This window comes from Algoriphagus persicinus (assembly GCF_035156415.1).
GTDB classification, from domain to species: domain Bacteria; phylum Bacteroidota; class Bacteroidia; order Cytophagales; family Cyclobacteriaceae; genus Algoriphagus; species Algoriphagus persicinus.
The window spans coordinates 1-57,671 of the sequence record NZ_JAYEEY010000001.1 but is presented as its reverse complement, the minus strand read 5'-3'; the positions used below and the strand labels follow the sequence as shown (position 1 = coordinate 57,671).

Here is a 57,671-nt window from a genome sequence, read left to right as displayed (position 1 = left end):
CAAATGTTTTTCCAATTGAATTCTTCCAGAAGCTTTCTTCAGAAACGACCCATCCTAGCATCAACCCAGGGAAGAAACCAAATCGGGTATCTTCAGGGAAGATATACGAACCATCGTATCGCCACAGGAATTCTGCCAAATACTTCTCTTTGTAGTTGTAGGCCACTCTACCAAAGTAGTTCAGACGAGCTCTGTTGAAAGCTCCGCCACTATTATCCTTTTGTATGTCACCACCTGCAAACATTTGGTCAATCGCTGTAGAAATAAAGAACCTTCTGTAAGCACTGAAGCCATTTCCCTCAATTGTTTCTCTGTTTACACCCGCTACCACATTTACAGTATGGACATCATTAAAGGTCTTGTCATAATTTAAAACCCCTCCTAATAAGATGTTCAATTGTTGACTAGTAGATTCATTTAGGTTTGGTTCCGCTGGACCTCTTTTACTTGGCACTAGTACTGGAGTGACTCCATCTGCTTCGAAGCCATTGCCTTTTTCATACAAGGTCCAAGGAATTTGCCATCTTTTAGTAGCGCGGATATATTTATCAATTGCTGCTGTACCGGTAAATTTCAAACCTTCCACTCCAGGGATTTTGATTTCCAAGTTACCTGTAGTCTGAATGTAGTCACGCTTATCATGATCATATCCAGTTTGGTTGGTAGTAATTACCACTGGGTTTTGTCCGTTTTCTATATCCGGTCCTGGCTTACCATTTGGCCAGTATGCCGGCTGGTTAGGCTTTCCTCTCATCTGCATACGGAAAATTGCCCCGGCACCTACGGTTGGGAAGAATCTAAATTCCTCTCTTGCTAAAATACCTAAGCCAACTTTCATATACTTATTGATATTAGCATCCAAGTTGATACGGAAGTCATACTGCTTATAGCCTGTTGCTGCATCCTTGTAGTAGGCATCCTGATTTTGGTAACCCAAAGAAGTCAAGTACTTCACATTCTCGCTACCACCTACTAGCTGTAGATTGTATCTGCTTTGGGGAGACCAAGTTTTAAGTGTTTCGCCATACCAATCGGTGTTTGGATAATTCCATTGATCAGAACCGTTTTTATACAATTCGATCTCCTCAGGTGTATAAGGAGCAGATCTTACCTGACCATTTGGTCTGGTGTATTCTCCATTCTGCTTGTATGCTTCATTGGCTGCAGCCCATTCGGATGTTGGCAGTTCATAGATATTTAAATCATTGAGCGCATTTGCATATTCAGCTGCATTTGCCAATTTAGGAAGTAATGCAGGCTGTGCAAATCCCTGATTTACTTGGAAAGTCAACTCAGGAGCACCGGTAGTACCTCTTTTAGTCGTAACTAGAATTACACCGTTTGCAGCTCTAGATCCGTAGATCGCAGCAGAAGCATCTTTCAATACCGAAATACTCTCGATATCATTTGGGTTAAGTCTTTCCAGACCACCTGCTCTAGCAGGAATACCATCGATTACAACCAATGCACTATTGTTACCTAGTGTATTGGAACCACGAATTCGAATCCCTGAACCATCATAACCAGGCTCTCCACTTCTGTTTACCGCTACCACACCCGCCATACGACCGGCAATGGAGTTTGAAAGGTTCATAGCAGGAGACTTGGCCAGTTCCTTACCTTTCACAGTGGCTACTGAACCAGTAATCGTCTCTTTCTTCTGCTCACCATAACCTACCACAATTACTTCTTGAAGTGATTTAGTATCAGGTAATAAGGTGAGATCAAATGTAGACTGAGAACCAATAGGCACTTCCATAGGTGTGAAACCTATAAAAGACAATACTAGTACATCTGATGGTCCGGAAACATTGAGGGCAAACTTACCGTCGATGTCAGTGACGGTACCATTTGTTGTGCCTTTCACTAAGATCGACACACCAGGCAGAGGCAAATTATCCTCTCCTGAAATTACCACACCAGACACCTCCCGGGTCTGTGCGAATGCAGTGCTAAACAGTCCTAGACAAATAATTATCGTCATGCTGAATAGCTTAAAATGAGTAAAGTTTCTCATTGGCATAGGGGTTTAGAATTAATTAATAAAGTTTAACAATTCAATTTCCGCCTATGTATTTGCAATACCAAACTGTTTTTTGCTAATAATTGACTGAATTTTGACAGATATGGGGTGTAACTACACTCTTAACCGTACAAAATAGTATTATTTCGAGAATAATTGAATAATTTTTATGAAAGCAGAAGTATTGGAATGGTCAGAAAACCGCAAAAAATGACCTCCATTTCCATTGCAATCGATAGCTATAATCGATTGACAACTGATTTTTTTGGAATTTTCAAAGACCACATTCCTCTCAAATTTCCCAACTCAAATTCTCTTGCCAAATCTTTCGGATAAAGAGAATCTATCTTACTTAAAACACCTGAGTTTATACCATTTTTTGTATCTCCATGACAAGCCAAACAAAATTCTGAGGAAATGACAATTGCCTTAGTATAGAGCAAAATTTCTCCACCTTCTATTTTCTGAATATTGGGTGTATTTTCAATTCCGTTTTCTGCATTATATTCATAAGCGTCTAGGATTGGAGCTTCATCCTCAGTAGGCAGATTATTTTGATTTCTAGCTCGGTAAGTAGTTCGTCTAATAGCAACCCCATATTTATCACTTAATACCTTAATAATAGGAGCAGCATTTACATTGCAAAAATCCAGAGCTCCTACAAATCCTTTTTCATCTACAGCCTGATGAAGACTTGCCATGAGTTGTTGCTGTGCTTCACTACTAATGGAGTCTCCCCAGAGCATAGCTTCTTGGGTGATTTGAGCTTCAGAAAGTTTCTTAGCCTCCATAGCGTTATTCACCTCGTCAAATACACTCTTGGAAATACGCTCTTGAGGGCCACATGCCACAAATAAAAAAGCAAAGATTAGAATATAAATGAAGTGCTTCATGAATTTAGGTGTTTTGGAATAGATAAAACTACTCATCATTACGCAGATTTACCGAAACTCTCCTAATCTTAACTAGGTAATGTCCCGAAATGGATCCTATCCTTTTGAGAAGACTTTAAATCGAGGATGACGCAGATCGTCACACAAATGGATGATTATCCTCAGAGCGATATTCCATGTGCCCTACGAAAAATAATTAATCACATGAAATCGAGCATGGCGCAAGCGACACACAGCCGGATGAATATAAACTGCGAGATTCCATTTGACCACTGAAAAACAATTATAAACAGATGAAATAACTTATTTTTGTTTACTTCAACTATTCACATGCAAAAATCTTTCTGTCTATTTTTAATCGGGTTGATGCTTAGCACTCAGCTTTTTTCCCAAACCTGGGCCAGAATGCAAAGCTGGGGCCTTGATCTTGAATCTATCACTTGGATAGATGATAAGTTGGGTTTCTGTGTAGGTGAAAATCTTATTATCCGAACATCTGATGGAGGGAGCACCTGGGAAGAGCTTAGGGTAAGTTTTGAAGGAAAATTATTGGATGTTGCCTTTTGGGATCAAAATACAGGAGTGGCTGTGGGTGAGAATGGGCTAATTCTTAAAACGCACGATTCAGGTACTACCTGGACTCAAAAGCCTGCAGGTACTACGCAATCTCTTAAAAGCGTAGAAATCTCCTCTGAAAACCGCATTTTAGCTACTTCAGCTGGAGGAGAAATACTGCTTTCTATCAATCAAGGTGATACCTGGTCAAAACTCTCTTCTGGGACAAACCAAAGTTTGAACGACATAAGCTTTATCAATTCCGATACAGCCTACATCGCAGGGCATCAAGGGGTGATTTTGAGAAGCTACGATGGAGGAAATCAATGGATCGCATTGAATTCAGGACAATCATTAAATCTATTTGGAATTGCTTTTTCTACCCCGCTTATAGGCTACACGGTAGGAGAAGGAGGAATCATCCTGAAAACCCTAGATGGTGGAGAGACTTGGCTACCTCAGACTTCTCCGGTGACTACTGACTTAATGAAAGTCTCCATCAGTCCACTGGACATTCGTATAGTCACGATAGTAGGTGAAATGGCGACCGCCCTTCGATCAACAAATTCTGGAGTAACTTTTGGCAAAGCCAATCTAGGTGCTATTAATACGAGAGATCTTAACGCATTGGCATTTCATCCGGCAAGTAACCTTGTGTTTGCAGTGGGACAGGATGGCTATGGTATTTCCTCCACCAATGCAGGAAGCAGCTACAGCCAGCAACTGGCAGGAATCCGCAATGATTTTACAGGGACTGATTTCAAATCGGATCGGGTTGGTCACATTATTGGTCAGCAGGGAGCTGTATATGTTACCTCCAATGGGGCTACATCCCTTGTCCCAAGGCCAGTTCCTGAAGGAGTTGATTTGATAGGGTTAGATTATTGGAATACCGCATTTGGCTACGTGGGATCTTATTCAGGGAAAATGTATAGAACATCAAACAGTGGCTCTACGTGGGTTCCAGTATCTGCCCCAACTCCTGAAACTATTACCGGATTCTACCTTTTTGCTCCCTCTGTTCTCTATGTCACTGGTACCAATGGCTACATTGCTAGGTCTTTCGACTCTGGAGGAACTTGGGATGCTGCCGGCATTCAAACAAACACAACGGAAGACCTCAGAGACATCACTTACTTTGACTATCAGGTGGGATTCGCCCTAGGGGGCAATGGTCAAATCAGCTGGACAAATGGCGGGAATGTTTGGGAAAATCTCCCAAAATTGACTTCAGAAGATTTGAATGGACTTGCGAAGCTGGACTCCAATACAGCAGTGATAGTCGGTGACGCGGGAGTCATTCTCAAATCAGTGGACATGGCAAAGACCTGGCGAAAGATTGAGGTCCCATTTACAGAAAACCTGACTTCGGTGGACTTTTGGGATGCAAAGCTGGGATTTATCTCGGGAGAAAAGGGCCTAGTGCTACAGACCAAAGATGGAGGAGAATCCTGGGTACAGATTCCAAGCGGCACTAGTCGAAATCTTACCGGCATAAGTGTAGGAACTCCCACTGTGGCTTTTGCCGTAGGGGAAGACGGTACAATTTTGAAGTATGAATGCATCCCGCCCACATCACTGAGCGAGATTACTGGAGAGAATCAACTTTGCCTGACCCTCGGCAACTATTCTATTGCAAGTTCGGAGGTTCCAGGTGCCCAATTAGTCTGGCGTGCAGATGGTGGGGAGATTATCTCAGGCCAAGGAACTGGTCAGGTGGAGGTATTGTGGAAAAGGCCAGGGAGAAACGGAGTGTATGTAAGCATGGAAAATTTCTGCGGGAACGGCAAAACCTCCTCCCTAGAAGTAATCGTATCAGCTATTCCGGCTGCTAATGTGCAAATTGAAGGAAATGGCTCAGTTTGTTTAGAAGAAACTGAAATTTATTCAGTGCCAAATCAAGAGGGAGTAACCTACACTTGGGAGGCAAGCGTGGGGGAAGTGCTGGAAGGTCAAGGCACTTCACAAATCCGGATAAAATGGAATGTCACAGGCGATCAAGAGCTCCGGGTGATTCAAGAAAATGCTTGTGGAAAAGCCGCTACTGTACTTAAGCCAATAGTAGTAAATATGCCTCCGGATCAACCTGGAGAAATAGTAGGCGAAAACCAAACAGGGCTCTGGGAAACAGAATATGAGATTCCCGCACAGGAAGACGTGAATTTCAAATGGAGTATCTCAAATGAAGGTGGTACCATACTGCAGGGACAGGGCTCTGAAAAGATAATAGTACTTTGGGAAAAAGAAGGTGATTTTCAACTTACCGTCACTCCTGAAAATGAATGTAATGAGGGTGAAGCTAGAATCCTGAATGTAAATGTCAATATAATCACCGGCCTACCGGAAAAAGAAGATTTAAGCGTGCGTGTATTTCCAAACCCATCCTCAGGAACTGTCAAGCTGCAATTAGGAGCCGGCAATTATACTAGGCTCCAAGTCATCAATGCTTTTGGGCAAGTCATTCAGTCAGTAGATCTGAGCAATGAAGCTAAGGAAGTCACCTTAGAGCACTTATCAAGAGGATTGAATTTAATCCAGCTTTTTACTGATTCAAGTGTGGTAGTAAGAAAAGTGGTTGTGAATTAATAGGTAAAATGCAGATAATTACTGCTCTCCGCGAATATTTACATATTGGAATAGGTCTCCTACCGTAGTGTTTTTCACAAAGGCTTTTTTCAAAATAGCTTCCGGAAAATAGCCTGCTTTCTCCAGGACATTCATGGATTGTCCGTTGAAATCATAGACTTGGGCAAAGATGCGCTCAATGTCAAATTTCTCAAAAATATACTTGGTATATAGTTTTACTGCTTCAGTGGCGATTCCCTTTCCCCAAAAAGGCTCCCCAATCCAGAAACCCAACTCCATATTAGTGCGGAGCTCATCCTTTCCTCTTTCTGAACCTACAGATCCAGCCAATCTTCCTTCAAACTCTACTGCAAAGTTTTGGGGTGGATTAAATTTCTGATTATGTTCAATCCAGTGGCGCGCATCATGAATTGTATAAGGTTGAGGATAACTATCCTTCAGGTTCATTGCAATCTTGGGATTATTGGCCAAAGGATAGAGTTGATGAAAATGAGCCTCATTCCAGGTCACTAGTCGTATTTCTCTTTCTCCGGTAATAATCATAAAAGTCTGAGGGTTATTTATTCAAGTTAATAGGCTAATCGCAGAATCAATAAAATTCTAAAGGATTTTATGCAATTGACCGGCCTATTCTTCTAATCCGCTGTTGTTCATACTATCAAGGTTTTCAGCAAATCTCAAGGCGGATATAAAATCCTCAATGTGTCCATCCATTACCTCGGGGAGATTATACACAGTTTTATTGATCCTATGATCTGTCACTCTTGATTGTGGGTAGTTGTAGGTACGTATCTTGTCTGATCTATCTCCAGAGCCTACCATGGACTTGCGTTGTGCGCCTACAGCGTCATTGTGTTTTGCCAGTTCGATTTCGTATAGTCGAGATCGCAATACTTTGAGTGCTTTCTCAAAGTTTTTGATCTGCGACTTCTCATCCTGACAGGTCACTATTAGTCCTGAGGGCTCATGCGTCAATCGTACTGCAGAGTAGGTGGTGTTCACCGATTGTCCACCAGGCCCAGAGGAGCAATAGGTGTCTTTTCGCACATCGTTCATGTCGATGTTTACCTCTACTTCATCCATCTCTGGCAATACCGCCACAGATGCTGCTGAGGTATGAACTCTTCCTTGGGATTCGGTAGCAGGTACACGCTGTACACGATGTACGCCAGACTCGTATTTCATCCTACCATACACATCATCTCCTCCCGAAATCGTGGCAATGATTTCCTTATATCCTCCTGCAGAACCGAAGGTCAAATCCAATACCGTAAGTTTTAAATTCTGCATTTCGCAGAAGCGCTCGTACATGCGAAATAGGTCTCCGGCAAAAATAGATGCTTCATCACCACCGGCTCCACCCCTGATTTCCAGAATACAATCTTTGGCATCATTGGGATCCTTGGGGATTAGCAATAGCTTTAATTCATTTTCAAGCTCCTCTTTCCTAGGTCTAAGCTCATCCAGTTCAGCTTTGGCCATTTCCCTGAAATCATGCTCTTTTTCCTTATCCAGAACCTCCTTGGAACTTACAATATTTTGCAATACTAGACTGTACTCGTCATAGACCTTTACAATTTTCTCTAAATCTTTATATTCTTTATTGAGCTTAGCATATTTGCTCATATCAGCCATGGATTCAGGCAGAACTATTAATTGACCTACTTCTTCGAAGCGCTCTTTTATTGAATGTAATTTGTCCAGCATAGTTTTTTAATCGCTGCGCAAAAGTAGGCAAATTAATCGGGAGGCTGAATAGCCAGTTTAACTATATAATAGAATAGCCAGTAGCACTTTTACTAGCAATTTCGTCCTGAGGATATGAAACAAGCTAAAATTATACTTTTTGGAATTGGTCTTGTCTGTATTCTTGGATGCGAAGAGGAAAAACCCATTACTACCTGCATCGACGAGAGTAAAATCATAGATATAGCATGTACCTATATATACTCTCCTGTTTGTGGCTGCAATGGTTTGACATATGGGAATTCCTGCGAAGCCGAGAGCGCAGGTGTCAAATCCTGGGTGGAAGGAAAATGCAATTAAAAAAAAGGCTGCCCTTTTTGGACAGCCTATATATGTTATTCTACGGTTACCGATTTCGCCAAATTCCTCGGCTGATCTACGTTACATCCTCGCATCACAGCTATATGGTAAGAGAGCAATTGCAGCGGAATAACTGCTACTAGTGGCGCAAATGCTTCATGAGTTTCAGGGATTTCGATCACATGATCTGCAATTGCCTTCACCTGAGTATCTCCTTCTGTGACTACTGCAATCACTTTCCCTTTTCTAGCTTTCACTTCCTGGATGTTACTGACCACTTTTTCGTAAGAACTGTCTTTGGTAGCAATAAAGAAAACTGGCATTTCCTCATCTATCAAAGCGATCGGGCCATGCTTCATCTCGGCTGCTGGATATCCCTCTGCATGAATGTAGGAGATTTCCTTCAGCTTCAAGGCTCCTTCCAGAGCGACTGGGAAATTGTACCCTCTGCCTAGGTAAAGGGCATTTCTTACATCTTTATACTCCTCAGCTATATACTTTATCGCCTCATTTGATTTCAATGCTTGCTCTACTTTTCCTGGAATTGCCTCTAATTCATGTAGAAGCTGTATGTACTTACTTTCTGGCAAAGTACCTCTTTGGTAGCCTAGCTTCAGTGCCATCATGGCCAGTACTGAAATCTGGGCAGTAAATGCCTTGGTAGAAGCAACTCCGATCTCTGGTCCAGCATGGGTATAGGAGCCTGCGTGTGTAGCTCTTGGAATGGATGATCCTACCACGTTACACACCCCAAAAATCGTGGCACCTTTGGATTTAGCAAGCTCGATAGCTGCTAAGGTATCTGCCGTCTCGCCAGATTGTGAGATGGCGATAATGAAGTCTTTTTCTCCCACGACAGGATTTCTATATCTGAATTCTGAAGCGTATTCTACTTCTACCGGTACGCGGGCAAATTCCTCAAATAAATATTCCGCTACTAACCCGGCATGCCAAGAAGTACCACAAGCTGTGATAATGATACGCTCTGCATTTTGGAATTTATTCATGTAATCTCGCAAACCACCTAGAACCAGACGGCCTGACTTTGCATCTAAGCGACCTCTTAAGCAATCCGCAATTGATTTTGGCTGCTCATAGATTTCTTTAAGCATGAAATGATCGTAACCACCTTTCTCGATGGCTTCCAGTTCCATTTCCAGTTGATTGATGTAGGGATTGGTTTCTACATTCTCAATGGTTTTTATTTGAAGGCGATTGTTTCGGATTACAGCTATTTCAAAGTCGTCTAAATAAATAACCTTGTTGGTGTATTCGATAATTGGAGTAGCGTCAGAAGCTAAGAAATATTCGTCTTCTCCTACTCCAATCACCAATGGAGAACCTTTTCTGGCGGCAATCAGTGTGTCGGGTTCTTCCTTATTGATTATTACAATGGCATATGCTCCTACGACTTTGTGTAGAGCAAGCCGAAGCGCTTCCTCCAGACTGCAATGATTATTCAGCTGAATGTCCTCTATGAATTTGATAAAAACTTCTGTGTCTGTATCCGACTGAAATGTGTAACCTTTCTTTTGAAGATCTTTCTTCAGTACCTCGTAGTTCTCAATGATTCCATTGTGGATCATTGCGATTTTTTCTGAGGAAGAGTAATGCGGATGTGCATTGGTATCATTTGGCTCACCATGTGTTGCCCAGCGTGTATGTCCAATACCGATTTTTGATCCCAAATCAGAGGAGTTCTCAAGATGCTTTTCTAATTCGGATACTTTTCCCTTCTTTTTGTAGATACTTAGGCCATTGGTATCCAACAAGGCAACACCTGCGCTATCGTAGCCTCGGTATTCTAATCTTCTAAGTCCTTTGATAATAATAGGCAAAGCTTCTTGCTGTCCCACATATGCTACAATTCCACACATAATTAAAAATTCTTACTGTTGATTTGAACTTCTGCAAAGAAACAGCTTTCATGCCAAAAAAAATAATCCACTTCCATTAATTCAGAAAGTGGATTATTAGAACTTTATCGAAATCGATTGTATTACCTAGAACGGGAGTAAATCACTTTTACTTTTACTTTATTTTTATCAACCACAAATTGGCTTAGCGACTTTTTTAAATCAGCTCCATAAAGTAACCAGTCTTTTCTAATAAGCTGACCTCTGAACAATGCATTGACATGTGAGGTAATAAGTTCGTTATAAACTTTGGATTCCGTATCGTAGAGCAAACTGGCTGGAGAATTTGTATTCGGGATCCTATCGCCATTCTCATCTGTATATACCTGTGGAGATCCATCAGCCTGTACGCTTAATGAGATACCAGTACTAGAAGTTAAGATTTGATTGTTTGAATCAGTGAAAAACATGGTCATAAAAGAAGGTACTTTTTCGGTTGCTGCATGCGCCTCTATTACTCCAATCTCAAGCTTAACTTGGTTAAATGTAACGCCGGAAAGTGTATCCAAAAATGCATCAAAAGGGCTAGTATCTAATTTGATTACCATTCCAAGACCTGACTTCATCCCTACAAAGGGGCCTACATCATAAGATTTTTTAACTTCTGTGACTACTTCAGTTGGTGTACCGCTTCTATCACTTTTGAGGCCATTGAAGCTTCTGGAGGATGCGGTAGTGATATTGTATAGCGTAGAACTAGTATCTCCCTCATAATGATAATATACCTTCATGCCAGTAGCGCTACCCACACTGATTCCAACAGAGGCATTATCTCCCTCTCTTGCTTTCACTGCAATACCGGGAAAATAATCCCGAAAGGTGAATAGATCCTTGAATTCAGTTCCAAATTGCATCTTGCTGAAAAGTTCTTCTGCAAATTCCTCTTCAACCTGGAAAGATGCTAGTGTGTCAGTCTCTTCTCCAAATACTATTTCTCCTGAGGAAATAGGACTCGAGTCATAAGAAAGCGCATCAAAATTGTAATACAAGGTGTCCAAAATTGGTTCTGCCAGCTTGTGAATTGAAAAATACTTTGGCTGATCCAAATTCGTCCCATCTATATTCACAATATTAAGATTGAAGAAAATAGAGTCAAATATGGCGTCTAAATCAGGTCTTTTTGCCCCTGAACTAATATACATTCTAGAATATCCTGTCGCAGATGTTTTCCCAAAGAAATCATCCTCTTCTTCTCCTACAAGAAGTACTGATTGATTCGTAGTGTTGAATGAATCCAGTAATACTACCTCAGCAGGGAGTACAAACTCCTCGAAAACTACACCGATTTGGTTGTTTCCGGGAGCAAGCTCTATGCCTACTGTGGCAGGATCACTGCAAGAACTGACAAGGAAAAGGGACATGATAGTCCCAAAGGCCAGATTAACCGGCGAGATTCGTGTAAATATCGAATAGCTCTTCGTGAGCTTGTGCTTCTGATTCTGCTTCAATGCTGATGTCAAACTTCTTGTCTTTTGAGAAATCCTCGATTAGTTGGTTTAATTCTGCGGAAACAACACCGCCTTTGACTACCAAGTCGGCATACTCCATGCCTATCTTGATAAATCCTGTAAAGTCTTTGCTTTTCAAAGGTGCTAAAATAGCGTCATCTATATCTACCATCTTAACCTTGTTTAACAAATCATCGCCAAAGGTATGAGAAAATCCGTTGTTGTAAATCGCAAATACAGATTTCGTGTCTTTAAATAAAGGCTCGCTTTTGTAAGTGGTCTTCAAATACATCGGGATTAAGCTGGTCATCCAGTCGTTGCAATGCACGATATCCGGAGCCCAACCAAGCTTTTTCACTGTTTCGATTACTCCCTTACAGAAGAAAATCGCACGCTCGTCATTGTCTTCGTAGAACTTCTGCTGCTTATCGTGGAAAACATGCTTACGCTGGAAGTAATCTTCATTATCGATGAAATATACCTGAAGTTTCGCATTGGGAATAGATGCTACTTTTATTACCAAAGGTTTCTCTTCTTCTCCTACCGCGATATTAATTCCTGACAATCTTACTACTTCGTGAAGTCTATTCTTTCGCTCGTTGATCAGGCCAAATCTAGGCACCAAAATTCTGATCTCCATGCCGCGCTCTTGCATAGCTTGAGGAAGGGATCTTAAGAAATTGGCTACTTCTGATGTTTGGAGAAAAGGGTTGATTTCACTGGCAACGTAGAGGATACGTAATTTAGACATGCTTATTGGATTTTATGTTGAAGGTGAAAAAACAACTCCGCAAAGATAATAAAAAAAGCCTTATCAGCCTTGTTTTGTTGAATAATAATATACATTTGCCCCTATTTACCCATTCTAAACCCTCTACCAGTGCACGTAGTATTTACTGGAGCCGATTGGCACAAATACTGGCTTATATCCATTAAAAGCGATAAATCCATAGGTTTAGTCCCCACGATGGGAGCACTGCATGAAGGTCATCTCGACCTGGTAAGAAAAGCCAAATCAGAATCTGATATTGTCGTCGTTTCTATCTTTGTAAACCCTACGCAATTCAATAACCAGGAAGATTTTGAAAACTATCCGAATACGTTAGAAAAGGATTTAGATAAACTTAAGAATGAAAAAGTTGACTTTGTTTTTATTCCTAAAATAGAATCCATCTACCCTGAAAAGCCAAAATTAAGTATAAATTTCGGGGGCCTTGAAACTGATTTGGAAGGTGCCTTTCGCCCAGGTCATTTCAATGGGGTAGGGCTTGTTGTTTCTAAATTATTCAATATCATCAAACCGAACAGAGCATATTTCGGCCAAAAAGATCTCCAACAAACGGGAATTATAAGACGACTTGTCGAAGACTTGTCTCTGGGCGTGGAACTGGTAGTCGTACCTACTCGAAGAGAAGAGGATGGGCTAGCAATGTCGTCAAGAAACTTACGCCTCACCCCCGAAGAAAGACATCAGGCTTTGATTTTAATTCACAGCTTGAGAAAGGCGAAACAGGAACTTTTGTCCAAGAGGTCTTGGTTTGAGGTGCAGAATCAAATCAAACGCGATTTTGAGGAAATACCATTGGCTAGTTTGGAATACTTCGAACTGATTCATCCTGAAAGCTTTACGAGTTATACCGATTTTGACCCAAATCAAAAATCGACAATTTGCGTAGCAGCTTACCTAGGAAAAATCAGATTAATCGACAACCTTCCAATTATTCCTTAATTTTGCCGCAAAATTAAACCGATGCAAATTCAGGTACTGAAATCCAAGATTCACCGGGTGAAGATTACCCAGGCAGAACTGCACTATGTAGGCTCTATCACTATTGATGAGGAGCTGATGGATGCTGCCAATCTTATCGAAAACGAAAAAGTCCAAATCGTCAACGTCAATAATGGAGAGCGGCTCGAAACTTACGTGATCAAAGGAGAAAGAGGAAGTGGTCAGGTTTGCTTGAACGGGCCTGCAGCCCGTAAAGCTCAGGTGGGAGATATTATCATTATCATTTCCTATGCAGGAATGGAATTAGACGAAGCGAAAAAATTCAAGCCTGTTTTGATCTTCCCGGACGAGCAAAATAAACTCATCTGATGGGGCAAAAAAACAAGAAGCAATTTGTCCAGATTGTAATTTCTCTAGGAATTGCAGTCTGGATTTTTTGGTTTTTGTACAAGGACATTGCCTTCGCTTCACTGATTGATCAAATCAAGTCAAGCAACTGGGCTTGGATTTTATTGTCACTGTCCATCTCTATGCTCGCTTATCTGACCAGAAGCTGGCGATGGACTTTGCTAATGAACACTGACAAAGGAAAATATGTAACGCTGACTCGTGCCTATCACGCAGTGATGATTGGTAATTTAGTCAACATGCTTATACCGCGGGCTGGAGAAGTCGCCCGATGTGGTGTACTCACCCGCAGCAATGGAATCTCCACAGGCTATCTCTTTGGGACGGTGATAGTAGAGCGGAGCATAGACCTGTTGTGCCTGGCTACTACAATTCTTCTGGCATTTTATGTAGAGCAAGAGCTATTCATGAAGCTAGCTAATCAGTTGGTCGATATGCAGTCTTTGGGTGAAAAAATAATTTCCAATCTTCCCATTGTAATCGGAGGAATGGCAATTCTAGTCCTCATGATATTATTTATTTTGAGGCGATTCCGTGACCATGGATTGATAAATAAAATCCAGCATTTTTATAGGGAAATTCTTTCTGGAATTAAGAAAATTGGAGAATTGTCCAACCCAGTTGGATTCTGGGTAAGCTCTATTTTTCTTTGGTTTTTGTATTTCCTGACCATGTACACCATTTCTTTCGGGATACCCAGCACTGCCAATTTGTCTTCTGGGGAAGTGCTTTTAGTCATGGTGATGGGCAGTATTGGCATGGTGGCACCCGTTCAGGGTGGCATTGGGACCTTTCATGCACTGGTGGCCTTCATTTTGATACAATTGGGTATCTCGGAAGTAGATGGGAAAATATTCGCAGCCATTATCCACGGGACTCAAGTAATCCTTGTTTTAGTAGCGGGTCTTGTAAGTTGGTTAATAATGATGAAATTACCCTCCTGGATCGAACCCGAGCAAACCTAACACGTATTCAACCCTGCAAACACCATAACATATGATACTCCTAATATTAATCGTAGTCGTATTCGCATTAGCCGGATTCTTAGTGAGCAGAAAGCTCAAGAGCAAATTCAAGCAATATTCTCAGGTGGCTCTAAAAGCCAACCTATCGGGAGCGGAAATAGCCAAGCTCATGCTTGCTGACAATAACATCTCAGACGTACAAGTTCATTCCGTGGAGGGACAACTGACAGATCACTATAATCCTCAAAACAAAACAGTCAATTTAAGCCCGGATGTGTATTACGGTAGAAACGCGGCCGCAGCTGCAGTAGCTTCTCACGAGTGTGGACATGCGGTGCAGCATGCTACCTCCTATGCCTGGCTTAACCTAAGGTCAGCCTTAGTTCCTATTCAGAATGCATCTGGAAAAATCCTGAATATAGTTTTAATTGCTTCTCTTTTTGGCGGGTTTGCCTTAGGGCTTCCCAATTTGTGGATAGGTTATGTTGTAGTAGGCGCGTATAGTATTATTACGCTGTTTACACTAGTGACCTTACCCGTGGAATTTGATGCGAGTAATAGAGCACTGGCATGGGTCAAAACCCGAAATATTGTAACACCCGACGAATATGCGATGTCCAAAGACGCGCTTAAATGGGCTGCGATGACTTATGTGGTAGCTGCACTAGCTGCACTCACCACCTTAGCTTACTACATTATGATATTCTTTGGCGGACGGGATTGATACAGATCAAATAAAATAGTGGAAGAGGGGCAAGCGTTGTCCCTCTTCTTTTTTTGCCATATATTCCTAGCAGATAGCTAAACCCAAAGAGGATACTATGCAATTTGAACTAACCGAAGAGCAAATCGCCGTACGAGAAGCAGCGAGAGATTTTGCAAAAAATGAGCTGCTTCAAGGAGTGATCCAACGAGATATTGAGTCAAGATTTCCTGCAGAGGAGGTCAAAAAAATGGGTGAACTAGGCTTCATGGGAATGATGGTTGATCCCAAATACAGTGGAGGCGGGATGGACACTGTTTCTTACGTCATAGCGATGGAAGAATTATCCAAGATAGATGCTTCCGCATCTGTAGTAATGTCTGTGAATAATTCATTGGTTTGCTGGGGATTGGAAAAATATGCCTCTGAAGCTCAAAAGGAGAAATACCTAAAGCCACTGGCATCTGGGCAAAAACTCGGTGCTTTTGCGCTATCAGAACCAGAAGCAGGCTCTGATGCCACCTCGCAGAAAACCGAAGCGCAACTCGACGGCGATCATTATGTATTGAATGGGACCAAAAACTGGATTACCAATGGATCTAAAGCGGATACCTACCTGGTTTTTGCCCAAACAGATCAAAGTAAAGGACATAAAGGCATCTCTGTTTTTATAGTAGAAAAAGGTTGGGAAGGCTTTACGCCAGGTCACAAAGAGGACAAACTGGGGATTAGAGCTTCGGATACCACCTCTCTCATGTTTACAGATGTGAAAGTGCCTGTCGAGAATAGAATTGGAGAGGAAGGCTTTGGGTTCAAATATGCCATGGAGACGTTGAATGGTGGAAGAATCGGCATCGCCGCACAAGCATTGGGGATAGCGGCAGGAGCCTATGAGTTTGCACTGGCCTATTCCAAAGATCGCAAGACTTTTGGCAAGCCAATTAGTCAACACCAAGCTATTCAGTTCAAACTAGCTGACATGGCCACCACTATAGAAGCCGCAAGACTTTTGGTGTACAAAGCAGCTTGGCTGAAAGATCAGGGAGAGGATTATTCTCAAGCCTCTGCCATGGCAAAATTGTATGCGTCTCAAGTTGCTATGGATGTAAGTATAGAAGCAGTTCAAATCCATGGTGGCTACGGATATGTGAGAGAATATCATGTAGAGCGTCTGATGCGAGATGCGAAGATCACACAGATTTATGAAGGGACTTCTGAGATTCAAAAAATAGTCATATCCCGAGGTGTCCTGAGAGCATAACTTTTTAGCTTTTAAAAGGGTAAAATTCAAAAAACTAAGCTCTTTTTTATTTTTTTATAACCATCTATAGAAAAACCATGTATTATCGTTAGAAAAATTATACTTTTACTCTTCTATTTTTATGCTACTTATTCATGGAATATTACAACAAGGTAATCGAATCAGTCAATGTTAGGTTTATTCGGGGAAATAATTTTCAAGTAGAAAAACCTGTTTCAGTGAATGATTATTCTGAATCGGATAATACACTGATATTACTACACCATGGCACGCTCAAGTTTGGTGAAGATCAGGAGCTCTTGAATGAGGGGGAGGTACTTTTCTTGCCTGCTGATCAAAAGACCAAGCTGACATTAGGCAGTGGAGCCAAAAAAGGAGAAATATCAAAAGAACAATTCCAGGAGAATAAGAAAAAATATCTGCTGAACATTAGCTTCAGAGAAATAAAGAATACAGAAGATGACTGTATTTCTATTCTCGGTTTTGAATCCAAAGTCTTTGATGTTGTAAACTTTTTTAATTCGCTTGACATTCCTCCATTTATTATTCGGTTTAATGATCGGTTGGCCACGATAGTTGAGGATCTGATGAAGGAAGTAGAAGTGAGCAATGTGGGAAAGGAAAGAGCATTAAAATCTCAAACAGAATTACTCGTTATTGAACTTCTTCGTCATATTCTAAAAAACAGATTGTTCCTGGAAGAGCTCTCCACGAATGCTACTTATTTCAAAGACCCCCGACTGATAGATTTGTTCAATTTCATCAAGACAAATTTGGGTGGCGATTTATCGAATAAGATTCTTGCAAAGGTGGCCCATGTATCTGAAGATTATGTGGGACAGTATTTCAAAATGCTGACGGGAATTAATCCCCAGGATTACATAGAATACCAACGAATGGAAGCAGCAGTAGAGCTCTTGCGAACGACCAAAAAGTCAATTCGAGATATTGGTAAAGAGGTAGGCTACAAGGACACCGCTTATTTCTGTCGTAGATTCAAGATGATGTACGGAGTTCCTGCCGGTAAAATGAGGAGAAGAGAGTCCTTAATTAACGTTTAAAGACAGATTCAATAGCACTTTATATTCCAAAACCTCGGCCATAAAGCTGGGATCCTTTTCTATGGCGTTGCCGATCACTAGTAGATCCGCACCATTTGCATAGGCTGCTTTTACTTTTTCCAATGAATCTAATCCTCCTCCGACTATGATTGGGTTATTAGTAACAGACTTTACAGATTTTATCACCGCTCCTGAAACAGGGGATTTTGCTCCGCTTCCTGCATCCATATAAAAATATTTCATCCCCAGATAGCGCCCTGCGAGTGCTGTAGCTTTAGCTAAGTTGGGTTTGGAATTGGGTAATGGTAGTGTTTGACTTACATACTGTACACTGGTGATTTCGCCCTCATTCACTAGCATATAAGCTGTCGGAAGAGCCTCCAATTTCATTTTCTTTACTATGGGAGCTGCTAGAACTTGCTGCCCTATGAGGTAATCTGGGTTTCTTCCAGATATCAAGGAAAGGAATAAAATAGCATCTGCTTCTTCGGCTAGCTGCATCTGTGAACCGGGAAAAATCACTACAGGTATTTCTCCTGCAATTTTCTTGACTGAAATAACGACCTCACGGAAATTATCCCGGCGAAGGTGGCTTCCACCCACAAAAATTAAATCTAAACAGGAATCCTTGACCCAGGCATATTCTTTCTCAAAAAGAGCCGCATTTTTAACCTTGTCCGGATCTACTAGCCAAGCTAATCCTTTGCTGCCCGTAATATGGAATTCCTTTAGAATCTTACTGACTCTCCTCTTCGGCTTTGGCATCTTCTGGCTGAGCAGCAAATAGGTTTGGAAGAAATTTATCCTTTGCAAAAGCAAGCCCTAAAATAAATAGGCGCTGGCCTATGCTAGGCCAAAACGTGGATTTGGAGCCCTCTGTGAGCCTTTTCTCAATTTCCTTAGTAAGTAATCCTTCTCTTTCAAGCACTTCTAGCGCTTCTTCTGTTTTTCGATCCTTGCGCTTGCTACGAGTTTTGAATATAGCCAAGGCAATCAACCCTCCTACTAAAACAACGCCACCAACTTTCAGCCAATCTGAAGATTCAGCCTTGAATAGTTCTAACTGCCGAGCGAGAGTCTGCTCTAATTCCTCTTCCTTTTTTTTCAAGTCCTTACTCATTTTCTCGACGTTTTTTGAAAATTCTTACTCGGAAAATAAACCTTCTCATTCCGCTCTGCATTTTTTCCTCAGTAGGATCATGATTTCTCAACAGAAATAAAATCAACAGTATAGCCAAGTAAAGTAATCCTACCAACAAGAAGCCCATGTATGGGGATTCAAAATATTGGCTTAGGAAAAAAGCCAGAGAAAGGCTCAAGAACAACAAAACCAAAAGGAGGCTTCCCCCCATCAGGATCAGAAATATCATCCTGGTTAAAACTCCAGCTACCTGATCCTGTATTTCCAGTTTGACCATATCTAGCTTGGTCTCTAGTATCCCTTTGACAGTCTGTATTATTTCTCCGAATTTTAGCATAATTAAAATTTTGTGAAACGTTACCCGTGTAATAGGAGACAATATACTCCAATTGGTAGGAGCAAAAAAATCATGCAAGCACGACACTTTCCTGCTCCTGGTAGAATTTATATCTCAAAACTAATTCCAATGCAAATGTAATGGCCTCATTTATATTAAATTGTTGGCAAAGGGACTCGTCTATTTCTGCCAATCGACTATAAAATGCCGTAGCAAGCGGAATTTCCAGGTCCAGATTGATTCTACGACTTACTTCGAGAAATTGCGCTGGTTTCTCTTCCTTCAATACTTTGCAGATAATGAGGTCTTTTTTGCCATATTTCGTTTTACGCGCTGAGGTGGCAAACAGTCTGCATATCATTCCTCTCTTGGAGTGGTTTGCACAAAACCCCATTTTTCCATCTTCTGACTGTGACTTGTACATCACACAGCTGTCTCCCTCCTCCTTATTTTCAAGCAAGGCTAGGGTAGATTCTGCCAATCCTTTAGCATAGAGGTCGAAGGCCAATGGGAGAAATTCTAACGGGGAAGCGGGTACTTTCGGATTTGCGCAGCAAAAACCGCATCCTGGCATACAGCCTAATCCACTTTCAGAGACAAATTGCCTTGTTTCTGACTCTAGCTCACCGAATATATCCAGTGCAGCTAGAGATTTTTCTTCGAGATTCATCTCTTTATTCAATTAGGTAGCAAAAATACACCAGCGATAGTTGATTGATTCCAATAAGCCACTATTTTTTTATATTGAGAGTCAGCAGTTTAACGTTCCATCCACTGAATAGTAATGAATACAGCGTCCATTTCAGCGGGGAGATCGTTTTCTTTATTAAAAAGAAGGATATGAGCAATTTAGAAAATCAAAATGCAGAGGATAAAATCCGCTTGGCCTTCAAGGAGAGGGATTGGAGTGAGATCAAAAGTGCCGATTCTTGGGTGATATTTAAGGTGATGTCCGAGTTTGTGGAGGGCTTTGAAAAGCTTGCCAAAATCGGCCCCTGTGTATCTATTTTTGGGTCAGCTCGCACACCTAGAGATCATCATCACTACAAAATGGCGGAAGATATCGCTGCCAAGCTGGTTCGTCATGGGTATGGAGTAATCACTGGAGGTGGTCCCGGAATCATGGAAGCAGGCAATAAAGGTGCACATTCCGAAGGTGGAAAGTCCGTTGGTCTGAATATCGTATTGCCTTTTGAGCAATTTGATAACATTTACATTGATCGGGACAAGCTGATGACTTTTGATTACTTTTTCGTTCGCAAAGTAATGTTCATCAAATATTCTCAAGGATTTGTGGTGCTGCCGGGTGGTTTTGGCACCATGGATGAGTTTTTTGAAGCGCTTACATTAATCCAAACCAATAAAATTGGAAAATTCCCGATTGTTTTGGTTGGTAAAGAGTACTGGACAGGATTGGTAGATTGGATTAAAAAAACATTGCTCTCACATCAATACATCAACGAGGTGGACCTAGAACTATTCTCAGTAGTAGAAGATGCTACTGAGGCGGTGAAAGTAATCGATGAATTCTACAACAAATATTTGCTGAGTCCAAATTTCTAATTGCATGAAACCTGAGCCTAAATCAGAAGTTTTTTCTTGACTATTCATCATATTTATAAAATGAATAGATCTCATCTAATTGCCCTATATACCTTAGTAGTTCTTTGCTTGGCACTTGCGGTATTTGCCATCTGGAAGACGCCCAAAGAAACCACGACAGAACCTACCATAGCTAATGTGCAAATGCTACAATCTATGCCATTAGTATCTGGAGACTCTGTTCGCCTCTTTGACATACCAAAAGAACTAACATTTGCAGCGGAAAAAGTACCGTTGGAAATAGAAGATGTCAAAGAGCGATTAGAGAGAGAAATCTATGTGAATGCGTATTGGCAATCCAATATGATTCTGCTGATGAAGCGCTCTAGTAAATTTCTACCCGAAATAGAAAAAATGCTGAAAGCAAACGGTATTCCGGATGATTTCAAATACCTCGCAATGGCAGAATCTGCACTCCTGAATGTTGCCTCCCCGGCAGGAGCAAAGGGGTTTTGGCAAATTTTGGAATCAACTGGCAATGAATATGGATTAGAAATTACAAATGACGTAGATGAGCGCTACCATCTAGAAAAGGCCACATTTGCAGCATCAAAATACCTGAACAAAGCCCATGGTAAATTTGGAGACTGGACAGCAGTAGCCGCCAGTTACAATATGGGGCAGTCCGGGTTTGCTAGAAGACAAGAAGATCAATTGGCCAAGAACTATTACGACTTGTATTTAAACGATGAAACGAGCCGATATTTATTCAGAATATTAGCGTTCAAAGTGATCTTCGAAAATCCAGGCAAGTTTGGGTTTCATCTGAGAGAGTCTGATTTTTATAAACGCCCTAGTATCAGGACGATTCAAGTCGATTCAGACATTAGAAATCTCGCATCTTGGGCTAAGCAGCGTGGGAGTACTTACAAGGATTTAAAGCTATATAATCCTTGGCTGCGCGACAAAAATCTTAATGTGAAGCGAGGAAAGTCGTATGAAATTCTCCTGCCTGAATAAGGAGTAGTAGAAATTATACCTCAAGAGCCTAGGTACAGGATGAACCAATCCTACTTTCGCAGGTTATACTCTTTGGAGTTTAGTACCGTGTCCGGCTGAAAATCCGTACCTTTGCCGTTTAAAATTGCCAGCCGATTATATGAGTCAAGTCACTCCTGCACAGGAAGAATACATAGAGATATTTGGAGCCCGAGAGCATAATCTTAAAAATCTAGACCTTAAGTTACCCCGCAATAAGCTAGTGGTAATCACCGGCCTGAGCGGAAGTGGTAAAAGCTCGTTGGCTTTTGACACTATCTATGCCGAAGGTCAGCGCCGCTACATGGAGTCATTTTCAACCTATGCCCGCTCATTTCTGGGAGGAATGGAGCGTCCAGATGTAGATAAAATCAACGGACTTTCACCCGTTATTGCCATAGAACAAAAAACAACTTCCAAAAATCCCCGCTCTACTGTGGGCACGGTTACGGAAATTTACGATTTCATGCGCTTGCTTTACGCAAGAGCGGGCGACGCTTACTCCTATCTCACTGGATCAAAGATGGTGAGACAAACAGAAGATCAGATCATTGATTTGCTGTTTACTAACTTTTTAGACCAAAAGCTTTACGTTCTTGCACCAGTCGTAAAAGGAAGAAAGGGACATTACCGTGAGCTTTTTGAGCAAATCCGTAAAATGGGATTCTCTAAAGTGCGCGTAGATGGCGTAGTGATGGAGATGGTGCCCAAAATGCAAGTGGATCGATACAAGATCCACGATATCGAGATTGTCATTGATCGCATCCTTGCTGAGGAATCTGACCGTTTTCGTATCACTCAATCGCTCAAATCTGCACTGCAGCACGGCAAAGGAGTCATCATGATTCGTGATGAAGAAGGGGAAATTCATCATTTCTCTAAGTACCTGATGGATCCAGAGACAGGGCTTTCATACGAAGAACCCGCGCCAAATACATTTTCTTTCAATAGTCCATATGGAGCTTGTCCTACATGTAACGGGCTTGGGATTACTGAAGAAATCACTCGTGAAAGTATTATTCCAGACCCAAAACTTAGTATAACTAGGGGAGGAATTGCGCCTCTTGGCGAATACCGGGATATTTGGATTTTTAAGAAAATAGAAGCTATTCTCAAGCACTACAAGTGCAGCATGAGTACGCCTATCAAAGATCTTCCAGAAAAGGTGGTTGAAATCCTACTCAGTGGAGATAAAATAGAAGTAGCTGTAGATTCTATCAAGCACCCAGGTACCAAATGGCATACGACATTCGAAGGGATTATTAACTTTTTGAAAAAATATCAGGAGGGCAGTTCAGACAAAATCCAGGATTGGATTAGTGAGTTTACGATCACACAGACCTGTCCATCTTGTGATGGCTATAGACTCAAGCAAGAGGCTCTCCATATTAAAATAGATGATACCCATATTGGCCAATTGGCCGTGATGGACATTCGATCATTGGGAGAATGGTTTGTAGGATTGGAAACCAGACTTTCTGAAAAGCAAAATGTGATAGCGGCAGAAGTATTGAAAGAAATTCGGAAAAGAATCGGATTTTTGCTCGATATAGGGTTGGATTACCTATCACTCAATAGACCACTTCGGACGCTTTCTGGCGGTGAAGCACAACGAATTCGATTGGCTACACAGATTGGAACTCAGCTAGTTGGAGTGCTCTATATTTTAGATGAACCAAGTATTGGGCTTCATCAGCGTGACAACGAAAAATTAATTCAAGCGCTGCAAAGTTTGCGGGATCTGGGCAATTCAGTTTTGGTCGTGGAGCACGATAAAGACATGATGTTAGCCTCTGATTATCTTCTAGATATGGGTCCTGGAGCTGGTCGGCATGGTGGACATATTGTGGCAAATGGTACCCCCGCCGAAATCTTACTTACAGATGGACTTACCGCAAAATACCTAGCAGGAAAAATCGGATTACCTGTTCCTCCAGTACGAAGAGAAGGGATAGGTAAGTCACTAGTAATCAAAGGAGCGACAGGTAACAATCTCAAGAATATCAATCTCAATCTTCCTTTGGGCACATTGATTGGTATTACGGGAGTTTCAGGGAGTGGTAAAAGCACCTTAATACACGAGACACTCTATCCAATTCTTAATCAGCATATATACCATTCGAAGAAAAACCCAATGCCTTACAAAAGTGTGGAAGGCTTGGAGCATTTGGATAAGGTAATCGAAGTGGATCAATCTCCTATAGGCAGAACTCCCCGATCCAATCCGGCTACATACACCGGAGTATTTTCTGATATAAGAGCGCTTTTTACGGAACTTCCTGAAGCCAAAATCAGGGGATACAAACCGGGCCGTTTTTCCTTCAATGTCAAAGGCGGTAGATGCGAAGATTGTGAAGGTGCAGGAATGAAGCTGATTGAGATGGACTTTCTCCCAGATGTGCATGTACCCTGCGAAACCTGCAAGGGCAAACGCTACAATCGAGAAACACTGGAGATTAGGTACAAAGGGAAATCGATTTCTGATGTACTCGACATGACAGTGGAACAAGCGGTAGAATTCTTCGATAAACTCCCAAAAATCCTAAGAAAAATAAAAACGCTTAATGATGTAGGCTTGGGCTATATCACCCTCGGTCAGCATGCCACCACACTTTCTGGCGGAGAAGCTCAGCGGGTCAAATTAGCAACAGAGCTCTCCAAAAAAGATACAGGTAAGACGTTCTACATACTGGATGAACCTACCACCGGGCTCCATTTTCAAGACATTGAACTATTAATGCTCGTGGTAAATGGGTTAGTCGCAAAAGGTAACACCGTCTTGATCATCGAACACAACATGGATGTGATCAAAATGGCAGATTACCTAGTGGATTTGGGCCCTGAAGGGGGGAATAAGGGTGGAGCTATCGTAGTGCAAGGAACACCTGAAAAAGTCGCAGCCAACTCCAACAGCTATACAGGCAAATTTCTTAAAATGGAATTAAATAGCTAACGGGGGGAATAATCAAGGGGATCCTCCTTTTATCAAATTAAGAAGGAGGGCACAACTGCGTTATTTATCTTTAAGCGAATATGAACAGAATAAGGCTCTATTGGTTTTTGCAGGTACTTGGATGGGGAGGATTTGCCTTGGTGAGTATCTTTTTGGCTGATCTTTCCCAAGGAGTCACTCCAGTTCAAATTTGGGCTTTCATTGTTCTGGCCGCCACAAATCTAATTTCTACTCATTTTTTACGCTATGTAGTAAAGACCTACAACTGGTTTAAACTCAGCATTCCTCAGCTTTTATTCCAATCTTTTCTGGCAATTATCGCACTGTCTTTTGTCAATATAGTAGCACAGATATTAATCAATATTGCCTTTGGTACGCTTAATCCAGCAGAGGATTTCAAAATATTACTAATCCTGGCCAATCTTCTCCAAGCTGTATTACTTTATGCTCTGTGGTTTTTGATGTACTTCCTAGTTCACTTTCTTGACAACTACAATTCTACGCTCAAGTACGAAGCTAAAATCAATGAAATAAGGCTCAACCACTTGAAAAGCCAACTAAATCCCCATTTTATTTTCAATGCGCTCAATAGCGTAAGAGCTCTAGTGGATGAAGATCCCATCAAAGCAAAAACAGCCATTACCAGAATCTCAAACATGCTGCGCTTTTCGCTGATGATGGACAAAAAGCAAACCATTGAATTCGGGGAGGAACTAAACACCGTCAAAGACTATTTAGAACTTGAATCGATTCGTTTTGAGGAAAGGTTGAAGGTGGTGTATCAAATAGAGGATGAATCCTACAGCTATAAAATTCCGCCCATGATGCTGCAAACCATAGTGGAAAATGGAATTAAGCATGGTGTGTCTAATCTTGTGAAAGGAGGTACCATCGAAATCAAGTGTAGGGAGGGTCTGCACGATGATTTGTATATTCAGGTCAAAAATAGTGGGCAGCTAACCCATCAGCCCTCCTTGAGCTCAGATGATGAGCAAGGTCACGGACTAAGTAACACGGTACAAAGACTGAAGTTAATATATGGAGATAAAGCAAGCTTCCGTATCTTCAACTCAGGAATTCAATTCGTGATCACTGAAATAAAAATCCCAAAACAAAAAGTTACATTCGAATAACAAACTCAAAAAAAATGCGAGCCATTGTAATTGATGATGAAAGATTAGCACGTAAAGAGCTGATCACTCTCTTAAATCAACTTGAAAGTGTAGAAGTAGTAGGCGAGGCGGTAAACGTAGATGATGCCAAAGATAAAATAGACCAGCTGAACCCGGATGTTATTTTCCTAGATATCCAAATGCCTGAGAAGACGGGATTTGAACTTTTGGAAGAACTGGATAACGTCCCACATGTGATATTTACTACCGCTTACGATGAATATGCTTTGAAAGCATTTCAGGTAAATGCCCTAGACTATTTGTTGAAGCCCATCGAGCCCAAGCGCCTCGAAGAAGCGATCACCAAGCTTCAAGGAAAAATTGATGGCTTAGCTAAAAGTGAAGAAACTCCATCCGATCATAGCCTAAAGAAACTTACACTAGAAGATCAAGTTTTCGTCAAAGACGGCGATAGATGTTGGTTTGTGAGACTTGCAAATGTCCGCTTATTCGAGTCTGACGGCAATTATATTAAAGTGTACTTTGACAATTTTAAGCCAATGATACATAAGTCATTAAATGCACTGGATGAGCGACTTGACGAAAAATCATTCTTTCGCGCTAGTCGAAAGCACATTATCAATCTAGGCTGGGTAGAAGGGATAGAGCCATGGTTTAATGGAGGGCTTGTAGTGACACTTAGAGGAGGTGACAGAATTGAGGTCAGTAGGAGACAAGCGGCCCGCTTTAAAGAAATGATGAGCCTCTAAAAATTTCATATCCAGTAAAAAGCATTTGATTTCACTGATAATTTCTGTAACTAGAGAGTAATTGCTCTTGACAGCATTAATTAGTAGTTTTCAACCACAAACGCAACATCTGCCACAATCTTATGAAAGAAGAGCGGATTTTAATCGTCGAAGACGATATCAGCATCGCAGAAAATATCCAGGAAATATTAGAACTTCTGGGTTATGTCAATACAGACATCGCTAATTCTGCAAATCAGTGTATTAAAATCATCAAGAGATATCGTCCTGATATGATATTTATGGACATCAAACTCAAAGGTGATAAGGATGGAATAGAGCTTGGAGAAATCGTAAAACAAATGGTAGATGCACCGCTTGTGTATGTGACTTCCTATTCCGATCCTACCATTATTGAAAGAGCAAAAAGAATAAATCCGGCTGGGTTTATTGTCAAGCCATTCAATACGAATGACATTCATGCCATCGTAGAAATTGTTCTTTACAACAAGCGGACAAAACCCGTGAGTGAAGTGGCAGCGGTAAGCCCAACAAATGACAGCCCTTACCTAGTAAACGATGCTGTATTCATTAAAGCGGACAACGCTTTTGAGCGTGTCTCTTATGATGATATTTATTATATAGAAGCTAATGGGAATATGGTGACTATTTTCACCAAAAGCAGGGACTACAATATTCGAAAATCGATGAAGGAAATTGAAGAAATCCTTCCCTCACATTTTTTCCTTCGAGTCCAAAAATCATTTATTGTCCATCTCGGACAAATCGAAAGCTTCAATACAAAAGAAATCACGCTCCACTCAGGAGCGGTATTGCAGGTAGGGCGACAGTACTACAATAGTTTCCTCGCGAAACTAAGCACCATCACAGAAAGCTAAAAAAAAGGCGGGTTACTACCCGCCTCTTTTAATTAACCAATCAACCAAATCTACCCTTACGAGTATTCGATATGGGATTTTCACCCAATTAGATTTTCAAAAGACCGAACGCTCGGTCTTTATTTTTTTGAATTCATAGGCTTTTTCAGCGTCTGAATTAGTAGATATGCCAGTATTGTAAGTTGGTTCAGTATATTCAATAAGGGCAGTATGCTGTGCAAGATTTGACTCTACTTTAGCTTTCCACACAATGGTAATTGCCATTACAAAGCCCAATGCAGCACAAATGTTTTTTTGGGAAAATGGTGAAATAATCATGGCAGTAATAAGTTGGTTTAATTTCTATATCTACTTTATGCCAAAAAACGACCCAGAAATATAATTAACTTAAAATCAATAAGTTATACATATGTAAAAACGTTGACGTGTACACCTGTGAACACCATTGAATCAGAGATGGACAATTATTAATAAAAAATTGGGCTACAAAAAAAGAAGAAATTTTCAAAAAGTGATTACTAGTTCTTCCCAAATTTAATTTGGAGGAATAAAAGTGAAGTTAAAAGCTTCACATAGTCAGCATTACTCTTTGATTTGGAGAAATATGGGAATAGATACTTCATCTATTTCTATCTTTTCTTCATATGTCTTATAAAAAACGCTTCTTCAAAACTCTGCCAGGCTAAGCTATCCTCGTAAGACTCAAAATATGATTTAGGGAGATTTAATCTATGAAATTTATGTTCTTCTTCCTGATTAGCTAAAATTAAAATTGAGTCAGAATTATCAATTATTCTCCACGTTCCGGCCTTGTCATCCTTTAAATTGTAAATGTAAATTGAGTCAAAACTGCTTTTAAATTTTCTGGGAATCGGGCCATAAGACTCATGATTAAATACTAATTCGCTATCATTAATGTATAGTTCAGAATAGGTAGAATCCTGCTGAATTGACCACCAATTCCCCGAAATGTCATTCCGCGCTTTATTCTGCCTACATCCTAGGTTAACGGAAAGGATTAAAATTAAAACCCATATCTGTTTCATAGCTATCCTAAAAGAAACTCCGTATAAAAATCAAGCTCTCTAACAAAAAAGCCGCTTTCAAATCGAAGCGGCTACTTATTCTAAATCACAACAGCTCATTCGCTAGATTGGCCAGCTCCGAGCGCTCTCCTTTTTCCAATTTGATATGTGCATAGAGCGGATGATCTTTAACTCGGTCAATCAAATAAGACAATCCGTTACTTTGCGAATCCAAGTAAGGTGTATCGATCTGGAACACGTCTCCAGTGAAGATGATCTTAGTGTTTTCTCCAGCCCTTGAGATAATCGTTTTGATCTCGTGAGGAGTGAGGTTTTGGGCTTCATCCACGATAAAGAAAATATTTGAAAGCGAGCGTCCACGGATATAGGCCAGAGGCTGAATCACCAGCTTTTCCTGATTCACCAGCTCTGTGATCTTCTGAAACTCCTTATCTGTTTCCTTATACTGGTTTTGGATAAATTTTAGATTATCCCAAAGTGGTTCCATATACGGATTTAACTTGGACTTAATGTCTCCTGGCAAATATCCAATATCCTTATTACTCAGCGGGACTATTGGTCTAGCCAAGAAAATCTGCTTATACTCTCTTCGTTGTTCCAAAGCCCCAGCCAAAGCCAGCAAGGTCTTACCCGTACCTGCTACCCCTTGGATGGAAACCAAGCGGATATTTGGATTGGTGATTGCATGCAGCGCAAAAGTCTGTTCAGCATTCTTTGGCTTGATATTATAGGCCAACTTTTTATCCACTCGCTCAAGAATGCTTTCCTCTGAGTTGTAATAAGCTAACACTGAATTCTTATCACTTTTCAGAATATAATAGGCATTGGATTTCCTCTTTCGTGTTCCCAAGATGGTCTTTGCTTCAATAAATCCTTGATCATACAGCTTGTTTATATGCTCTGGATCGATGTTGTCAAGAATATATTTCCCTGTATTTTCTAGCTCAACGATATTCTTGATTTTGCCGGTTTCATAATCCTCTGCCAGCAAATCAATGGATTTTGCCTTTAAGCGGAGATTGATGTCCTTACTGACCAAGATGACTTTTCTGCCCTTTTCATGTTGCTTGAGGTACAGCGCACAGTTTAGAATCTTGTGATCGTTCTTCTCCTCTCCAAAAATTTCATTGGCATTGATCTGATTTTCTGGGTTCATCACAATTCGAAAATTCCCCTTGGTTTTCCCATTCAAAGGAGTCCAATTGTGAATCATCTGATCCTGGGATAGTTTATCCAGCAATCGGATGAATTCACGGGCTTCAAAATTCTTGGTGTCATTGCCTTTCTTGAATTGATCAAGCTCCTCCAGCACCGTGATCGGTATGACCACATCGTGCTCGGCAAAATTCATAATGGAATTGTGTGCGTAAAGGATAACGGAGGTATCCAGCACAAAGATTTTCCGATCTTTATCGGATTTGGCTCTAGGCATGCGCAGGTATTGTAGTGGTACTAGGTGATTTAATTTAGAAAATTAATTGGGCTATTGACAAAGTTTCAATGAGAATTTATGATTATTTAAACGTGACCATTCTCTATACCTTTGACTATCAATCCAATAAAAAAAGGGCAGAATTTGTCGTTCTGCCCTTTTTCAATAAATCAATGTTTTTTAATCTAACAATGCGGCAATATCATCTTGACCTAGACTCTTCATAAAGCTTTCTTCTGTATTGATCAGCTCCCCAGCGAGAGCTAGCTTGCGATCCTGAAGTGCCATGATTTTCTCTTCCACAGATCCACGAGTGATGAATTTATAGATGATGACTTTATTTTCTTGTCCGATTCTATGCGCTCTATCGATGGCCTGAGCCTCTACAGCAGGATTCCACCAGGGATCAAGTAAGAATACATATTCTGCTTTGGTCAGATTCAGACCTACTCCACCCGCTTTCAGAGATATCAAGAAAACCTTGATTTCCTCATTCTCCTGGAAGTTTTCTACCTGAGCCTGACGGTCTTTAGTACTTCCATCCAGGTAGGCATAGGGGATTCCTTCTTTCTCAAGATATTCTTTCACAATCCCTAAATGCCTTACAAACTGACTGAATACAAGTACTTTATGGCCTTCAGAAATAGTGGACTGCAGCATGTAGGTGACATCTTCCAGTTTGCCTGATTCGCCTTCGTAGTCATCTCTTACTAGTTTGGGATGATTGGCGATTTGGCGAAGCTGGGTAAGGCCACGTAGTAAGGTGAACTGCTGATTATTTCTACCCGTGCTCTGAATGTCAGAAATAATTTTTTCTCTATAATAGCTTTTTACCTCTTCATAAACCTCCTCTTGAGCAACTGTCATATCGGAGTACTTTACATTGGTGATTTTCTCTGGCAAGTCTGTAGCTACTTGTGATTTCAGTCTTCTGAGGATAAATGGCTTAATCATCGCATGAAGCTTGGCGGATTTGCCCAGATCGCCTTGCTTCTCGATCGGCAGTAAAAACTGCTTCTTAAACGAATTCTGATTGCCAAGTAATCCTGGGTTGATGAAGTTCATCTGAGACCATAGATCCATCGTACTGTTTTCCACTGGCGTACCGGTCAGAATCAACTTTTGCTTACTCTTTAGCTGATTCACTGCTCCAGCGATATTACTTCCAGGATTTTTGATGGCTTGAGATTCATCCAGAATGATGTAGTTGAAGTAAAAATCTTTCAGTACTTCAATATCCAATCTGGTAATCCCATAAGAGGTCAGCACCAAGTCATAATCTCCAAATCTCCACGGATCTTTGATACGCTGAGTACCGGAATATACGAGGATTTTCAAGTCTGGAGTAAACTTTTTTGCTTCAAGCTCCCAGTTATAAATCAAGGAAGTCGGCATCACCAAGAGTGATGTTAATCCTGGATTATTCTCCATTTCATGTGCCAGCAAAGCAAGCGTTTGGACAGTTTTACCCAATCCCATATCATCTGCCAAGCAACCACCAAATTTAAATTCATTGAGGAATCTAAGCCAATCATAACCAGCTTGCTGGTAAGGGCGTAATGTTCCTTCAAAACCACTTGGCAGCGTGTATTCTTCTATAGATTCAAAATCTCTAAGTCTTTCCAGCTTCCTACTCAAAGTAACTTGGACGAGATTGCCGATCTCCATCTCTCTGGCCAAAGCCAAATGATGCTTGCGCAATACCATCAAATTTTCATCTCCACGATCTTCCATGAAGTTGAACAACTCGGAGTAATTCACAAACCATGACGATGGAATCACTGCAATTTCCCCATTTGGCAATTCAAATTCTGCTTTACCTTGCAGCAAAAGCTTTCTTAGCTTCCCAAATGGCACCAGATAAATCCCAAATTTGATCAGTGCTTTGACATCAAACCAATCTATATTCTCGTTGACTTCAATAGAAATCTGTGCCTTGCCTATGTTATAAACCTTGCCTTTGGCATTTGGCTTTTGGACAATTTTGATCTTCTCTATATCCAGAAAATCTTCATTTTCGCCAATCCACTCAAAGGCTTCAGTCTTCGGCAATGCCTCTTTGCCTATTTTGAATTCCAGACCTTTATCCCGAAGTAATTTCAGATACGCTTTTTCTTTCTGAGTACTTCGAATCGTCTTGTAGAATGTGTAGCTGTCGTCACCTTCTTCCAGTCTCACCGAAGCACCATGCTTTTCAGAACTTGGTGTCTGCACCGGAAAATCAATAGATCCATACTTGAAACGAAGCTCAAAAACGATTTTATCTTCCTCCAACTTCTCTCCGTCCTCACCAAAAAGATTCTTCCCTGTGCCTCCAGGCAAATCACTGATATTGATAAAAACCTCTGGCGTGCCGCGCTCTATATTTATATCAAAACCAACTGACTCCACATCAAACTGAGATATCAAATTGGCCATAAAGCCGCGGTAATAACTTGGCTCTATGCGCTTGTCGATGACAATAAATTTCTTGTTTAAAAATGCCTTGAGTTTCCTGCCATCGATCCCCTTTTCGAAGTGAAAAAGCTGTCCTTGTACAACCAACCAGCCGGGCTCATTACTGATGAAATAGCCATTTTTGTATTGCCAGTCAAGTTTCTCTCCCTTGAATTTGATCGTAGGCCAATAATGAGTGTTTTCCTCATTTTTGTGGAAATGAAACAACACACTGGCGCGCTCTGCATTCACTACCAACTCTCTCCAAACGGGATTTGCATCGCTGCCCATTTCGAAGAGTCTCTTGCCGATGAGCAAAGGCATTATCTTCGAACGCTTCTTCTCGATGACTTCCTCAATAGCATCTTGCGTCTTTTTGTCCTCAGTTTTGGGGTCAAAAATTTTCGCCAGATATTGCTTAGGACGGATATTGCCACGTTTAATAAATGGCTTTACCACCACTTCAGGATTCATCGAATCCATGATTTTAATCAAATCATAATCCGCCTTGTTCAATCCTGCATCAAACTCGCTCGCATTTGCAGAGCTTATATTTTGATAAGCCAAAGAAAGCCTTCCTTGAGGATCTATCTGTACTACAAAAGATTCAATAAGGAGTCCAAGGAATTCATGGCTGTAAATAGAATAAACTATCTGAAAAGGTTTATCAGAATCAACTATCATATAATTATTGGAATGACAGAACTTCCCTGAATTTGGAATTAAGCAAAAGGGAGTTCAGCCGGGGTTAGATATCCCAAAAAAGGGAAAAGCAAGTTGAAAATTACAACAAATACTGCTCAAATTCATGATTTGAGCCAATTATCTCCCATAAAACATAAAAAGTCTTTAGAATCAGTGGTTCTGACGCTAAAGACTTTTAGGATAGGGACGAATAATTCTTATTCAGAAATTGGATCGACTTTTTCCTTTTTGGAATTTTTTAGATCTACTGTTTTTTCAGGGAAAAACCTCCCTTGAAATACCAGAATCATTGCTACACCCACAAAAATTGCAGCATCGGCTACATTGAAAATCGGCCAAAGAGCAGTGTAACTACCGCCCCATACGGGAAGCCATGCAGGCAGATAGCCTTCCCATATATCAAAGTAGAACATATCGACTACCTGCCCATGAAACCAGGGAGTAGAAGCATCATAAGGTGCATTATTTAGCCAAACTCCATAAAAGACAGAATCAACTAAATTGCCTATTGCTCCTCCTAAGATCATAGCAATACATACTATATAATGGGTGGGCTGTTTTTTCTCAATAATGTGAAATAGATAATATCCAATCCCTACCATAGCCACCAAACGGAAGGAGGTAAGCAGTAATTTCCCATAGTCTGATCCTAGCTCCATGCCGAACGCCATGCCCGGATTGGTCGTGTAATGTAGTTTGAACCAATCTCCGAAAACAGGAATCTGACCCGGTGAGCCAAAATCCATCTCGAAGTGCACTAGCATTTTTACCGCTTGATCTATGATGATCACCAATAGCGCGATGCCAAAGTATTTCAGGTATTTATTCATAGTTTACGTTTTGCTATCAGGCTTTTTCTACCAAAACAGCTAGTTCAAAATCATCCATATCCAGTATTGAAGCTCCATTTAATTGAGGCAAAACCTCTAGTTTCAGTGCTTGCACTTCGGTTTGGATGTATTCCCCGAATGACTCAATTGCATTTTTAACCAACTCATTATCATCAGCTATCTTGATGTTGATCTTATCCTGCACTTCCAGCCCCATATCCTTGCGTAGATTCTGGATACGATTGACCAAATCTCTTGCGATTCCTTCCTGTCTGAGGGCATCGGACAGTGTCACATCTAAGGCTACCGTTACGCCTTGATCTGAAGCTACTGACCAGCCAGGAATATCTTGAGAAGTGATCAAGACTTCTTCCAGGAGCAATTCAAGGCTTTCACCATCCAGATCAACAGAGATTCTGCCTTCTCTTTCAATTTCAGCTATTTCGGTTTGCCCCCATGAATTGATGGAAGCGACTACGAATCTCATTTTCGGACCAAGCTTCTTGCCAAGCACAGGAAGATTTGGCTTCACATTCTTCACCAAAATACCCGAAGCGTCGTCTATGAACTCAATGTCTTTAATATTCACTTCTGATTTGATCAAATCTTCCAAATGCAAAATCTGAGCTTTAGTCTTCTCTTTTAAGATCGGAATCAAGATTCTTTGCAAGGGCTGACGCACTTTCATCTTCTCTTTCTTTCTCAGCGAGTGCACCAAAGAAGAAATCGTCTGAGACAATTCCATGCTTTCTTCCAGATCTTTATTGATCAACCCAGAATCCGCAGAAACCCAATCAGTCAAATGCACAGAAGCTTTGGCATCAGATCCTGACTCAGTCAAGTTTTTATACAACCAATCTGCGTAGAAAGGCGCAAAAGATGACATCAACTGCGTAAGCGTCAACAAGGATTCATACAATGTCTCATAAGCTGCCTGCTTATCTGCATTCATTTCTCCTCTCCAGAATCTCTTTCTGGCAAGTCTCACGTACCAATTGGAAAGCTGATCGACCGTGTAATTCATGATCGCACGAGTAGCTCGCGTCGCATCGTAGTTATTCATCGAATCCTCGACCTCAGCGATCAATGATTGAAGCTTAGACACGATCCACTGATCAAGTTCTGATCTTTCTCCCACTGGAACTGCTTTGGATTTGTCATAGACAAAAGCATCCAAATTCGCATACAGCGCAAAGAAATTATAGGTATTCTGAAGGGTCCCGAAGAAGCGACGTTGCACCTCAGTCACACCATCCAGATTGAATTTTAAGTTATCCCAAGGATTGGCATTGCTCAGCAAGTACCAACGCACCGCATCTGGACCGTATTCCTTAAGCGTTTTGAAAGGATCCACAGCATTGCCCAATCTCTTGGACATTTTGTTGCCATTTTTGTCCAGTACCAGTCCATTTGCAATCACGTTTTTGAAAGCCACGCTATCAAAAAGCATCACTGAAATGGCATGCAGTGTAAAGAACCAACCACGTGTCTGATCTACACCTTCAGCAATGTAATCTGCTGGATAGTTGGCTTTGAAAATGTCCTCGTTTTCGAATGGATAATGCCACTGGGCATACGGCATAGCTCCAGAGTCAAACCAAACATCTATCAAGTCTGGCTCACGGAACATCTTTTCACCTTTTGGAGAAACTAAGATCACATCATCCACATACGGACGGTGCAGATCCAGCTCTTTTCCTTCATAAGGCGATTTTTCCATGAAGCCTTTTGCGATGGAATCATTGATAGCGGTTTCTAGCTCAGAAATCGATCCTATGCATACTTCTTCTGTTCCACCTTCAGTTCTCCAGATAGGAAGCGGTGTGCCCCAGAATCGTGATCTGCTCAGGTTCCAATCCACCAAATTTTCCAGCCAGTTGCCAAAACGGCCAGTTCCAGTAGCCTCAGGCTTCCAGTTGATCGTCTTATTCAGCTCTACTAATCTATCTTTGTATGCAGTGGTTTTGATAAACCAGCTATCCATCGGATAGTAAAGCACAGGCTTGTCAGTTCTCCAGCAATGTGGATAACTGTGCTCATATTTCTCAACCTTAAAGGCCTTATTTTCATTTTTCAGGATAATAGAAATGATCACGTCGGTGCTTTTGAAGTCCGCCGCACTCTCATCATCCTCGGTGTAGTTTTTCACATAGAAATCATCCACACCATATTCTTTATGGGAAATGATCGCATGTTCAGCTACTTTATCCACAAGGTACTCACCCACCATCGTGATGAATTTCCCGCGCTTATCCACGATAGGAAGATCTTTTCCTTGCTCATCTTTGACGAAGATGCCAGGCACATTATTCTGTGCCAATGTTCTAAAGTCATCCGCACCAAAAGCTTTCGCAAGGTGAACTATACCAGTACCATCTTCTGTAGTCACATAGTCGCCAGAAACTACCGTAAAAGCTGGATGAGGAAGTGCCAAACCTGCTATTGGGAACAATTGCTCGTATTCCCAACCTAGCATTTCCTTGCCTTTGAACTCCTCGATTACTTCGAAAGGGATCAACTTGTCGCCGCCTTTATAATCTTCCAATTTCAGCTCAGCCGCTTTTGGATTCAGATAAGCATTGATTCTAGCTTTCGCCAAAATCACTGTGCAGGCATCGAATGTATAAGGATTGAAAGTCTTCACTTTCACATAGTCCAGATTCTCACCAATCGCCAAAGCGGAGTTAGCCGGCAAAGTCCAAGGCGTAGTCGTCCAAGCTAGGATATAGGTATTTTCCTCACCTTTCAGTTTGAACTGAGCAGTGATGGAAGTGTCCTTTATATCCTTGTACGTGCCAGGCTGATTCAGTTCGTGCGAACTCAAACCTGTACCCGCTGCTGGAGAATAGGGCTGAATAGTGTAACCTTTATATATCAGATCCTTCTCGTAAAGCTTCTTTAGCAAGCTCCAAACTGACTCGATGTAGTTCGGCTCAAACGTGATATAGGGATCATCCAAATCCACCCAATAACCGATTTTCTCAGTCAGGTTATCCCATTCATTTTTGAATCGCATGACCGTCTCACGGCACTTCTGGTTGTATTCTTCTACGGAGATTTTCTTGCCGATATCCTCTTTGGTGATACCCAGCTCTTTCTCCACCTGTAGTTCTACAGGCAAGCCATGCGTATCCCAACCGCCTTTTCGCTTTACTTGAAAACCCTGAAGTGTCTTGTAACGGCAGAAAATATCTTTCAGCGTACGCGCCATCACATGGTGAATACCCGGAGTGCCATTTGCCGAAGGAGGGCCTTCAAAAAAAGTAAATGTTTCCGCACCGTCACGGTTGGCTACTGATTGCTCGAAAATCTGGTTTTCTTTCCAGTACTTCAATACGGATTCCCCGATTTCTGGATAATCCACTTGTTTAAATTCCTGATATGTCTTCACTGTATCCTTTCTTACTGGCAAGTAGGTGATAATTAATTATTGGGCGTGTCCCCGCCTGAAAAAGCCGGGGTCGGGCTATCCGCTGTATCCACTACGCTTCGCTGCGTGGATGCCGCTACTATCCCTCACGCAATCAAGGAAACATCCTCCTCAAAAGCAGGCACAAAGATAGGAGAATTCCCCTTTTGTGGGAGGATGAATTGGAAAAAATGGAAGGAAAGCTGACTCGGCCAGTAAATAATATCCAATGAACAACTTTCCTTCATCACTCATTTTCAAATCTTGGTTCTTGCCTCTTGCCTCTTAGATCTTGATACTTATGTCTTGCCACTAGATACTAATCACCAACTCATAGCTCACACTTCTACCTCCACCGTGTGGTAAAAAGATGCCTAATTCCGTCAGCCCCTGTAAATCACGGGTTGCCGTGGCTTTGGAAGCTTTCGTGATCGCAATGTATTTTTTAGCAGTCATTCCTCCCTCAAAATCCGCTGGCCCCTCGGCAAGCATTCGGTTGATGGCTTTTGTCTGACGCTCATTGAGCACATTCGCGAAGCGATCAAAGAATTTGACTTTTTGGAGCGTGAAGTTGATCAATTGCTCTGCACTTAGCTGTGCATGATAGACTGTTTCAGCAAAGTAATCCTGCCATTCGCTGATTTCATTAGAACTTTGTCCGTTCTTAAGGGCATCATAATACTCATTTTTCTTTGCTTCAATCGTTTCGGAAAGACTGATCAAAGCTGCATGTCCCAAGCCTTGATGCAACGCTTTTTCTGCCAATGCGCGGCCTATTCGACCATTGCCATCTTCGAATGGGTGAATAGATTCAAAATATAAATGCGTGATTGCAGACCGAATCAGTGGATTGTTTATCTCCTCAGAATTGCCAGGAGCAGTCTTGTTAAACCAAGAAATAAAAGAGCCCATTTCTGCAGGAACCTCTGCTGAAGGCGGTGCTTCAAAATGAATAGTCTCTTTCCCAATCGAACCAGAGACCACTTGCATAGGAGCAGTATCTGCACGCCATTGCGCTGTACGCACGTAGCGATTGCCTTCCATCAGTATCTCATACCATTCGAAAAGAACTTCTTCTGTCAACTCTTGCGCAAAATCAGTTCGTACTTTGATCATCAGCTTGGCAATGCCTTTGGCGCGCTGATCTTTGACCAGCACAGGCTGCTCCTCATGAATGCCAAGATTCTTCTTGATAGAAGACATCACATCTGGTCGACTGAGAAATTCACCTTCTATTTCCGAGGTTTTAATTGCCTCCACTACCATCATTTCCAGAAGTAATTCTGTCTGATTTCCTTCAGATAAACCGGAAAGTACGCCGGATAGTTGCCCGGATTTCATGAGGAAATCGTGTAGTATTTTTCCAGACTTCCCTTCCTTATAGGTGAAATTTGGCCAATCCGACTGTTCCCAATTATAACTCATGAGTCGAATATACAACTTATTCGGCTCAAAAAATAGAATGATATGAGCCGAAAAAAGAGACTAATCGGCTCATATCTAGAAAACCTTCAAAAAAGAGCATTTTTACGTCAAAGACATTCACCTCTCGCTCCTCGTTTGTAGTTTTAGATAACATTCAAACTATTTACATGAACTCAAGAATCTATCTATACACAATGGCAGTGGGTTTTGCTTTTGCCTGCTCCTCTCCAAAAGAAACCAACGTAGAAGAACCTCTGAGACTTTCCGGAAACCCTATTTTCGAAGGTTGGTATGCTGACCCTGAAGGAGTTGTTTTTGGAGATGAGTACTGGGTATATCCGACTTTTTCGGCAGGATACACAGATCAGTTGCATTTCGATGCTTTTTCATCCAAGGATCTCGTGACTTGGGAGAAGCATGCCAATATCCTTGACACAGCAGCTATCAAGTGGGCGAGACAAGCCATGTGGGCTCCTGCGGCAATCGAGAAAGATGGAAAATATTACTTGTTTTTCTCCTCCAATGATATTCAGCGACCTAGCCGTGACGGCTGGGATCCGAATAATGATATCAACCATTTCGGAGGATTGGGAGTAGCTGTGGCTGATTCACCCGGCGGGCCTTTCAAAGACCACATCGGTAAGCCCTTGCTGTCTGAGTTCCATAACGATGCGCAGCCGATAGATCAATTTATATTTAAGGATGCTGACGACACTTATTATATGCTGTATGGGGGCTGGAGTCATTGCAACATAGGCAAGCTGAACGCTGATTTTACACGATTTGAGCCTTGGGAAGACGGAGAGCTTTTCCATGAAATCACACCAGAAGGTTATGTAGAAGGGCCTTTTGTTTTTATCAGAGAAGGAAAATATTACTTCATGTGGTCTGAGGGTGGCTGGACAAATGACAGCTATAAAGTTGCTTATGCCATGGCAGACCAAATCACTGGGCCGTGGGAGCGTATTAATACCATCTTGGAATCGGATACTATTATCGCCACTGGAGCTGGGCACAACTCTGTGATTCAAAAATCAGGTTCTGATGACTGGTACATAGTTTATCATCGTCGTCCTATTCCTAATGAAGGCCGTGATCACCGCGTGACAGCTATTGATGTGATGGAATTTAATGAAGACGGCACAATCAAACCGATCAAAATGACTTTCGAAGGAGTGGAGGCAAATCCTATAAAATAAAGTAAGTAAAATAAGATTATTTTTATTATACCCTTATTTATTAAAGTAAAATAAAAGGCATTACCTTTAATAATGTTACGTATCGAAAAATTCGAATCCGGGAATTTTGAATCTGCTTTCAAGTACAAATATTTTGTGCCGAACAAGGTAGATGTCGATTGGTTTTGGGACTCTCCACTACTCAATAAATTGCTAGAAAAAGCAGCAATCAAGCTTGGGGAACTGAATTCATTTGCACGCCTGGTTCCGAACATAGACCTGTTTATCCAGCTTCATGTGGCAAAAGAAGCGGTGGTTTCCAGCAAAATTGAAGGAACTCAGACGCGGATTGAGGAAGCATTATTGCCAATCGAGGATATTCACCCTGAGCGAAGAGATGATTGGCAGGAGGTGAATAATTACATCAATGCGCTCAATCTTGCTATTGCGCAACTGGGAAGTTTACCGCTATCGTCTCGGTTACTTCGCAATGCTCATGAAGTACTAATGAAAGGCGTACGAGGTGAGCAAAAGCAGCCAGGAGAGTTCCGACAAAGCCAGAACTGGATTGGTGGAAGTTCCTTGACAGATGCCGTTTTCATACCTCCACATTTTCAATTAATTCCAGACTTAATGAGTGATTTGGAGCACTTTCTCCATAATGAGGAAGTACCTGTACCTGATCTGATTAAGATCGCAATTGCACATTATCAGTTCGAAACCATACACCCATTTTTGGATGGAAATGGAAGAGTTGGGAGATTATTAATTACGTTATTTCTGGTTGACAAAGGGATTTTGAACAAACCGCTACTCTATTTGTCCATGTTTTTTGAGAAAAACAGAAGCTTATATTACGACAAGCTTTCTGCAGTAAGAACGAAAAATGATCTGCTCAACTGGATCAGCTTTTTCCTGATTGGAATAGAGGAAACTGCTTCAAAAGCTGTCAACGCTCTCTCTCAAGTAATGGAACTCAAAAAACAGACTGAGATCATGATCGATGCAGAGTTTGGGAGAAGAGGTCCCAGCGCAAAAGTCTTGCTGAATGGACTCTTTCAGGAGCCTACCGTCACGGTAGAAAAAGCAGTCATACTAACGGGTTTGAGCTTCAAAGCTGCCAATGATTTGGTGCATTTAATGAGGGAAAAGGAAATTCTCAAAGAACAAACCGGGCAATCCAGAAATCGGGTCTTTGTATTTGAGAAATATTTGAAAGCCTTCGATCATGAAAACTAAAGTAAAATAAGAAACACTATATTTTACTTTCGTAATATAAACTACAACAAAGCCCTGGAACACATAGGATTCCGGGATTTCATTTTACGTTATCTTGATACTTAACTCCTGCATCTAGCTTCTAGAAAACAACCTTAACTTTTTTCTTCTCACCACTTCTCTCGTAGGCAACAAGAGTTTCATCACCCTTTTGAAAAGCACTTAATGCGCGCATGTAGCTCATCATATCTACAATTTTCGAATCACCCATTTGGATAACTACGTCACCTTTCATCAGACCCGCCGCTTGAGCTGGCTTATCCTCAGATACCCCGTCTATCCGCATGCCTTTGCCATCATAGAGATAATCTGGCACAACGCCCAAGGACACTGTGAATCGAGGAGAATCGTCATTACTGTCTTTTGTCTTAGTGAAAGCAAGTTTTGGTTCAGTATCCAACTGATCAACTAAGCGATCGATGTATTTCACCACAAGTAATAACCCGTCATAATTGATCAACTCTGAGTCATCAGAAGGCTTGTGATAATCCTCATGTTGGCCTGTGAAAAAATGAAGAACAGGTAAGTCCTGCAGGTAAAAAGAGGTATGATCTGAGGGGCCAACACCGGATTCTGAAGTGACGATTTTCAGGCTGTCTGCATTTGCCATCTCTAATGCAGCAACAAAACTTGGGCTCGTACCAACGCCATTAATGGCCAGTGTCTTCTCCGCATTCAATCGACCAACCATATCCATGTTGATCATGTAATTGACTTTGGTAAGCTCGATGGTAGGATTCTTTACGAAATAATTTGAACCCCAAAGACCATTTTCCTCACCGGAGAAAGCTATAAAAAGGAAGTTGCTGTTATGCTGCTCATGCTTTAAGATTCTGGCTAAGGCAAGCAAAGCAGCCGTGCCGCTGGCATTATCATCTGCTCCATTATGAATCGCCGAATCCCCACGATGGAGAGAGCTGCTTCCACCCATTCCCAAGTGATCAAAGTGGGCTCCGATCACGATAGTGTTTTCAGATTTGTTATCAATATAGCCAATCACATTCCTACCGATCACTCCTTCTCCATCAGTCCTTATGACAGCTTCCTCATGTGGATTCGTTGGCTTTGAAACGGTAAAAGGCTGGATGAATTCTTCAGTTCCTTTTGGTACCAACCCGATCTCCTTGAATTCAGCAGCGAGGTATTCAGCTGCTTTCTGCTCGCCAGCTGTGCCGATCGCACGTCCGCCCAGATCATCTGAAGCAAGATAAGTGACCGCTTCTTTCAGGCCATCTTTCAAGTTTTCATCGGTTGGCGCAGTAGTGCAGCTCCAAGTGAACAGTATCCCAGCAATGGCGGTAAGGGTATATTTATAAAGATAGTCCATGTCCTTTGTCATATGTCGTTAAAGATAATAAACCTTAACTTTGTGTAGCAATTCCATCAATGAGACAACACTTTATTGCCCTACTACTACTCTCCTTTGCCTGCAGCCCAAAAACTGAAGTTCAAACTGAAATAGTAACGGAAGTTCATTCGGCTTCAGACTCCGAAATCTTGACACCAGATGAAATCGAGCATGACTCAAGCGTCACACACTGGGATGAGAATAAGACTTGCGAGATTCCATGTGGCCTATAAAAAACAAATTATAAACACATGAAGTATTATACAAGATTGCTCATCCCATTGTTGGTTACCCTCGCGCTAGGATTTTCTAAGATTTACTTGGGTAGCGTATCTAAGGATTGGGAAGGATTATGGTCATATCTTCCCCATATTAATACTGTGCTGATTATCTGCGGCTTTACCTGTTGCTTGCTGGTTTTTATGCAGATTTTAAAAAAACTCTTCATTAGGCAGTATGATATTTCAAAGGATGATAATCTGAAGGCACGAAAAGTCTTAACCCAGATAAATATTCTTGTGAAAGTGGCCAACTTCATCATTATACTTTTAGGAATTGGCCTGATTCTGCTTTCGTTCGAATCGGTTCGGAAAGTTGGTGTGGGTTTTTTTGCTTCTGCCGGAGTAGCAGGGATTATCATTGGGTTCTCGGCCCAGAAAGCTATAGGTACGCTAATCGCTGGTATTCAAATCGCAATTACTCAACCCTTTCGTCTCGAGGATGCTGTGGTCGTGGAAGGGGAATGGGGCTGGATAGAAGAAATAAATCTGAATTATATTGTAGTAAGAATCTGGGATCTGAGAAGACTGGTACTTCCCACCACTTATTTTCTAGAAACGCCATTTCAAAACTGGACTCGAACTTCAGCTGACTTACTTGGCTCTGTTTTTCTTTATACGGACTATACCATTCCATTTGACGAGCTTCGAAAGGAATTGGATCGTATCTTAGAAACCACTCCTCTTTGGGATAAAAAAGCGAAAGTACTTCAGGTGTCAGATGCTAAAGAATTTACAGTTGAAATCCGTATTTTGGTAAGCGCAAAAAACTCCCCAACAGCTTGGGATTTGCGAGTGTTTGTGCGGGAAAAAATGATTGAATTTATACAGAAGAATTACCCAGAAAGCTTGCCTAAGACAAGAGTTGAGATGTCCCAAAAAGAAATCCCTAAGGCGTGAATTACGAACTATTGATGTATAGCCGTTTGGTTAAGGTGGTTCCTTGAATATTTTTTAGAGCCTACTTTTTGCCAGAGCGGGTAGCCTTTCCACTGTAAGCTTAGGCTTTGAATTACCTTAATACGTTCGGTTATTAGGTTGAGAAATATGTTAACTGTTGCTCTACAGCGTATCCAAATCCTTCAAATAACTCTCCGCTTGTGCTAGCAATTCTGTCTTATTTTTCAACTTATTGAGCGTGCGATAGGCCATTCCTAGGATTGTTCGCTAATTTATTCCTATTTCTCTCATAAAAATGCCAATAAAAACTATTGAAAGGGCAAGTACCTTCTCCTGTTTATGTGGTGTGACTATAGGCACAATGGACGTAATCATTTGCTCCAAAGCCTGGAAATTTTCCATGTGATCCAGCTGGAAATAGTTGACCTGATGCCCTTGCTTTTTAGATGCTTGGATTCAGTTGATCACCCAGAATTAATCGTAGCGTTTTGGACATAGAATATGGCTTTTAATTAAAAGCTTTTATTCTATTGCTTTGTTCAATACTTAAAACATGGCATAGAGGACTTTCTACCGGCGCCGCGCTTATTTGTAGCGAGGAAACTATAGCGCAAGCTAATCTCATTAGCTCCACCAGTGTTAGCATTTCCAAGGGAAGAAAGCGTGAAATCGTGGCTATACCCAATATCTAGTCCTCCTCCAAGAGAGATACCTACTAGCCCAATGATCGCTTCATGATTAGGTATTTCATTTTTCTGGATAGGAATTCCTCGATACCAAACTCCCAAGACTATCGGCTGAATATTTACCTGAGCGCCCATATCGAGTTGTGAAAAAGAACCCTGATTCTTATAATTAAAAGCTAAAGTCAAGTCCCTAGTGCCTGATCTTTGATTTAAATACTCGGTAGAACTGCCTCCAGACAGATCAAATTTTACCCCACCATGTGCAGAAAGTTTGAGTGGTAATTTGCTGTTTTCCCCATCAATGAATGAGATGTTAGGCTGCGTCAAATGATGTCCAGCAACACCCAACCACATATTTTCATTATTAAAAACCATACCAAAGCTGTAGTCCATAAACTGATGGCTAATGCCTTCACCCAGACTTTCCCCGCTATTGCCACCTATCGTGCCAGTCTGGTCATCGATCTGACTTCCAAAAACCAAGTCTCCAAAATAGGCATCTCTTTCCATGTAACTCACTTGCCCACCCAGTCTCAAAAAGGAGCGGAATCCCAATCTCATTCTGTAGGAGTAAGTAGCTCCTACCTCGGTCATGCTGAGATTTGCCATACTTTGTTCCGATCGATTGATAATTATTCCAATTCCACTATTCGCGCTGAAGATATAATGATCTGCATAGGCGGAATAGGAGTTGTATGATTGATCAAGTCCAGGCCATTGGTTTCGGTAATTGACACCAATTCTAGTCATCTCCGAAGCGCCAGTCATAGCTGGATTTAGATACAAGGGAGCAGCATAGAACTGGGAGTATTGGATATCCTGGGCACTAACTGTGAAGCATAATAAGCTTAGGGTAATCAACAGATATACATTTTTCATATTCTATCGTATTAGAGTGACGCCTCCAGTTTTGGTGAATTGCTCACCGTCTCGGGAGATGTAGGTGATTTGATATATGTAATTGCCAGGAGGTGATTCCTGACCTAGGTGTAGTCCATCCCAGCCTTTGGTATCTAGGCCTGAAGTGGCATAGATTTTCTCTCCCCAGGTATTGAATACATCCATGGAGAAATTGGAAACTGTTCTAAGTTTTGGGATAAAAGTATCGTTCAGACCGTCTCCATTTGGGGTGAAAGCATTAGGAATGGTGATAAATTCAATTGGGGCATTTACTTGGATAATATTTTTCTCAATACTAGAACAACCATAGATGTCATATGCTGTAAGGGTGACTTCGAAATTTCCTGCTGACTGGAAAATGTGAATTGGATCTTTTTCTTTGGATGCGCTACCATCACCAAAGGACCATTCCCAGCCAATAAACTCCTCTGAAATGATACTTTCGAAAATGATTTCTTCTTCTACTTGTACTTCAGTTTCGCTACTGATTTGGAGCTTTCTAAAGTCGAAATCCAATCTTCCTGCTTTATTGATTTGACTTGGGAAGTCCACTCTAACTTCAGTTTGGGAGCTACAGCCCAGTGCGTCTGTCACGCTGACTTTAAGATTTCCAGCAGCATGGAAATTGACTTCGCGAGCATCATTTTCTCCTGAGCTCCAGGTAATTTTGTAAGGTTGAACTCCTCCCTGGATAGAAACCCAAGCAACTCCTGTGATTGATCCTAGAGTACAGTCCACATCCAAGGCAGTTTCGATTCTTGCTTGTATTGGTTGGGCTTCTGTGATGGAAAATGATTTGTTGACGCTGCAACCACTTTCATCTGAAACGGAAAGTTGATAGGTTCCCGCAGGCAAGTTTTCTCGGTTAAGTCCGGCAGATGGATCATCTAGCCAATGTGCTTTGTATTTTCCAGATGCTCCTTTTATGCCTACTCGTATGGTTCCAGAGTTTGATCCATCGCATTTAGAATTGGTTTGATCCAGTAGGGTTACTTCTAGCTCGGAAGCTGTACTTAGATTAAATTGCTTTTCGACAGCGCATCCTGATGCGTCGGTAACTGTTAGCGTATAATTTCCTGCTGAGAGGTTGCTTAGCGTAGAGGTAGTCTCACCATTACTCCACTTATAGCTGTATGGTGCAGATCCGCCTTGAATATTGACTGAAATCTCGCCATTGCCTGCACCGGTACAACTTTCAGGTTGAACAGTTTCTTTTAATTCCATTGCTGTAGCTGCTTTGATTGAATAGGATGCTTGAAATGAGCATCCCTTCTGATCTTTAATAGCTACAGTGTAAATTCCCTCATTAATATTTTTGAGATCTTTAGAAATGGCACCATTGCTCCATGTATAAGTATATGGTGCTTGTCCACCATTGATAGCTAGATTAATAGAGCCAGTATTTTGACTTGAGCATCCCGGGTTTTGAATAGCTTCGAATACCTGGATCCCTTCAGAGGCTGCTTTGATTTCGAAGGAGGTGGTGACATCGCAGTTAAACTTGTCTGCAACAGTTATTGAATAAACTCCCGGCTCCAGATTTGTAGCTTCCCAAGTATCTTTGAGTCCATTGCTCCAGGTGACTTTATAAGGCTCACCTCTCCCTACTTTTACGCTGATTTTAGCCGAACCATCTTTGGCCGAAGCACAGGTTGCATCTGCTTTCTCCAGTGGGTTTAGAATCAATGGATAAGGAGGCTGAATTACGATTCTTTCGATATGCACAGTGCCGACAGCATCGGTGATTTCCACTGTGTAAGTTCCAGCGTATAAATTGGTCCTATCCTTTGTAGTTTGTAAAGTATTCCAACGATAGGAATAGGGAGCTACTCCACCCTGCACATCGAGTTGGATATGCCCTTTTTCGGCATGAGAGCAAAGTGCTAGCTTTCCTGATACCCCTACAGTAATTCCGTTGGTTGCCAAAACCCGGTTGCTTTCAGATTTCAGTATTTTGCTATCAGGCGCAAGCTGAACTGAAGCACTGATCGTCATACTCCATAAGAGTCCGAGTATCATGAGGCAATATGTGGAATATACCTTTTTCAATAGTTTTGTAATTGTTGGAAGCTGGGTGACTTTTCAACTTTCTTAATTTGTCTTACAAAGCAAGATTACTGTATTTCGTTTTTAAGAATATTATTTTATGTAAATCATATACAACAAAATGATATTCTTTTTTATATATGATATTCCGAAATAAGTGTAGAATTATTCTTATAAGCAAGGCAGACCAAATAAGTCTCAGAAATGAAATGAGTCTAAAAAAAGTATTGTTTTTCCTGAAATATTGCCATAATCAAAAAAAGTAGGAAATGATGCTTTTTTGTGTTGATCAAATAAAAAAAGCCCGTCTAGCGGGCTTTAAAAAAAAATGTGAATTTTTAAATATTTTTTAATGGGGAACTTTAATTGGCTACCTGTCAGGTTAATACTTGAAGCAAGGAATAATTCGCTCTCTCTGGTTTCTGCTTTTTGAATCGCCCCATAAAAAGGAATAAGTGAGCGAAATCTCATGTGCCCCTCCACTATTTCTCAAGCCTAATTTTGAAATGGTCACATCATAAGAGTAGCCAATGTCAAGACCATTTTCTAATGAAATGCCTACCAAACCTATAAATGCCTCATTATTGGGAAGGTCATTTTTAGTAGGAAGCCCTCGGTACCAAACGCCAAGAACCAATGGCTCCAGGTAGAATTGGGCACCTACGTCTAATTGATTAAAAGGATCTTGCTGTTTGTAATTGAATGCAAAGGAGATAGATCGCTCTGCATAAGCATGTGTGAAGTAATTCCTACGGCCTCCTCCCAAGTCAAACTTTATCCCTCCCTGGGCTGAAAGTTTCATTGGGAGCTTAGAGATTTGCCCCTCTACAAATGAAGTATTAGGCTCAGAAAGATGGTGGGCAGATGCTCCTAGCCATATCTTATTGGAGTAAAACATGCCGCCAACACTATAATCAACAAAACTATAGCGACTATCAATCGGAATTCCATTGAGCTCGTCGGTAATCCCTCCAATTGAACCATCGATGATATTGATCTGCGTTCCAAACACAAGGTCTGAGAAAAAAGCATCACGCTGCATGTAGCTGACCATACCTCCAACTCTGAAAAACATGTTTTCACTCAACTTCAACCTGTAGGCATAGGAAAGCCCTATCTCATTGGTTGATAGATTTGCCATACTTTCTTGGCTGCCATTAAATATCAAGCCCACACCACTGTTGTAATCAAACATATAATGGTCTATGTAGGCAGAATAAGAATTGAAATTATGGTCTAAGCCTGGCCATTGGTTTCGGTAGTTGATGCCAACGCGGGTCAGTTCACTGGCTCCTGTCAATGCAGGATTCAAATAGAGTGGGGCAGCATAGAATTGAGAGTACTGGGTATCTTGAGCTATTACATTCGAAAAAATGCAATAATTAGCCCCTAAAGTAATAAGTATACCAATTATTCTCCTGTACATAGACAACTAGGCCATTACCATACAAAGCTATGCATTAGTAGAATGGCAAAGGTTAAATAATTATGAATTAAAGATTTAAAACTACTAGGGCATAGGATTGAGAAGATCAATCACAATGAGTTTTAAAACATTATTTCATTGAAATTGCTACCTAAATAGACCTTTCAAATTAATGTTTGTGATGTTCAATAATTATACCAAAGGCAATGGCAGGATAGAAATCTGAAATTAAAAAGCTAAAACCACCTGATTTCTAATTAAATCCTCAAAAATCTCACGTTTTCTTATCAAATGGGCTTTACCTTCCCACACCAATACTTCCGCTGGACGTAGCCTAGAGTTGTAATTGGAGGACATACTGATGCCATAGGCCCCGGCATTTTTGAATACCAATAGGTCGCCTTTGGTGACTTTTGTCAACATTCGATCTTTGGCGAGGGTGTCCGTTTCACAGATATAGCCCACCACGTTGTAGGGGTGTAATTTTCCTGTAGGATTGCTTAAATTATACACATCATGGTATGCATCATACATCATAGGTCTGATCAGGTGATTTAACCCTGAATCTACCCCCACAAATGTAAGTTGAGGTGTCTTTTTGACCACCGTTGATTCCACTACCAAATACCCCGATTCACTCACCAGAAACTTGCCCGGTTCAAGCCAAAGCTCCAATTTCTTTCCGTATTTCTCACAGAACTGATTAAATGCTGCGGACACTTTTGTACCCACCTCCGCAATATCAGTGGAGGGATCACCAGCCTTATAGGCGACTTTAAATCCTCCTCCAAAATCTAAAAAACGTAAATCCGGGAAGTTCATTGCAGCCTCAAACAGTACATTTCCGCCCCTTAGGAATATTTCAGCATCGAGAATGTCTGAACCAGTGTGTATGTGAAGCCCTACGATTTTAATATCAAACCTCTTCACCACTTCTAAAATCTCAGGAAGTTGCTGTATGGAAATCCCAAACTTGCTTTGAATATGTCCTACAGAAATTTTAGCATTTCCGCCCGCCATTATATGCGGATTGATGCGGATGCATGCAGGCTTTGTACTACCATAAGTAGCACCAAACTCTTCCATAAGTGGGATGCTGTCAAGATTGATCATGACCCCCAATTCTACAGCTTCTTGTACTTCGCGGAAACTCACCCCACTGGGCGTGTACATGATCTCTGAAGCGGCAAACCCAGCTCGCATGCATAGCATTACTTCTTCAATGGAAACCGCATCCACTCCTTCTCCAGCCTTTTTTACCAACTTCAAGATGCTGATATTGGAAAGTGCTTTGGTAGCATATTTGATTCTCAATGGAACCCCAGCGAAAGCTGACTGGAGTGAATGAATTTGACTCAGTATTTTTTCTCCGTCATACACATATACTGGCGTGCCGTATTCGTTGGCTATCGATTCTAAGTGTACTCCTTGGAGTTGAGTAGGATGTTGAGGTGCTGGCATTATCTGAAATTTGCGGGCAAAGATAGCCAAATAAGAAAAAAAGGAGGCATATGCCCCCTTTTTTCATAAGTAATAGTGTAATTAAGAAAACGCTGTTTTCGAACCTAAATATAGGAGATGGAGTTGAAATTGACCTACTTTCCTCCCACTTTGAGGGGGTTAAATATTGTTAAGCGCTCTAAACGACCTGATTATAGGATTAAATTTGCCATATGTCGAAAAGTAACATCATCCTAATCGTCGTCTTGATGTCTTTGGCCAGCTTTGGTCTGATGGGATTTCAATTGTATTGGGTGAGCAATGCAATTCGCATCAATAGAGAGCGCTTCGACCAAAACGTATATCAGGCACTGTCCGGCACTGTCGAACAATTGGAAAAGGGGGAAACCTCAGCTGCTTTTTATGGCTATTTGATGCAGGATTCTATCATTAGCAGATCCCTCTTCGAAAAAATCGACCCCATTGATTTTGACCTTACAGTAAATTCCAGACGGATTTCAAGATCCAGACCTTCACTGGTGGACTCCTTCTTTCAAGAGCCCGCGCCAAGGGTTAGTCAGACTTTCAGAAGAATCCTTGAATCTAGGGGTGTAGATATGAATCAACTGGAAGAATTGGAGGCTTTTTTCGCTTATATGACTCCTGAATTGGCATCCAAAATATTCACCCCGGATGAAATGGAGGTTTTGCTCCAAGAAAAGGAACGTCAACTCCAGTATTTGAGTAGGCGTGAAAATTCTCCTCAACAACCAATCGCCACAGTAAGTGAATCTATCGTGGAGGTGCGTCCAGAATTCAATATCAGCGAGGATGCATTGGAAAAGGTATATAGAACAAACATTAAAATCGATTTTATAAACAAAGCTCTGGAAGAGATCACTGCCGGTCAACAAGCAATATTGGACAGGCTGGACACAGCGAAAGTAAGGAGGCTGTTGAAAGGATACTTGCTGGAAAGAAATATCTCTGAGGATTTTGAATTGGGACTGATCAGGGATGACGGATTATTGCTCCCCATAGGACCGGTGAAACAGCAGTTTGTCCTGAGCCAGAAAGGCATTCAGGCTAGACTCTTTCCCAGTGACATTTTTGGAAAAGAAAACTACTTAACGGTCTATTTCCCTGAGAAAAACACACATGTAATTCGTGAAGTTTGGCTTCCTATATCAAGCTCTATAATTTTTATGGCAGTGATTATATCTTGTTTCATTTATGCGATCAAGGTTATCATCCGTCAAAAGGCACTTTCGGACACCAAGAATGATTTCATTAATAACATGACGCATGAATTCAAGACTCCGCTAGCTACAGTTAGCCTGGCTGTGGAGGCACTGCAAGATCCTGAGCTATCCAGTCAGGACAAGTTCCGTTCTCGATATTTGGGTATTATCAAAGATGAAAATAAGCGCTTGGTTTCGCAGGTAGAAAACGTTCTTCAGGCTGCTGCGTTGGATAAGAAGGATTTCAAGCTTAAGATTGAATTGCTGAATCTGGCAGGAATTTTGGAAACCACAGTTGATCATTTTGGACTTCAGGTTGAGAAAAAAGGAGGGCAAATCACCTTTATTAATGAGCTGAATGAACCAATGGTCGAGGGGGATCTATTTCACCTCACTCATATTTTCAATAACCTACTGGACAATGCAAATAAGTATTCACCGGAAAATCCAAAGATAAGCATTGTGGCTAAAGACGATTCCGAACAAGTCTTCATCACCATCAAGGATGAAGGAATAGGGATGAATAAAGAAGCACAACGGAAAATTTTTGATAAATTCTACCGGGTTCCTACTGGGAATGTTCATGATGTCAAAGGCTTTGGCCTTGGATTATCTTATGTAAAAACCATGTTGGAAGCGCATAAAGGAGGGATTCAAGTAAGCAGCGAACTTGGAAAAGGAAGCTCATTCACCATTAACTTACCAAAGAAACAATGAGTAAAGCGAAACTATTAGTGGTCGAAGACGATCCGAATTTGGGAGATATTCTACAGGAATATTTGGAAATGAAAGGGTATGAACCTACGCTTTGCCGTGATGGTGAGGAAGGTTGGAACAAATACAAGAAAGGTAAATTCGATCTTTGCCTTCTCGATATTATGATGCCGAAAAAAGACGGATTCACCTTAGCTAAGGAGATTAAGAAAGTTGAAGAAAACCTTCCTATTCTTTTCCTGACAGCTAAAAATCAAAAGGATGACATCATCGAAGGTCTCAAGATAGGTGCTGATGATTACCTCACTAAACCGTTTAGCATGGAGGAATTACTTCTTCGTGTGAATGCTATCCTTCGGAGAACGCATAAAAACGAAGAGATCAATCCATTAAAAGTTTACTCCTTTGGAGGCTTTGTGCTTCACTACGATGAGCAATTCCTCGATGGCCCAAAAGGTCGTCACAAGTTGACCTCCAAAGAAAATGAGCTCATCCGTCTATTGGCTTCTGAAATCAACAATTTGGTAAATAGAAGCCATGCACTCAAGCAAATCTGGGGAGACGATAGCTACTTCAATGCACGAAGCATGGATGTGTACCTCAGTAAGATCCGAAAGCTCCTAAAAGACGACCCAAAAGTGCAAATTATTACTGTGCATGGCGAAGGCTTTAAGCTGATAGTAAGTGATAGTTGATTGAGAAATTGCTAGTTGTCTGATGTCCGATGTTAGGGTGAATGTGACTAAAGCTTGACAGAAAAATAAGCAGAAAGCCAGCGTGATTTACTTCGCACTGGCTTTTTACTTATCCATCATATTTTCCAAAATCTAGACTCTTGATTCTAAATTCTTGCCTCTATTGTCTTAATACTAGCGTCTAGCTACTTGATAATCAACTAATCATTTCCGCTCCTATTCCATTTCCTTCTGGAAAAGCAACTTGCTCTGCTGTGATTATTACTCCTTTCGCAGGGTCTTTAGATAGCAGCATCGCACCATCCATATCTACATAATCAAGAAGTGGCGCAATGTGTGCAATAGCTGTGATTCCTACAGAGGATTCGGTCATGCAGCCAACCATCGTTTTCATCCCGAGTTTCTTCGCTTCGTGTATCATTCTGAGTCCAGGACTGATCCCTCCAGCTTTCACCAGTTTCACATTGATTCCATGGAAAAGCCCATGGCATTTCTTCACATCAGATTCTACAATACAGCTTTCATCTGCGATTACCGGCAGTTTGCTATGCTTGAACACTTCTTTCATCCCTTCCAGATCATCTTTTCCTAAAGGCTGCTCCATAAATTCCACTCCCAACTTTTCCAACTCTACCGAATAGTTTATTGCTTGATCAGCCGTCCAGGCACAATTGGCATCTATTCTAAAAATAGCATCGGTGTGCTTTCGGAGCTCACGGATGATAGCCAAATCATCTGAAGTTCCCAATTTGATTTTGTAAATCGGCCAATGAACTTCCTTCATCTTGGCTACCATCTTTTCGACCGTATCAATCCCAATCGTAAAGTTGGTCAACGGAATATCAGTAGGATTCAGACCCAGCAGTTCGTAAAGCTTTTGTCCTTGTTTTTTCGCAAACAGATCCCATGCAGCCATATCCAGGGCGCACTGTGCAAACGGATTATCTCTAAATTCTTCCTTCCCTAAATCCCAAAGTTTTTCAGGAGTTTCCCAATCACCTTTTTCGACGATTGGCCTGAATTTCTCCAAACATTCCGACATATTAGTAATCGTCATGCCATAAAATGGATTTGTAGTAGATTCACCTAACCCATAATATGCACCTTCTTGCAGTTTTACGATCAACGTATCTTGCACATCTCTGCTTTGATGAGCAATAGTAAATGTATGCTTGAGCGGAAGATCTACGACTTGATAGGATAATTTCATTTGGGGAAATATTCAATTTGAAGCAAAATTAAACGGATTTTTGCTTGTATGATCGATAGATTTACAATTTATTCAAGGTAAATAGAAATAATTATGAAAGCCAATTCTTTACGCTCAATTAGCTTGTTTTTGCTGTTTTTGATTTCAATACTTAGTTGTAAAACGGCAAGTACTCTTTCTCCAAAAGCAACAACTGTCGCATCTCTTGAATCAGCTTATTCAAAATTTAAAGAACCTGTAATCACTCACAGGAGATTTAAGCATGCCGATCTTCAACCTTTGATTCAGAAGCATTCAGATAATTTTCAGATCAATAAATTAGGTGAATCGGTAGAAGGGAGAAGTATTTCCAGCTTGGATTGGGGAAATGGTAAAACCAAGGTGATGCTTTGGTCCCAAATGCATGGAAATGAAAGCACGGCTACCATGTCACTTTTTGATTTATTCAATTTCCTGGGATCAAGTGGGGGTGCGTACGATGAACTTCGGGAGCTTTTAAACTCAAATCTGGATCTCAAATTTATCCCGATGATCAACCCAGACGGTGCTGAAGCATTCAAGCGTAGAAATGCGATTGATATTGATTTGAATCGGGATGCAATTTCACAGATCTCCCCAGAAGCAGTGATTCTAAAGGGTGCACGAGACGATTTTGAACCTGAGTTTGGATTCAATCTTCACGATCAGCAGATTTATTATAATGCATCTGGCACCCCGAAACAGGCAACAATTTCAGTTTTGGCTCCAGCTTATAATTATGCAACTGATGTGAATGATGTGCGGACTAAAGCTATGCAAACCATCGTAGGAATGAATGAAGTATTACAACAAGTGGTGCCTGGTCACGTGGGAAAATACGACGATGCATTTGAGCCGAGAGCCTTTGGTGACAACATCACCAAGTGGGGGACAAGTACTATTTTGGTCGAGTCGGGTGGATATCCTAATGACCCAGACAAACAATACATCCGTCAGCTGAATTTTATGATCATTCTCAATGCGCTGGAGCAAATCGCAACCAGAAGCTATGAGCAATACAGTACAGAGCAGTATTTTGCAATTCCTGACAATGAGTTGCAATTGGTGGACCTATTAATCAAGGAGGTGCAAGTGCCGGTAAATGGAAAATATTATCCGGTGGATCTAGGAATCAGAAGGAGAGACACGAGTGCAGGTGATACATTTTTTGTAACTGGGTCTGTAGATGATCTAGGCGATATGCAAGTGTATTTTGGATTGGAAGAATTTGATGCAACAGGACTGAAATATGCTGAAGGAACAGTCTATGAAACCGAATTTGAATCTGTAAATAATCTAGACCAGGCAAAAGCAATGGATCTTTTAAAGCAAGGTTATTTAGCTGTGAAAATAAAAAATGGAGCAAGAGGCGATCTGCATCAGCTACCAATTTTAGTGTTAAAAAGTATAGCTGGTTTTTCTGCTGGCTGGAGAACTGGAGAATCCACTAATTTCTTTTTGGAGAAGGATGGGCTGAGAAAATATGCTGTTGTAAATGGGTATTTGATAGATCTGGATAGCCCTAAAGAGCAGGAATATAAGCAGCGAGTTTATTGATTGTTAAATTATCCGAACCTCATAATCTAGCCCGCTATTTGGCGGGTTATTTGTTCTCTGCATAGGAATACGTACTTTCTACCTTGATTTTTAAAAACATGAAGGACAACCTTTCCGCCATTCTTTTCGCAGTAGCCATAGTAATTGCTTCCATTGTTCTCGGCAATGCAGTGATCAATCGAAACAGGCCTCAGGGCACAATCAATGTCACAGGACTGGGCGAAAGTAATTTCACTTCTGATCTTGTAGTATGGGAAGGAAATTTCAGCCGCGAAAGCTTCGACTTAAAATCTGCCTATGCTGATTTGGAAAAAGACAGAAAACTGGTTTCAGACTATTTGATTTCAAAAGGAATTTCTGCCGAGAAATTGATTTTCAAGGCGGTGAACACCAATCCAAAATATCAGCAAAACTACTCCGATGATGGTAGATTCCTTGGACAGACATTTGACGGCTATACACTCAATCAGTCCTTGAAAATCGAATCTACCGAAGTAGAAAAAGTAGAGAAAATCTCCAGAGAAATCACTGAGCTACTCAACCAAGGCATAGCTTTTTACTCTCAATCTCCACGGTATTACTACACCGAACTGGAATCTTTGAAACTGGAGATGATCGCTAAAGCCACCGAAGATGCGAGAATCAGGGCAGAGCGAATCGCCGAAAACTCCAAAGGAAATCTCGGCGATCTGATCTCAGCGAATATGGGGATCTTCCAGATCACCGGGCAAAACTCTGGCGAAGACTATTCTTGGGGCGGTACCTTCAACACCGCCGATAAAAACAAAACCGCTTCTATTACAATGAAGCTTATCTTTGAAGTAGATTGATTTGAAAGCACAAGAAAAAACAAAGACGGCACTTCACCCAAGAAATGCCCACCGGGAGCGCTACGATTTCCCAAGCTTAATCAGTACTCAGCCTGACTTAGGTCAGTTTGTTTCTGAAAATAAGTACGGTGACCTCAGCATTGATTTTGCAGACCCTAAAGCTGTCAAGGAACTCAATAGAGCTTTGCTCAAGCATTTTTATCAGATTGATCAATGGGATATTCCTGACGGGTACCTCTGTCCACCGATTCCGGGAAGAGTGGATTATCTTCACTACCTAGCTGATTTGCTTGCGCAAAGCAATGGGGAAAAGATGCCGACCGGTGAGGAAATCAAGGTGTTGGACATAGGGACAGGAGCAAACTGTATCTATCCAATACTGGGGAATTCGATTTTTAATTGGCATTTTATTGGTTCAGAGATTGACCCAACAGCCTTAGATTCTGCCCAGGATAATTTGTATGCAAATCCTAAATTTCAAGGCAAAGTCATCTTGCGTCTTCAAGAAAATCCCAAGGAAATACTAGCTGGTATCATCAAGTCCAGCGATGTATTTGATCTCGTGATTTGCAACCCTCCCTTTCATGAATCCTTGGTAGCCGCAGAAGCAGGTAGCAAGAGAAAAGTGAAAAACCTCACAGGAAAGGTAGGCAGTAAGGTCACCTTGAATTTTGGTGGAAAGAACAACGAACTATGGTGCGAAGGTGGAGAATTGGCATTTATCAAAAAGATGATCCAAGAAAGTATAGTCTTCAAATTTAATTGCTTTTGGTTCACCTCAATTGTTTCCAAGGAAGAGCATCTCAGGGAGTTTATGATAGCTTTGAAAAAAGCCAGAGTTGCTGATCGAAAGATCATTGAAATGACTCAAGGAAATAAAAAAAGTAGATTTATTGCTTGGACCTATCTCAACCCAGAACAGCAAGATAATTGGAGAAAAATGAGATGGGAGTGAAATTTAAAATGAGGGAATTTGGAATTTAAAATTACCATTATGATTAGCCGCAATGAAGTCAGTATCCATAATTTCATTGCTTATCCGGCTGGCAGGGATGAGGGGAGACCGAAGCGACCTAAATTATAAAGTTCACCAAATCCGTTGGTTCTTTAGTCACTTTACTGGTAGAAAAGAGGACATACATATTAGCGCATGTAGCGGGAGTGTTAGCTAAACTCTGTCCTTCCCTTCCCTTGGGGTACCCCAAGGGAAGGGAACTAATTAATTAATTTTCCGTAGTGATGTCCAGCTTCAGCCTTCCCTCAAATTTAATGGCCAGC

General features: G+C 41.2%; 46 protein-coding genes (1 of these 46 running past the window's edge). 22 read left to right on the top strand and 24 right to left on the bottom strand.

What is annotated here, in order from left to right:
- Window positions 1-2,017: the 5' portion of a SusC/RagA family TonB-linked outer membrane protein gene (locus U3A58_RS00230; protein ID WP_323821362.1), read on the bottom strand. It extends 1,136 nt beyond the left edge of the window; the window shows 2,017 of its 3,153 coding nt (coding positions 1-2,017); the start codon lies at window positions 2,015-2,017; its stop codon lies beyond the left edge, outside the window.
- A gap of 245 nt (window positions 2,018-2,262) precedes the next feature.
- Window positions 2,263-2,916 carry a Tll0287-like domain-containing protein gene (locus U3A58_RS00225; protein ID WP_323821361.1) on the bottom strand — a complete coding sequence of 218 codons (654 nt, stop codon included), beginning with the start codon at window positions 2,914-2,916 and terminating at the stop codon, window positions 2,263-2,265.
- A 405-nt stretch (window positions 2,917-3,321) separates the two neighbouring features.
- Between U3A58_RS00225 and U3A58_RS00220 the strand changes: the two genes are divergently transcribed.
- Window positions 3,322-6,057 carry a YCF48-related protein gene (locus U3A58_RS00220; protein ID WP_323821360.1) on the top strand — a complete coding sequence of 912 codons (2,736 nt, stop codon included), beginning with the start codon at window positions 3,322-3,324 and terminating at the stop codon, window positions 6,055-6,057.
- A gap of 18 nt (window positions 6,058-6,075) precedes the next feature.
- On the opposite strand, the gene U3A58_RS00215 is transcribed toward U3A58_RS00220, so the two are convergent.
- Together U3A58_RS00215 and prfA are read right to left on the bottom strand one after the other, a co-directional pair.
- Complete coding sequence (locus tag U3A58_RS00215) at window positions 6,076-6,600, bottom strand: GNAT family N-acetyltransferase (RefSeq protein WP_323821359.1); 525 nt, start codon at window positions 6,598-6,600, stop codon at window positions 6,076-6,078.
- 84 nt (window positions 6,601-6,684) lie between these two features.
- Window positions 6,685-7,764 (bottom strand): peptide chain release factor 1, encoded by a 1,080-nt coding sequence (gene prfA / locus U3A58_RS00210; protein WP_323821358.1) that lies wholly within the window; start codon window positions 7,762-7,764, stop codon window positions 6,685-6,687.
- 114 nt (window positions 7,765-7,878) lie between these two features.
- Here prfA and U3A58_RS00205 point away from each other — a divergent pair, with 114 nt between their 5' ends.
- Complete coding sequence (locus tag U3A58_RS00205; protein WP_323821357.1) at window positions 7,879-8,103, top strand: Kazal-type serine protease inhibitor family protein; 225 nt, start codon at window positions 7,879-7,881, stop codon at window positions 8,101-8,103.
- Between the two features lie 35 nt (window positions 8,104-8,138).
- Here U3A58_RS00205 and glmS read toward each other — a convergent pair whose 3' ends face one another.
- From glmS to U3A58_RS00190, 3 genes are all read right to left on the bottom strand, one after another.
- Complete coding sequence (gene glmS, locus U3A58_RS00200; protein ID WP_323821356.1) at window positions 8,139-9,980, bottom strand: glutamine--fructose-6-phosphate transaminase (isomerizing); 1,842 nt, start codon at window positions 9,978-9,980, stop codon at window positions 8,139-8,141.
- A gap of 122 nt (window positions 9,981-10,102) precedes the next feature.
- Window positions 10,103-11,380 (bottom strand): DUF4270 family protein, encoded by a 1,278-nt coding sequence (locus U3A58_RS00195; RefSeq protein ID WP_323821355.1) that lies wholly within the window; start codon window positions 11,378-11,380, stop codon window positions 10,103-10,105.
- Between the two features lie 19 nt (window positions 11,381-11,399).
- On the bottom strand, window positions 11,400-12,218 hold the full coding sequence (locus U3A58_RS00190; RefSeq protein WP_146914643.1) for a glycogen/starch synthase: 819 nt from the start codon (window positions 12,216-12,218) through the stop codon (window positions 11,400-11,402).
- A 129-nt stretch (window positions 12,219-12,347) separates the two neighbouring features.
- On the opposite strand from U3A58_RS00190, the gene panC reads away from it, so the two are divergent.
- The 6 genes from panC (at window position 12,348) to U3A58_RS00160 (ending at window position 17,594) form a co-directional block, all read left to right on the top strand.
- Window positions 12,348-13,196 carry a pantoate--beta-alanine ligase gene (panC, locus tag U3A58_RS00185; RefSeq protein ID WP_323821354.1) on the top strand — a complete coding sequence of 283 codons (849 nt, stop codon included), beginning with the start codon at window positions 12,348-12,350 and terminating at the stop codon, window positions 13,194-13,196.
- A 21-nt stretch (window positions 13,197-13,217) separates the two neighbouring features.
- Window positions 13,218-13,565, top strand: a complete 348-nt coding sequence (gene panD, locus U3A58_RS00180; protein ID WP_323821353.1) for an aspartate 1-decarboxylase — start codon at window positions 13,218-13,220, stop codon at window positions 13,563-13,565.
- Window positions 13,565-14,569, top strand: a complete 1,005-nt coding sequence (locus U3A58_RS00175) for a lysylphosphatidylglycerol synthase transmembrane domain-containing protein (RefSeq protein WP_323821352.1) — start codon at window positions 13,565-13,567, stop codon at window positions 14,567-14,569. The genes panD and U3A58_RS00175 overlap by 1 nt, the downstream gene beginning before the upstream one ends.
- A gap of 31 nt (window positions 14,570-14,600) precedes the next feature.
- Window positions 14,601-15,293, top strand: coding sequence for a zinc metallopeptidase (locus U3A58_RS00170; protein WP_323821351.1), 693 nt, complete (start codon window positions 14,601-14,603; stop codon window positions 15,291-15,293).
- Window positions 15,294-15,390: 97 nt separating this feature from the next.
- Window positions 15,391-16,533 carry an acyl-CoA dehydrogenase gene (locus U3A58_RS00165; RefSeq protein ID WP_323821350.1) on the top strand — a complete coding sequence of 381 codons (1,143 nt, stop codon included), beginning with the start codon at window positions 15,391-15,393 and terminating at the stop codon, window positions 16,531-16,533.
- Between the two features lie 134 nt (window positions 16,534-16,667).
- Complete coding sequence (locus tag U3A58_RS00160; protein ID WP_323821349.1) at window positions 16,668-17,594, top strand: helix-turn-helix domain-containing protein; 927 nt, start codon at window positions 16,668-16,670, stop codon at window positions 17,592-17,594.
- Here U3A58_RS00160 and U3A58_RS00155 read toward each other — a convergent pair.
- The 4 genes from U3A58_RS00155 to U3A58_RS00140 form a co-directional block, all read right to left on the bottom strand.
- Window positions 17,580-18,359 (bottom strand): phosphoglycerol geranylgeranyltransferase, encoded by a 780-nt coding sequence (locus U3A58_RS00155; RefSeq protein ID WP_323821348.1) that lies wholly within the window; start codon window positions 18,357-18,359, stop codon window positions 17,580-17,582. The two genes, U3A58_RS00160 and U3A58_RS00155, sit on opposite strands and share 15 nt — an antisense overlap.
- Window positions 18,331-18,714 (bottom strand): hypothetical protein, encoded by a 384-nt coding sequence (locus U3A58_RS00150; protein ID WP_323821347.1) that lies wholly within the window; start codon window positions 18,712-18,714, stop codon window positions 18,331-18,333. The genes U3A58_RS00155 and U3A58_RS00150 overlap by 29 nt, the downstream gene beginning before the upstream one ends.
- Window positions 18,707-19,072, bottom strand: a complete 366-nt coding sequence (locus U3A58_RS00145) for a phage holin family protein (protein WP_323821346.1) — start codon at window positions 19,070-19,072, stop codon at window positions 18,707-18,709. Before U3A58_RS00145 ends, U3A58_RS00150 begins: the two co-directional genes overlap by 8 nt.
- Window positions 19,073-19,142: 70 nt before the next feature.
- Window positions 19,143-19,742: a YkgJ family cysteine cluster protein gene (locus U3A58_RS00140; protein ID WP_323821345.1), complete on the bottom strand. Its 600-nt coding sequence runs from the start codon at window positions 19,740-19,742 to the stop codon at window positions 19,143-19,145.
- Between the two features lie 170 nt (window positions 19,743-19,912).
- On the opposite strand from U3A58_RS00140, the gene U3A58_RS00135 reads away from it, so the two are divergent.
- From U3A58_RS00135 to U3A58_RS00110, 6 genes are all read left to right on the top strand, one after another.
- Entirely contained in the window at window positions 19,913-20,635 is a 723-nt protein-coding gene (locus U3A58_RS00135) for an LOG family protein (protein ID WP_323821344.1), read from the top strand.
- Between the two features lie 60 nt (window positions 20,636-20,695).
- The gene (locus tag U3A58_RS00130) at window positions 20,696-21,634 is read left to right on the top strand and encodes a lytic transglycosylase domain-containing protein (RefSeq protein WP_323821343.1); all 939 of its coding nucleotides are present in this window, start codon (window positions 20,696-20,698) and stop codon (window positions 21,632-21,634) included.
- Between the two features lie 139 nt (window positions 21,635-21,773).
- Window positions 21,774-24,605, top strand: a complete 2,832-nt coding sequence (gene uvrA, locus U3A58_RS00125; RefSeq protein ID WP_323821342.1) for an excinuclease ABC subunit UvrA — start codon at window positions 21,774-21,776, stop codon at window positions 24,603-24,605.
- Between the two features lie 80 nt (window positions 24,606-24,685).
- Complete coding sequence (locus tag U3A58_RS00120) at window positions 24,686-25,738, top strand: sensor histidine kinase (RefSeq protein ID WP_323821341.1); 1,053 nt, start codon at window positions 24,686-24,688, stop codon at window positions 25,736-25,738.
- A gap of 14 nt (window positions 25,739-25,752) precedes the next feature.
- Window positions 25,753-26,487 carry a LytR/AlgR family response regulator transcription factor gene (locus U3A58_RS00115; protein ID WP_323821340.1) on the top strand — a complete coding sequence of 245 codons (735 nt, stop codon included), beginning with the start codon at window positions 25,753-25,755 and terminating at the stop codon, window positions 26,485-26,487.
- A 122-nt stretch (window positions 26,488-26,609) separates the two neighbouring features.
- Window positions 26,610-27,365, top strand: a complete 756-nt coding sequence (locus U3A58_RS00110; protein WP_323821339.1) for a LytR/AlgR family response regulator transcription factor — start codon at window positions 26,610-26,612, stop codon at window positions 27,363-27,365.
- 96 nt (window positions 27,366-27,461) lie between these two features.
- On the opposite strand, the gene U3A58_RS00105 is transcribed toward U3A58_RS00110, so the two are convergent.
- The 7 genes from U3A58_RS00105 to U3A58_RS00075 form a co-directional block, all read right to left on the bottom strand.
- Complete coding sequence (locus tag U3A58_RS00105; RefSeq protein ID WP_323821338.1) at window positions 27,462-27,683, bottom strand: hypothetical protein; 222 nt, start codon at window positions 27,681-27,683, stop codon at window positions 27,462-27,464.
- Between the two features lie 311 nt (window positions 27,684-27,994).
- Complete coding sequence (locus U3A58_RS00100; protein ID WP_323821337.1) at window positions 27,995-28,411, bottom strand: hypothetical protein; 417 nt, start codon at window positions 28,409-28,411, stop codon at window positions 27,995-27,997.
- Between the two features lie 85 nt (window positions 28,412-28,496).
- Window positions 28,497-29,843, bottom strand: a complete 1,347-nt coding sequence (locus U3A58_RS00095; RefSeq protein WP_323821336.1) for a PhoH family protein — start codon at window positions 29,841-29,843, stop codon at window positions 28,497-28,499.
- Window positions 29,844-30,023: 180 nt separating this feature from the next.
- Window positions 30,024-32,963, bottom strand: a complete 2,940-nt coding sequence (locus tag U3A58_RS00090; protein ID WP_323821335.1) for a DEAD/DEAH box helicase — start codon at window positions 32,961-32,963, stop codon at window positions 30,024-30,026.
- Between the two features lie 218 nt (window positions 32,964-33,181).
- On the bottom strand, window positions 33,182-33,814 hold the full coding sequence (locus tag U3A58_RS00085) for a lipoprotein signal peptidase (RefSeq protein WP_323821334.1): 633 nt from the start codon (window positions 33,812-33,814) through the stop codon (window positions 33,182-33,184).
- A 16-nt stretch (window positions 33,815-33,830) separates the two neighbouring features.
- Window positions 33,831-37,205 (bottom strand): isoleucine--tRNA ligase, encoded by a 3,375-nt coding sequence (gene ileS, locus U3A58_RS00080; RefSeq protein ID WP_323821632.1) that lies wholly within the window; start codon window positions 37,203-37,205, stop codon window positions 33,831-33,833.
- A 330-nt stretch (window positions 37,206-37,535) separates the two neighbouring features.
- Window positions 37,536-38,648 carry a Fic family protein gene (locus U3A58_RS00075; RefSeq protein WP_323821333.1) on the bottom strand — a complete coding sequence of 371 codons (1,113 nt, stop codon included), beginning with the start codon at window positions 38,646-38,648 and terminating at the stop codon, window positions 37,536-37,538.
- 167 nt (window positions 38,649-38,815) lie between these two features.
- Here U3A58_RS00075 and U3A58_RS00070 point away from each other — a divergent pair, with 167 nt between their 5' ends.
- Window positions 38,816-39,847 (top strand): glycoside hydrolase family 43 protein, encoded by a 1,032-nt coding sequence (locus tag U3A58_RS00070; RefSeq protein ID WP_323821332.1) that lies wholly within the window; start codon window positions 38,816-38,818, stop codon window positions 39,845-39,847.
- Between the two features lie 72 nt (window positions 39,848-39,919).
- Complete coding sequence (locus U3A58_RS00065; protein WP_323821331.1) at window positions 39,920-41,065, top strand: Fic family protein; 1,146 nt, start codon at window positions 39,920-39,922, stop codon at window positions 41,063-41,065.
- Between the two features lie 121 nt (window positions 41,066-41,186).
- Here U3A58_RS00065 and U3A58_RS00060 read toward each other — a convergent pair whose 3' ends face one another.
- Window positions 41,187-42,443, bottom strand: a complete 1,257-nt coding sequence (locus U3A58_RS00060) for a M20/M25/M40 family metallo-hydrolase (RefSeq protein ID WP_323821330.1) — start codon at window positions 42,441-42,443, stop codon at window positions 41,187-41,189.
- A gap of 260 nt (window positions 42,444-42,703) precedes the next feature.
- Between U3A58_RS00060 and U3A58_RS00055 the strand changes: the two genes are divergently transcribed.
- The gene (locus tag U3A58_RS00055) at window positions 42,704-43,630 is read left to right on the top strand and encodes a mechanosensitive ion channel family protein (protein ID WP_323821329.1); all 927 of its coding nucleotides are present in this window, start codon (window positions 42,704-42,706) and stop codon (window positions 43,628-43,630) included.
- A gap of 539 nt (window positions 43,631-44,169) precedes the next feature.
- On the opposite strand, the gene U3A58_RS00050 is transcribed toward U3A58_RS00055, so the two are convergent.
- The 4 genes from U3A58_RS00050 to lysA form a co-directional block, all read right to left on the bottom strand.
- A complete protein-coding gene (locus U3A58_RS00050) occupies window positions 44,170-45,195 on the bottom strand; it encodes a PorP/SprF family type IX secretion system membrane protein (protein ID WP_323821328.1) in 1,026 nt (341 codons plus the stop codon).
- Between the two features lie 3 nt (window positions 45,196-45,198).
- On the bottom strand, window positions 45,199-47,235 hold the full coding sequence (locus U3A58_RS00045; RefSeq protein WP_323821327.1) for a T9SS type B sorting domain-containing protein: 2,037 nt from the start codon (window positions 47,233-47,235) through the stop codon (window positions 45,199-45,201).
- A gap of 409 nt (window positions 47,236-47,644) precedes the next feature.
- Window positions 47,645-48,688 (bottom strand): PorP/SprF family type IX secretion system membrane protein, encoded by a 1,044-nt coding sequence (locus tag U3A58_RS00040; RefSeq protein ID WP_323821326.1) that lies wholly within the window; start codon window positions 48,686-48,688, stop codon window positions 47,645-47,647.
- A 228-nt stretch (window positions 48,689-48,916) separates the two neighbouring features.
- Complete coding sequence (lysA, locus tag U3A58_RS00035; RefSeq protein WP_323821325.1) at window positions 48,917-50,149, bottom strand: diaminopimelate decarboxylase; 1,233 nt, start codon at window positions 50,147-50,149, stop codon at window positions 48,917-48,919.
- 212 nt (window positions 50,150-50,361) lie between these two features.
- Here lysA and U3A58_RS00030 point away from each other — a divergent pair, with 212 nt between their 5' ends.
- Both U3A58_RS00030 and U3A58_RS00025 read left to right on the top strand, forming a co-directional pair.
- The gene (locus U3A58_RS00030; RefSeq protein WP_323821324.1) at window positions 50,362-52,086 is read left to right on the top strand and encodes a sensor histidine kinase; all 1,725 of its coding nucleotides are present in this window, start codon (window positions 50,362-50,364) and stop codon (window positions 52,084-52,086) included.
- Window positions 52,083-52,778 (top strand): response regulator transcription factor, encoded by a 696-nt coding sequence (locus U3A58_RS00025; RefSeq protein WP_323821323.1) that lies wholly within the window; start codon window positions 52,083-52,085, stop codon window positions 52,776-52,778. The genes U3A58_RS00030 and U3A58_RS00025 overlap by 4 nt, the downstream gene beginning before the upstream one ends.
- Before the next feature lie 196 nt (window positions 52,779-52,974).
- On the opposite strand, the gene U3A58_RS00020 is transcribed toward U3A58_RS00025, so the two are convergent.
- Window positions 52,975-53,988, bottom strand: a complete 1,014-nt coding sequence (locus tag U3A58_RS00020; protein WP_323821322.1) for a dipeptide epimerase — start codon at window positions 53,986-53,988, stop codon at window positions 52,975-52,977.
- Window positions 53,989-54,081: 93 nt separating this feature from the next.
- Here U3A58_RS00020 and U3A58_RS00015 point away from each other — a divergent pair, with 93 nt between their 5' ends.
- From U3A58_RS00015 to rlmF, 3 genes are all read left to right on the top strand, one after another.
- Window positions 54,082-55,563: a M14 family zinc carboxypeptidase gene (locus U3A58_RS00015; protein WP_323821321.1), complete on the top strand. Its 1,482-nt coding sequence runs from the start codon at window positions 54,082-54,084 to the stop codon at window positions 55,561-55,563.
- A 98-nt stretch (window positions 55,564-55,661) separates the two neighbouring features.
- On the top strand, window positions 55,662-56,393 hold the full coding sequence (locus tag U3A58_RS00010) for an SIMPL domain-containing protein (protein ID WP_323821320.1): 732 nt from the start codon (window positions 55,662-55,664) through the stop codon (window positions 56,391-56,393).
- 1 nt (window position 56,394) lies between these two features.
- Window positions 56,395-57,348 carry a 23S rRNA (adenine(1618)-N(6))-methyltransferase RlmF gene (gene rlmF, locus U3A58_RS00005; RefSeq protein ID WP_323821319.1) on the top strand — a complete coding sequence of 318 codons (954 nt, stop codon included), beginning with the start codon at window positions 56,395-56,397 and terminating at the stop codon, window positions 57,346-57,348.
- Window positions 57,349-57,671 lie beyond the last annotated feature (323 nt).

Bases quoted from the DNA above. Each gene is read 5' to 3' on its own strand.
- U3A58_RS00045 (WP_323821327.1), bottom strand. From the start codon at position 47,235: ATGATACTCGGACTCTTATGGAGTATGACGATCAGTGCTTCAGTTCAG.
- U3A58_RS00105 (WP_323821338.1), bottom strand. From the start codon at position 27,683: ATGATTATTTCACCATTTTCCCAAAAAAACATTTGTGCTGCATTGGGC.
- U3A58_RS00025 (WP_323821323.1), top strand. From the start codon at position 52,083: ATGAGTAAAGCGAAACTATTAGTGGTCGAAGACGATCCGAATTTGGGA.
- U3A58_RS00095 (WP_323821336.1), bottom strand. From the start codon at position 29,843: ATGCCTAGAGCCAAATCCGATAAAGATCGGAAAATCTTTGTGCTGGAT.
- U3A58_RS00060 (WP_323821330.1), bottom strand. From the start codon at position 42,443: ATGACAAAGGACATGGACTATCTTTATAAATATACCCTTACCGCCATT.
- U3A58_RS00065 (WP_323821331.1), top strand. From the start codon at position 39,920: ATGTTACGTATCGAAAAATTCGAATCCGGGAATTTTGAATCTGCTTTC.
- prfA (WP_323821358.1), bottom strand. From the start codon at position 7,764: ATGCTGGACAAATTACATTCAATAAAAGAGCGCTTCGAAGAAGTAGGT.
- U3A58_RS00155 (WP_323821348.1), bottom strand. From the start codon at position 18,359: ATGCCAAAGCCGAAGAGGAGAGTCAGTAAGATTCTAAAGGAATTCCAT.
- glmS (WP_323821356.1), bottom strand. From the start codon at position 9,980: ATGTGTGGAATTGTAGCATATGTGGGACAGCAAGAAGCTTTGCCTATT.
- U3A58_RS00150 (WP_323821347.1), bottom strand. From the start codon at position 18,714: ATGAGTAAGGACTTGAAAAAAAAGGAAGAGGAATTAGAGCAGACTCTC.
- U3A58_RS00040 (WP_323821326.1), bottom strand. From the start codon at position 48,688: ATGTACAGGAGAATAATTGGTATACTTATTACTTTAGGGGCTAATTAT.
- U3A58_RS00075 (WP_323821333.1), bottom strand. From the start codon at position 38,648: ATGAGTTATAATTGGGAACAGTCGGATTGGCCAAATTTCACCTATAAG.
- U3A58_RS00165 (WP_323821350.1), top strand. From the start codon at position 15,391: ATGCAATTTGAACTAACCGAAGAGCAAATCGCCGTACGAGAAGCAGCG.
- U3A58_RS00130 (WP_323821343.1), top strand. From the start codon at position 20,696: ATGAATAGATCTCATCTAATTGCCCTATATACCTTAGTAGTTCTTTGC.
- U3A58_RS00190 (WP_146914643.1), bottom strand. From the start codon at position 12,218: ATGTCTAAATTACGTATCCTCTACGTTGCCAGTGAAATCAACCCTTTT.
- U3A58_RS00055 (WP_323821329.1), top strand. From the start codon at position 42,704: ATGAAGTATTATACAAGATTGCTCATCCCATTGTTGGTTACCCTCGCG.
- U3A58_RS00015 (WP_323821321.1), top strand. From the start codon at position 54,082: ATGAAAGCCAATTCTTTACGCTCAATTAGCTTGTTTTTGCTGTTTTTG.
- U3A58_RS00070 (WP_323821332.1), top strand. From the start codon at position 38,816: ATGAACTCAAGAATCTATCTATACACAATGGCAGTGGGTTTTGCTTTT.
- U3A58_RS00225 (WP_323821361.1), bottom strand. From the start codon at position 2,916: ATGAAGCACTTCATTTATATTCTAATCTTTGCTTTTTTATTTGTGGCA.
- U3A58_RS00160 (WP_323821349.1), top strand. From the start codon at position 16,668: ATGGAATATTACAACAAGGTAATCGAATCAGTCAATGTTAGGTTTATT.
- U3A58_RS00030 (WP_323821324.1), top strand. From the start codon at position 50,362: ATGTCGAAAAGTAACATCATCCTAATCGTCGTCTTGATGTCTTTGGCC.
- U3A58_RS00145 (WP_323821346.1), bottom strand. From the start codon at position 19,072: ATGCTAAAATTCGGAGAAATAATACAGACTGTCAAAGGGATACTAGAG.
- U3A58_RS00140 (WP_323821345.1), bottom strand. From the start codon at position 19,742: ATGAATCTCGAAGAAAAATCTCTAGCTGCACTGGATATATTCGGTGAG.
- U3A58_RS00050 (WP_323821328.1), bottom strand. From the start codon at position 45,195: ATGAAAAATGTATATCTGTTGATTACCCTAAGCTTATTATGCTTCACA.
- uvrA (WP_323821342.1), top strand. From the start codon at position 21,774: ATGAGTCAAGTCACTCCTGCACAGGAAGAATACATAGAGATATTTGGA.
- U3A58_RS00195 (WP_323821355.1), bottom strand. From the start codon at position 11,380: ATGTCCCTTTTCCTTGTCAGTTCTTGCAGTGATCCTGCCACAGTAGGC.
- panD (WP_323821353.1), top strand. From the start codon at position 13,218: ATGCAAATTCAGGTACTGAAATCCAAGATTCACCGGGTGAAGATTACC.
- U3A58_RS00010 (WP_323821320.1), top strand. From the start codon at position 55,662: ATGAAGGACAACCTTTCCGCCATTCTTTTCGCAGTAGCCATAGTAATT.
- U3A58_RS00220 (WP_323821360.1), top strand. From the start codon at position 3,322: ATGCAAAGCTGGGGCCTTGATCTTGAATCTATCACTTGGATAGATGAT.
- U3A58_RS00085 (WP_323821334.1), bottom strand. From the start codon at position 33,814: ATGAATAAATACCTGAAATACTTTGGCATCGCGCTATTGGTGATCATC.
- U3A58_RS00215 (WP_323821359.1), bottom strand. From the start codon at position 6,600: ATGATTATTACCGGAGAAAGAGAAATACGACTAGTGACCTGGAATGAG.
- U3A58_RS00100 (WP_323821337.1), bottom strand. From the start codon at position 28,411: ATGAAACAGATATGGGTTTTAATTTTAATCCTTTCCGTTAACCTAGGA.
- U3A58_RS00120 (WP_323821341.1), top strand. From the start codon at position 24,686: ATGAACAGAATAAGGCTCTATTGGTTTTTGCAGGTACTTGGATGGGGA.
- U3A58_RS00090 (WP_323821335.1), bottom strand. From the start codon at position 32,963: ATGATAGTTGATTCTGATAAACCTTTTCAGATAGTTTATTCTATTTAC.
- U3A58_RS00110 (WP_323821339.1), top strand. From the start codon at position 26,610: ATGAAAGAAGAGCGGATTTTAATCGTCGAAGACGATATCAGCATCGCA.
- U3A58_RS00175 (WP_323821352.1), top strand. From the start codon at position 13,565: ATGGGGCAAAAAAACAAGAAGCAATTTGTCCAGATTGTAATTTCTCTA.
- U3A58_RS00205 (WP_323821357.1), top strand. From the start codon at position 7,879: ATGAAACAAGCTAAAATTATACTTTTTGGAATTGGTCTTGTCTGTATT.
- U3A58_RS00135 (WP_323821344.1), top strand. From the start codon at position 19,913: ATGAGCAATTTAGAAAATCAAAATGCAGAGGATAAAATCCGCTTGGCC.
- U3A58_RS00170 (WP_323821351.1), top strand. From the start codon at position 14,601: ATGATACTCCTAATATTAATCGTAGTCGTATTCGCATTAGCCGGATTC.
- lysA (WP_323821325.1), bottom strand. From the start codon at position 50,149: ATGCCAGCACCTCAACATCCTACTCAACTCCAAGGAGTACACTTAGAA.
- U3A58_RS00020 (WP_323821322.1), bottom strand. From the start codon at position 53,988: ATGAAATTATCCTATCAAGTCGTAGATCTTCCGCTCAAGCATACATTT.
- U3A58_RS00115 (WP_323821340.1), top strand. From the start codon at position 25,753: ATGCGAGCCATTGTAATTGATGATGAAAGATTAGCACGTAAAGAGCTG.